Raw genomic sequence first — 57,671 nt, 5'->3', positions numbered from 1 at the left:
TTAATGTCTCCTTCATGCTCGTTATTATTGAGCAAGAATTCTTGCGTTTGATCCAACATTTCACTAACCATGGCTTGAGTTTTATTATTTTCCTCAACCACATTTGAAAATGATAAGTCCATTTGATTATAGTTATCATCATCTTCTTTAATTAATTTATTGGCTAAGAAAGAATCTTGCATAGATGCATTTAAAAAGTCATGTACTTTCTGGTCAACTACTGTTTGAATTTGATTACTTTCATTACTTTGGATTAAATTATCATCTAAATTAGTAGCTACTAAATCAATATCAATACTTGGAGCAATATCAAATTTAAAGTTCTCTGAGACTAAATTTAACACACTTTCAGTTGTATGATGTTGAATATTTAGATCATGCTGTGGAGTTTTTACTTCAGGAGATGGTTCGTTTTCCTCAGGTGTTAAATTAATAAAGACCTCTGGTTCAGACTGAACTGCTTTATGTTGCACTTCTGAACTAGGTGTAGGATTAATTGAAGTTACTTCAGGAACTAGTTTATCTTCTGAAACTGGAATTTGAATATTATTTACTTCAGGAGTTACTGTTTCAAATTCTTGCAGTGCTTTCAGTAAACCAAGTTCAATAATTTCAAATGGGAAAGGACTTCTTTGTACTTTGATAAACATATCATAGAAAGTATCAGCTAGTATAAAGCAATTATGAATTGATGTTGAAACTTGATTTAATTCAGCTGCTGTATAAATAGTTAGTAAATCACTTGCTTGAGTTTTTAAGTACAGTAGTTTTTCTTTATTCAAGTTTAAGAGAGAAAGCACTAGTTGGCTTGGATCAATTCCTTTTTGTTCAAGTTCATTTAACTTACGAATTAATTCATAAGCACTAGCATTTAAAATTAGATTCATTAAGCCAATAGTTTCACTAGTAGACAAAATACCAAAGTTAGCATATAGGCTGCTAGCTGTGATATTTCCTCCATTAAAGGAAGCAGCTTGGTCAGCAATAGAAAGTGCATCCCGCATTCCTCCGCTAGACAAGCGAGCGATAATACGAAGTGCTTCAGCTTCATATTTAATATTTTCTAAATCTAATACATGAGCTAAATGTTGCATAATGTCTTTATCACTCATCCGGTTAAAGTTAAAAGCTTGCACTCTTGAACGAATAGTTAAAGGAACTTTTTGCACATCAGTTGTTGCGAGAATAAAAATTGAATGCACTGGTGGTTCTTCAAGAGTTTTTAAAAGTGCATTAAAGGCACTTTTAGTAAGCATATGAACTTCATCAATAATGTAAATTTTATATTTGCTATTAATTGGTGCTTGTTCAATCTTTTCTTTAAGATCTCTAATTTCATCTACTCCATTATTTGAAGCAGCATCCATTTCAATGATATCTAAACTGTCATTGAAATGTGCAAGGCAATTTTGGCAAGAAATTGCACTGTTATTATTATGTGAACAGTTTAAGACATTGGCAAAAATTTTAGCTACAGATGTTTTTCCAGTTCCTTTTGGACCACAGAATAAATAAGCATGTCCAACTTTACCTGAAAGAATAATATTTTGCAGTGTTTTAACAATGTGTTCTTGACCCACAACTTGTTCAAAAGTATTAGGTCTATATTTTCTATATAACGTCTTGTAACTCATTTTGCTCCTTACTATGTTTTAATATTATAAACAATTAAAGAGATTGCTAATATAAATAAATGAAATTTATTCTAAAATTTCCTTTTATTCCTAAAAAATAGGCATAAAAGTTAATTTCCACATTTTGTGAAACGCAAATAAAAAAAGTCCAATGGACTTATTATTTAGCTTCAGCTTCAGCAGCTTTTCTAGCAGCTTTCTTTTCTTCTTTAGCTAATTTTTTTGCACGAGCTTCAGCACGTAATTTGTTTTTTAATCTAACTACTTTACGCATGTTAATCCTTTTCATTTAATTATTAATAATTATGAATTTATTTTACTATAAAAGTTGAATTTTTAAAAACATTTTTAGCACTTATTAATCAACTAAAATAGTAATAAAAATAACATTTTTATCAAATTGCAACAAATAATTTATATTTTACTAATTTGACCTAGGTCCTAACTAACAAAACATCTTTTCTAATAAAGCTTGCTTGATGTTGTTTAACTTTTCTAGTTTTTGCTCTTGAGAATGGATAAGTAGATCAATATTATTTAGGAGCAAACCAATTTTTCTTTGTTCGAGAAATGTTGATATTTTAATATAAATTGTATCAAGTGCTCCTGCAGTGAGCTTTGCTCTATCACCACCAGTTAGTAATGGTTTAAAATCAATCTTTTTGAATAAATAATTTAAAAACTTGTTGTCAATAGTATCAATAGTTCCTTGAAGAACATGAACGTGGTTATTTGCTCAAAATCTACCATTAACATAATTAGAAGGATAATTATCTAAATCATTAGCTCCATCTTCAGCAATCAAAACAAACTCACCATTATGTGTAAATCCAGAAACATAATCTTGAATCCCGTTAGCACCATAATATGGATATGTTCCTTTTGTTCTTAGAGATTCAGCTACCGGAACTCTTAAATTATCAAATTTCAGAACAACCTCAGATAATTTAGTTTGTTCTCAATCCTCATCAAACCCCTTGAACCTTATTTCTGGAATTTTTTGATCAACTGAAACAAGAATTTTGTTCAATAATGATTGTTTTATTGTTTGAAGTTTTTTAAGTTTTTGCTCTTGAAATTGGATAAAAGAGTCTAGACTTGAGAAGAATTGTCCTATTTTTTGTTGTTCATTATAAACAGGGAAAATTAAAGATAATTCGAGGAATTTATTTTTTGATATATTAAATCTAGAAATTCCTTGGGCTAGGAGTATTATTTGCTTTCTAACTGATAAACTTCTAAAAAGGTATCCTGAAAAATCTATGTTTATTTTCTTGGCGCCCTTGGGTCTGAGCCCAAAGCAAAAACTATTAAGATAAACATTTTGAAGATTATAATTTCAAATAGATGTCATCCCAACTTCTTCAGGTGTCTCAGAAGAACCCGTTACTAATATATCGCCCTTTATTAAATTATTTTGTTTAGAATGAATATTGACTTTTTCAAGAGACTCAAGTTTTGCAATCGGATTTGAAAATACATTCAAATATGTAACATAATAATCTTTTCCACAAGAGAAATCTTCTTTTGTCACATTAGTAAGCCCGGAAAATGGTACAACAAGATTTTTTAATTCTTCTTGCTCTCATTCCTTAATAAACCCTTTAAACCTTATTTCTGGCACCATATTTTTATCCAACATATTTCCTCTTTCATTGATAACCTAATTTTATCATAGCTAAATAATTAGTTACCTAAATGTACAAATTTTGTACCTACATAAATAAAAGTTTATTTTAAATGGGCTTTATTTCATTTAAACAAATGTAGGCTTATTTTCTTTATTAAAAAAGGATATTTATGAATATTTAAAAGAAAAGGCAAAAATATTTATCACACATTTTACTATTACGCCACTACTAGGAGAAAATGCTTTTTATCTATATAACATAAATTAAAACTTTAATTTTTTGCAACTTTTTTTCTGAGAATTTGCTGGTTTAGGCTATTTTTTGCCAATTTTTGGGCAAAAACAATTGTTTTTCAGGCACTTCGCAACAAAAGCACCAAAAAAACTTGCAAAAATTGTTTGAAGTTAAAATTTGATAGTAATTAAGAAACATTATGCTACTGCTGGAAAAGGTGGTCTTATCATTATTTTTATTCTTATATTTTAAAAATAATTAGCTTTTGATGTTTAATGATTCTAAAGAACAAATATCACGAGAATATAGAACTATTCATATTTTGAACTTCTAAATTACTTGTACAAAATTATTGTGCTCACTCCATATTTAAGAATTAGAAGCCTAAAAAGTAACAGTAATTCTTTGAGATCAACAAGTTATTATCTACAGTAAGTGTTCTGTTCTGTTTGATTTTAGTTTATTTGTTATTACATAACATAAATTAAAACTTTAATTTTTTGTAACTTTTTTTCTGAAAATTTTCTGGTTTAAGCGATTTTTTGTTAATTTTCGGATAAAAACAGTCCTTTTGAAGGTTATTTACACTAAAAGTGGCAAAAAAACTTACAAAAATTGTAAGAATTCAAAAATTGATATTAATTATGAAACATTATGCTGCTTTCTGTGGAAGATTTTTTTATCTATATAACATAAATTAAAACTTTAATTTTTTGCAACTTTTTTTCTTTGAATTTGCTGGTTTAGGTTATTTTTTTCCAATTTTTGAGCAAAAACAAGCATTTTGTAGGTGATTTTCGTCAAAGATGCCAAAAAAACATGCAAAAAATGTATTGATTTAAATTTGATAGTAATTAAGAACCATTATGTTACTACCGGGAAAGGTATGTAATCTGTGCTGCATAATAAACTAATGCAAGATATAGTTAGATTCCATTATCATATTGCATATTAATATGGCTTTTAAATAAAGTTAGTCTTATTATTTTAAACATTGAAAACAATATTCTATTTAAGGCACATAAAAAGTTGTAAATTACATATTATTAGAAATAAAAACAATCTCTGAGGCCTTTTTATAACTATGTTAATAAAATAAATTATAATTAAATGGAAATTATTGAATAGAGGAAGAATATGAAAAAAGAAAAAGAAGTACTTGTAACAGAAAAAATCATTAATGAGACACTAGATCGTATCATGGCAGATCGTTTCGGAAGATATTCAAAATATGTTATTCAACAAAGAGCCTTGCCAGATGTTAGAGATGGACTAAAACCTGTACAACGTCGTATTTTATATGCTATGTATGGACTTGGTTTATTTAGTGATAAACAATATAAAAAATCTGCCAGAGTTGTCGGAGATGTTATTGGTAAGTACCACCCACATGGCGATTCTTCAGTTTATGAAGCTATGGTTAATATGTCACAATGATGAAAAATGAATCTACCACTTCTAGATATGCATGGAAATGTTGGATCAATTGATAATGACCCAGCTGCTGCTATGCGTTATACTGAAGTTAGATTATCTAAAATTTCAGAATTCATTATTGGAGATATTAAAAAAGACACAGTAAAATTTGCGCCTAACTTTGATGACTCTGAAGTTGAACCAACTGTACTTCCTTCAATTTTCCCTAACTTACTTGTTAATGGATCAATGGGGATTGCTATCGGGATGGCAACTGATATGCCACCACACAACCTTGGTGAAATCATTGATGCAACTATTTATCGTATTTTAAATCCTCATGCTACTTTTTATGATGTAGTTAAATTTATTAAAGGACCTGATTTCCCTACTGGAGGAATTATTCGCGGAACAAAAGGGATTTTAGAAGCCTTTGATACCGGAAGAAACCAAAAGGATAAAATTAGACTTTTTGCTAAATATACAACTTATTCAAAAGATAAATACAAGTACATCGAAATTACCGAAATTCCCTATGGTGTAGTTAAATCTAAATTAGTTTATGATATTGATAATATAATTAACAATAAAGATATTGATGGTATTTTGGAAATTAAAGACCAATCAGATCGTGAAGGAATTAATATATTAATTACTTTAGATGCTAACGCTAGTGAAAATAGTATTCTTACTTACTTATTCCAAAAAACAGACTTACAAGTTACTTATTCATACAATAATACTTGCATTGTACAAAATTCTCCTCGCACTTTAGGAATTGTGCAACTTATTGATAACTACATCCTACATGTTAAAGATATTAAAACCAAAACTTTAATTTATGATTTGGAAAAATATAAATTACGTTTAGAACTTGTAGAAGGGTTTATTAAGGTATCTGAAATTACAGATAAAGTAATTGAAGTTATCCGTAAAACTGAAGGTTCAAAAGCCGGTGTAATTGAGAACTTAATTAATGCTTTTGGTTTTACCAAAAATCAAGCAACAGCAATTGCTGAGTTAAGACTTTATAGATTAAGCAAAACTGATAAAGAAGCTTATTTAAATGAAAAAGCTGAATTAGTTGCTGAAATCAAACGTATTAACCTACTACTTAGTGATGAAAGTAAATTTAATGATTTTATTATTGATCAATTAAGTCAACTTAAATTACTTTTTGCCAAACCTAGAAAGACTGAAATTGTCGAAGCAGAATTCGACTTTAGCTACAATGAAACAGACCTTATTAAAGAAGAAATGATTAATATTGGTCTTTCACGTGGCGGATATATTAAACGTCTTTCACAAAGGGTGGTTGACTCAAACAACTTTGAAACTTACAACTTAAAAGATGATGATAATTTAATTTTCTTTGGAAAAGTAAATTCAATTAACAACTTATTAATATTTACAGCACTTGGAAATTACATGATTATTCCTGCATATAAAATCCAAGAATCAAAATGAAAAGATTTAGGATTCCACCTATCTAATTTTGCTGACTTCTTGCTAGCTGATGAAGTTGTTTCAATCTTTGAAATAAATAATTGAGACTCTTTAATTTATATTGCACTCGGAACTAAAAATGGATATTTCAAAAAGACCTTACTCCAAGACTTTTCAGTATCTAGAATCAATCGTTCTTATACAGCTATTGCCATGGAAAAAGGCGATAAATTAGTTAATGCAACTATTTGCAATGGCTCACGTGATATTGTAATTTTCACTGAAAATGGTTGTGTATCAAGATATAGCGAAACTGATTTAGCTCAATATGGAACTAAAGCTAAAGGAAATAAAGGAGTTTATTTATCTCTCAATGATAAAGTGCAAGCCTTTAGTACTACAACAGCTGATGGTTTACTAGCACTAGCTTCTAACAATGGTCAAATTGTTAAAATTAAAGCTGATAAATTTCCTTATGTACCTAAAAACATTAAAGGAAAACCTATTTTTAAAGATGCTAAAAAATTCTCAGTTGATTCAATAGCTGAAATTACTAGTGATGAAGCAACTTTAATTGCTAGAGATGTACTTGAACGTAGTTTTATTGATCAAGTGAAATCATATGCAATTTCAACAGATAGCCCTAGAATTTACCACATTGATGTAGCTAACCCAGAAAAAGTGGCTTTCAACATTAAATATTTTGATCAAGACTATAAAGCAGGAGAAATGATCTTTTCAAAAGAAAGAGTGCAGACTGAAGCTAAAACATTAGAACAAGTTCGTATTCTAGAAGAATCAGCTACTGCTGCAATTAATGCCTTAATGGAAAAGATTAATAAGAATTTAGAAGAAGATAAAAAGAAGAATAAATAAGATTAGGCAGCAAGAATTCTTGCTGTTTTTTCTAGTTAATGTCTAGAATTCTTTTACTTGTTTAAATAATGCTGCTATAATAAGAACGATATGAAAAATCAAGCAATTAATATCTTATTTTTAGGAGATATTTTTGGAGAACCAGGTGTGAAAACTGTAGAAAAATTTCTACCTACCCTAATCAAAGATTTTTCAGTTGATTTCACTATTGCACAAGGTGAAAATGTAACTGGTAGAAAAGGATTAGATAAAAACGATTACGATAGACTTTCACGCGCTGGAGTTAATGCTTTCACCATGGGAAACCATGTTTGAGCTAACAGTGATATTGAAAACTTTATTGATAACAGTAATGTTATTAGACCTTATAACATTGATTTTGATTATCCTGGGCAAGGAAGTAAAGTATTTGAAGTCAAAGGAAACACTTTAAGAGTAACCTCTATTATGGGAATTACTTTTAATGAATTAATGTCACCTTGAAAACAATCACAAGCTAATAACTTCTTTGATGCTATGGATCAATTACTTGAAGTTGGCCAAAAAACTGATTTTCACTTTGTTGATTTCCATGCTGAAACCACAAGTGAGAAAAATGTTTTTGCCTTATACCTAGATGGGAAAATTGATGCAATCTGTGGAACACATACCCATGTGCAAACTAATGATGCTCGTATTTTACCTAAAGGTACAGCTTATATTACCGATGCTGGAATGACAGGTCCAATGAATTGTGCGATTGGTGCAAATTTTGATGAAGTTTACCACAAGATGCGCTACAATGCACATGAACGTTTTAAGGTTAGTGATAATAACACCCAAATTAATGGAGTTATTATTAAACTAGATAAAGTAAATGGTAATTCAATTCAATTACTAAATATTTCAGATATTGCACTTTAATTTAAATCAGCCTAGTCTGATTTTTTATCGCTTATTTACAAGTAAAAGTTGCTATAATATCTAAATTCTAGGAGGCGATATGAATAAAATAAAAAATTTAGAGCAGCTCAAAATTGTTACAATTATTCACCTGATTTTAGTAATAATAACAACTTCTTTTACAATTCCTATATATGTGACGGACACTGGATTTGGAGTACTAAGAACACTAGCCACAGTCTTTTCTGGTGCAATTTATTTAGCTACTTTTGTAGTATTTATTATTATGCTAGTGACCACTGCTACTTTAACATCATATGTTTCGCAAGATAATAAAACCATGCTTTGAGTTTCATTTATTTTCTCTTTCTTTTTCCCAGTTGTCAGTTGAATTTTGAATTTTATTGTAATCTCACGCGAAACTTCTTTCTATAGAAATCAATTTGAATAGCAAAAAAATCTAGACCTCGTTGCCTAGATTTTTTAGTCTAATTTTTAGTATTATTCCATTGCATTTTGCTTGTTTTTGAAGTTCATTTTAATTGGGCAACCTCTAAAATCAAAAGTTGCTCTAAGTTGATTTTCTAAATAACGTTGGTATGAAAAGTGTAAAAACTTCTTATTATTAACAAAGAATGTAAATGTTGGAATTTTAGCTCTTTCTTGACGAGCAAAGTAAATATTTAATCTACCACCATTAAATGGTACAGCAGGTTGAATAATTTGTGTTTCCATAATTAAGTTAGAAAGCATTGATGGTTTAATATCTCTTTCAAGGTTAGTTCTAACCATATTGATTGTTTCATATAATTTATTTAAACGTTGATTGTATTTAGCTGAAATGAAAACAAAAGGAACTCATGGTACAAAGTGAAATTTGTTTCTAAGTTTCTTTTCATATTGAGCCATTGTATTGGTTTCTTTTTCAACTAAGTCCCACTTGTTTATAACAACAATAATAGGCTTTTCATTTTCTAAAGCATATCCAATGATACGTGAATCAAAGTGTGAAACTTCTTCTTGAGTGGCATCTATAACAATTAAAGATAAGTCAGCTTCAGCAAGTGAATTCATAGCTCTCATTAATGCATAGTGATCAACTGATTCTACTAATTTAGATTTCTTAGTAATTCCAGCTGTATCAATCACATTATAAACTTGTCCATCAATTTCAACTAATGATTTGACTGAATCTCTAGTTGTGCCGGCAATTGGAGAAACAATTGAACGTTCTTCTTTAGCTAAATTATTTAGCAATGAACTTTTACCAGCATTAGGTTTACCAATAATAGCAAGATTAAATGTTTCGACGCTTTCTTCTTCACTAAAGTCTAAGTCTTCTATACATCTATTAAGCACATCCCCAATTCCTTCACCATGGAGTGCTGAAACTGGGAAAATGTGATCCACTCCTAATTTATATCAACTATAATCAAATTGTTGGTTGTCTTCTAGTTTATTAGCCACTGCAATGATTGGTTTATGACTTTTGCGTAAAATGTTCATGATAAATAAATCGTCATTAGTGATTTCACTAGTTCCATCAAATAAGAAAATAATTACATCAGCTTCTTCAATAGCAATTTTAGCTTGGATTTGAATTTGTTCTTGGAATGGTCTATTTTCAATTTCAATTCCACCGGTGTCAATAATTTTTAATTCTTTTCCAGCCCAATGAATCTTTTCATAAAGACGATCACGAGTAACTCCTGGTTCATCGTGCACGATTGATACTTTTCTTCCAATGAGTTTGTTGAAAAATGTACTTTTTCCGACGTTAGGTTTCCCTATAATCGCTACTGTATTACGCATTATTGCCCCCTTGTAGTGTTTTAATTTTATTATTAATAATTTGTAGGATGTGATCTAAAACTTCTTCTAAAGTCATTTCTGTACAATCGACATAAATAGCATCTGCTGTTTTATGAAGCGGATCAATTGCTCGGTTCATATCTTGCGCATCTCTTAATTTAACTTCATAAAGTACTTCTTGGAAGTCAGTGTTATAACCTAATGCTTGGTTTTGCTCAAGTCTACGTCTTGCGCGTTCTTCTTCGCTAGCTCATAAGAAAATTTTAACTTCAGCATGAGGCATAATTTTAAAAGTAGTGTCTCTACCATCAATAATATAGCCTTTACTTTTAAGAGTCATGTGTTGGATAAAGTCAACAACAAATTCTCTTACTTCAGGAATTTTAGCTACAGTTGGTGTAATTTTTGAAATATAATCAGCTCTAATATCATGGGAAATATCTACACCTTTTAGCAAAGTAACGTCATTAGGTTTTAGTTCAATCATTCCAGGTTCAAGGGATTGAATAATTTTTTCTGTATCATGTGATTCAATTCCTAATTTATTAGCATTGTAAGCTACTGCACGGTATGCACTTCCACTGTTGATAAATGTGTATCCTAAACGTTTGGCTAACTCTTTGGAAATAGTTGATTTTCCGGCACCACTTGGTCCATCAATTGCTATATTAACTTTCATATTTTCTCCTACAATAAATAAATAAAAATGCACAAAATTAGATTTCGAGCTTATTAACCTTAACTCGAGTAGTATTTGTGCTTTGTAAATTTTGGTTGGCTACTTGAGTACTATTAGGTTGAGAATTTATTAATTCATAGAAAACTTTGTTTCTTTCATTGGTTTGATAAAATGGAAACTTGTCTATGAAACAATCTGTTAATTTCAAGTATTCAACTTCAATTTTGTTTAATTCTTCTTCTACATGTTTAATTGGCTTTTTATCGGTTATAAAAGATTGCTCATCACATCATTCTTGACAAGCTTGGATGTTAAAATGTTTAATTTCTACTAAGTCTGAACCAAAAAAATTACTAATTCACTTCGCTTCATTTTCAAGCTCACTATTGTCTTGCAAGGCTAAATATTTTAACCTTTGAAATGAGGGAATTTCTTGGGCAGATTGCTTTGATTTATAACCTATTTTACCCATAGCTTTATTTTACTATATTAATTCATAAAAAAGTGATAAATATAAAGAAAAAAAGGCTATTTAAAAGCCTTAATTACAGCATTCTTAAATGAAATTTCATCAAGAGGGTAAAATGTGTTAACTTTTTGATATGCAGTCTTAATTACATACGTGATATATTGCTTATTATCACTAAATAATTCAGCAATTGGTCTTTCTGAAACCAATAATTTATCAAATTCGCTTTCTTCTGTTGTTTCTTCATTTTGATCAACTTGTTTTTTAAATGCATTTTCATATACTGGTGATGAATATATAAACATTAAAGCATAGTAAATTACTTTTGAAGCAAATATTTTTGGATGCTTCTTGAACATCATTGAATTAGTTATATAGTCTTTAAACATGGTATAACTATTTCTATTTTTGATATAAGTTTTATCAATGTTTAAGTTAAATGATTCAATATCTAATTCACAAACATCCTCTCAAGTAATAATGATTCTTTCTTTTTTGTTTAATAAAACAAATAAAGAAAACACAACTATTACTATGTAAAAAACTAATGCGAAATAGCTAATTAAAGCAAATGCTCCAATTGGACTAAAGTTATGAGGCACATAAGCTTTTTGATCTCAAATAGTTACTTTTAGAATGCCACCCGCATATAGTGCAAATAAAATAATAATAATCACAAAGTATGCACTAGCAAGTCCTAATTTTCAAAATGTTTGTGTTCTTACTCAAGCAATATTAAATCCTGCTTTAATAAAGTTGAAGTAACCATACATTTTAAAGGCTGCATAAAATAATAACGCAGCTAGTAAAATCACAATTATATATAATCAATTTATCGTCATAATTTTATTTTACTAGATTATATTTTTTAAAAAAATACTTATTTGTTTGGATTTAAAAGAAAAATAAATCACATATTTCCACATTTTTAGAAAGAAGAGCATTACACTATAGGCAAATACATAAAAATATGGAAATTGTTTGTTAGGTGATTTTTTATTTATATCTTTGATAGAATAATTATGAGGCAATTAAATGTTGCCTCAACGACATTACTTATCTATAAGCACAAATACTCATCCCTTGTCTTATATTCAATTTTAAATATTTTATAAAGTTTTATTTATTGGTATTGTCGATTAAATGCATTTTTTAATATTTTGTTTACTACCTTATTTATATATTTAATTTTTATACACTTACCTCATATTTTCCTTAATTTGACTTGTTGTAAGGAAAGTTTCAGGTATTTTATTCAAAAGTATCCACTTTATTTATATATATACTCTTTAATATTGCCTGTTTTTTTAAAAAAACAGGCATTTTTCTTACCTGTTTTTTGAGTTTAAATATCCAAACACTACTATTCCAGTCGCTACTGAAACATTCAATGATTGTACTGTACCATATTGACTAATATGAATACATTGGTCAGTAACAGCAAGTACACTTTTACTTACTCCACTGCCTTCATTGCCCATAACTAATACAGTATAGTCGGGATAATCAATCGTGTTGTAGTCAACTGACCCTTCTTGCAATGTAGTGCTATATACTCAATATGAATTATTTTTTAATTTTGTAAGTACTGCGCTTAGTGAATTAACTTTATAAAAGTTCATGCCCACAAATCCACCAGAAGAAACTTTTAATGCTGTTGAATTGACATCTGCAGCATTATCTTTAGGAAGTAAAATATCTTTTATACCAGCTGCATTAGCTGTACGTATAATTGCACCTAAATTTTGTGGATCAACAATATGATCTAAAGCTAGCACAATATTTGGTTTTCTTTTTATTAGTTGTTCAACATCAGAATAATTAATACTTTTAACAGCAACAATATATCCTTGGTGATTTGCATTATTAGACATTTCATCTAAAGCAGCTTTTGGGACAAATTCTACTGTAATTGAAGGCTTCTCGATTTTGAAACTAGTAAAGTTTTCATTAACATAAATTTTTGAAATATTTAAGTTGCTATTTAAAGCATCCATTACTGAGTTTTTTCCTCAAATTAAGGTTTCACTAGCAACTTTCACTGGCTTATCCATGATCTTTTTGTCAAAGTGATCCTTGATAAAAGGCTTATTTTTTTTATTAAATTCTTTTCTCATTTTCTTCCTTAGATTAAATTATTATTCACCAATACTTCACGCAATTGGTCAGCTTCCTGATAGTTCTTTTGAGCAAGTAATTCTTTTCATTGATAGTAAATATTAGCATACTTAGCAAAATCAATTTGATTAAACTCATAGCCTAAAGCATTAAAGATTTGCATAACAGTAGCAAAGTATTTAGCTTCTTTAGTTTTATTTGCTTGCTTAATAATTTCATTAATCAACTTATTGAAATCAGAAAATCTTAAGTTAGCAATAGCTTGCATTGCTTCAGTAAATAACTCTACGTCATAGTCCTTAACGTTAATTTTATCTAAGTAAGCAACAAAATATAAACGCTTAATTTTATTAATTAAAGCATTGACTGATTCAAGCGTATTGCTATCAATATTTATTTCACTGGTAAAGCCATTTTGTAAGAAAATGGTTTTTAATACATCAGGACTATAGTTTTGTAAGAAGTCTTTAGGGAGAATAACATTTTGCAATGATTTAGACATCTTCATACCATTGAGATTAATTTGCCCTGTTCTAAGCCAGTTTTGAGCAATTGGTTGATTAGTTAAAGCATAAAATTGAATGTTTTCATTTTCATGGTGAGGAAAAGTTAAATCCATACCTCCACTATGAATATCAACCCCTTCTTGCCCAAAATGTTTATATATTAGCACAGCACATTCAGTGTGTCATCCAGGTCTTCCCTTACTAAAAGGTGAATCATACATAACCCCAACTTTAGTCTTTTTTCATAAAGCGAAATCAATTGGTGATTTTTTCAGATTGCTATATTCATTTTCTTCTGAAAGCATATTTTCAATTTTTTGGTTTGAGACTACGCCATAGTGTTTTTGGTATTTAATTACATCAAATCAAACATTTCCCTCAATATCTTGATATGCAGCCCCAAGATCTAAAAGTTTTTGAATAAAAGCAACAATTAAATCCATATTAGCTGTAACATATTCTAAATGAGTAATTGTATCAACATTAAATTTTTGTAGTAACTCTAAATACTTATCGGCATAAAATGTTGCTACTTCTTGTTCACTTTGATTAGTTGCAATAGCTTTATTGATAATTTTGTCATCAATATCAGTGATATTGTGCACAAAATTAAATTGGTTGCCTAATGCACGATGCGCTTTTAGAATTAAATCCATAGTTAAAATAGGTCTTAAATTTCCAATATGAACATCATTATAAACAGTTGGACCACAGGTATAAACTTTAATCATCTATTCTCCTTATTAATTTATGTAATTATATTATATTTACACCTTAAAAGCTTGAAAAAAGCTATATATAAGATATAAAAATTTTAATGTTTCAAACTATACAAAATTAATAATTTTATATAATATAAAAAATTATTAATTTACCTATATTTAAGGAGTATGATGTCATTAAAACAAAAAGTAAAGCTTGCTATTAATCAGACTTTAAAACAATTACAAGGCCAAAATTTTTTCAATCAAGAACTTGAAATTGAAAATTTAAATTTTAATGTTGTCCAACCAAATGTACCTGAAAATCTAAACACAGATCAAATTCAATATGATTTCTCAACTAATGTAGCTTTTATTGTTAAACAATATGCTATAGAAAAAAATCCAACTATTGTAGCTGAAAAAATCGCTCAAATTCTTGCTCAACATAGTTTATTTAGTCAAATTGATGTAGCACGTCCTGGGTTTTTAAACATAGTGCTAGCTAATAGTGCTTTTGTCCAAACTATCCAACAAGTAATTACAGCTAAAGACAACTTTGGAGGAAACTATATTGAAGGAGATAAATTAAATGTTGAATTTGTCTCAGCTAATCCAACTGGTTTTTTACACGTCGGACATGCTAGAGGAGCTGCTTTTGGTGATTCATTAGTTAGAGTATTAAAACATGCAGGATATGATGTAGAAGCAGAATATTATGTTAATGATGCTGGAAATCAAATTAGTGTGTTAACTAACTCTATTTGAGTTAGATACTGTGAATTATTTAATATTTCACACCCAATGCCTGAAGAATGCTACAGAGGAAGCGATATCATTTGAGGTGCACAACAAATTAAAGAACAATATGGAGATTTCTTCATTGAACTAAATGATCAAAAACGTGAGCAATTAGCAACAATTGCTACAAAAATCATGTTAGATAAGATTAAAGATGATTTAGCACACTTCAATGTCAGCTTTAATACTTTCTCAAGCGAAAAAGCAATTAAGAACTCAGGTGCTATTGAACAAACGTTAGCAGATTTAAAAGAAAAAAATGCTACATATCAACAAGATGGTGCACTATTTTTAAAAACCGAAGCCTTAGGTGATGATAAAGATCGTGTTCTTGTTAAGTCAAATGGTGACTATACATATTTCTTACCAGATATTGCTTATCACCAAATTAAGTTTAATAAATGTAACAACTTAATTAATATCTTTGGTGCCGACCACTCAGGTTACATTCAAAGAATGAAAATAGCAATGCAATATTTAGGATTTAATCCTGAAAACTTAAACATTCTAACAATTCAACTAGTTAGATTAATTAAAGATGGCCAAGAATTTAAAATGTCTAAGCGTGCCGGAACTAGTGTTACATTAGCTGACCTAATGGATGTTTCTTCTACTGATGCAATTAGATTCATGATGTTAACTAGAGAAATCAATAATAAGTTTGACTTTGATATCGATTTCGCTAACTCACAAGATTCTAAAAATCCAGTTTTTATCGTTCAATACGCACATTCTAGAGCGATTTCATTACTAGAAAGATTAAACCAAGAAGGTATTAATGAAAACATCCAATTCACTGACAAAGCTAAAAAAGTAATTGTTGAGTTAGACAACTTTGATGAATTAATCAAAACAATTATATCAACTACAAAAGTTAACTTAATGACTCAATACTTAATTAACTTAGCTAAACTATTCAATAGTTTTTATGCAGAAACTAAGCTAATTAACCATCAAGATCAAAGTACCTATGCTTACTTAGTTCAAGCTGTACAAATTGTTTTAGAATTAGGGCTTAAACTTATTGGGGTTTCAGCTCCTAAATCAATGTAATATTAAAATAATCAAGTATAATAGAAATACTTTAAGGGGAAAATATGTCAAAAAGAACAATGCTAGAAATTGCAATCAATAAAGTGAATTCAAACCCTACAGCAGAATTTACATTTTATGAAATCTTTGATGCTGTAGAAAACGAATTAAAATCAGACTGAGAAGAACGTTTTGTTACTGAAGAAAAACCTTACGAAAAAGTAAGAGAAACAAAAATGGGTGAATTACATCGTTTATTAACTGTTGATAAAAGATTCCAAAGAACAGTTAATGATAAATGACAAGGTAAAAACACTGGATTTTAGTAGGTAGTTATGGCTTTAGTAAATGCAAAAGATATGCTTAAAAAAGCAAGAAAAGGTAAGTATGCTATTCCTCACTTTAACATTAATAATTTAGAGTGAACTAAAGCAATTTTATTAACTTGTGAAGAAATGAAATCACCTGTCATTTTAGGTGTTTCTGAAGGTGCTTTAAAATACATGGGTGGTTTTGAAACTGTCTCAGGTATGGTACTTGGAATGATTAAAGATTTTAAAATCTCAATTCCAGTTGCTCTTCACTTAGATCATGGTTCATTTGATGCTTGTGTAGAAGCAATTAAATCGGAAGCCTTTACATCAATTATGTTTGATGGATCACATTTACCATTTGAAGAAAACAAAGAACTCACTCAAGAACTTGTTTTCCTTGCTGCAAGTCGTAATATGTCAGTTGAAGCTGAAGTTGGCTCAATTGGTGGTGAAGAAGATGGAGTAATTGGAGCTGGAGAAATTGCTGATATAAATCAAGCTGTTTCATTGAGCAGACAAGGAATTACTGTATTGGCTGCTGGAATTGGAAACATTCATGGAATCTATCCAAAAGATTGAGCTGGGCTTAATTTTGATGTACTAGCTGAACTAGCTACTGAAACAGGAATGGGAATTGTGCTTCACGGCGGAAGTGGAATTCCGAAAGATCAAATTCAAAAAGCTATCTCTCTTGGTGTAACTAAAATCAATGTCAATACTGAACTTCAACTTGCAAATCATCAAGCAATCAGAGAATTTATCATTTCAAATAAAGATCTAGAAGGTAAAAATTATGATCCTAGAAAACTTTACAAGCCTGGATATGAAGCTATGTGTAAAGTGATTAAAGAAAAAATTCTTGAATTTGGGTCACAAGATAAGGCTTAGGCCTTTTTCTTTTGCTTATTTAGAAAAATAATAGAATTAAAATATGAAAAAATATAAAAAACTACTTTTGCCAACAGTTATATTAAGCTCACTTATTCCAACTGTTGCCACCCAATGTAATCACACTAATGCAAATGAAAATCAACAACCTGATAGCGAACTTAAAGAATTAAGTTCCAAAGCAATTAAATATGCAAGGGAAAACTTATTAAATCAAAAGGAAGTTGTTAAATATCAACCACTACTTAACTATCTCAATACTCAAGTAAATAAAATAGATGCTTTAGGACAACAAAGTGTTGCAAACAAGCAGGAAGCTAGAGCATTTATAGCACAACAAGAAAATAACTTTAAGGCTATGAGTAAGGTGTTTTCAAGTGAAAACATACTAGATCATAACCTAGTAGAAGCTTGAATGCATTTTAATCGTTCTTTAGATAAAATGATTGAAAAATCAAATTTTATTTTTCAAAACGACTTAAGACTAGCTGATAGCAAAGCCAAATATAAAGCTTTTATGCAAGAGTTAAATAATGATTTTGCTAATAGCAGGTTTGACTTTGTTGCTAATAATGATGCTAGAAGTTTTAATAATCTTTACAATCAAGCATTGCTAAGATACAAATGATTTATGAGAGATCATTTACCTCAAAATTATGTAGTCTTAATGGATAATCATGTTGCGGATGGAGATACTATTTATAATATCTTTTTAGGACAGCCAGATAGTGGTAAAGATACTAGTAAAGCTGAGCAACCACTTCATGTAAAAGAAGCAAATCATAAAGAAAATATCGGTAGAATTTTAGGCCTACGTTTTAGAGGAATTGATACTCCTGAAACATTTAAAGGTAAACCTGAAAAAGATGCTAAGTTAGCTAAACTTGAAGATAAATATGCCCAAGCTGCTAAACAAAATCTTATGAACATTTTAGATGAAGAAAACTGAGTCTTTTATATCCATAAGACTGGCGCTGATGTTTATGGTAGATGAGTTACATTCTTATTTTCAAATTCAAAAGAAGACTTTGCAACTGAATTTGGTGTAAGACAAGTTGCCGATGGTATGGCACGTGTTTGATATATTGACAACGCTAATAAGAAAAGCATTTTCTATACTAAGACACCATTAGAAAAAGAATATTACAATTATATAATCGAAGTTCAAAAACAAGCACAAGCTGAGAAAAAAGGATTTTGAAAAGAAGATATTAATAATGTTTTTCATGTTGATTAAAAGATAGCAATTTTGCTATTTTTTTATCTACCCCATAGGCTTATTTGTTTTTGTTGTCAAACTGGTGCAATTTGGAAAAAGCAAAAAATTAGGTATAATTCTAATAAATATAAATATTTATTAGAATTGGAGCTGAAATGGCCGAACAAAATAAAGAACAAAATAACTATAATGCAAGTAATATTCAATTTCTAGAAGGACTTGAACACGTTAGAAAAAGACCAGGTATGTATATTGGATCTACTTCTAAATCTGGACTACACCACTTAGTTTGGGAAATCGTTGATAACTCTGTGGATGAATGTATGGCTGGATTTGCAAGCAGAATTGATATTACCATTAATTCTGATAACTCAATTATTGTTGAAGATAATGGACGTGGAATCCCAGTGGACACACATGAAAGATTTAAGATTTCAGCACTAGAAGTTGTTTTAACTAAGCTAAATGCAGGTGGAAAATTTGAATCTAATGCTTATAAAGTATCAGGTGGATTACACGGGGTTGGAGCTTCTGTAGTTAATGCCTTAAGTGATTCATTTAAAGCTTGAGTTAAGAGAAATGGAAACATCTATTTTGCAGAGTTTGCTAATGGTGGAAAAACTATTCAATCAACTCATGTAATTGGTACATGTAATCCTGGCGAAACAGGAACAAAAATTCAATTCCACCCTGATTACTTAGTTATGGAACAACTTCCTTTTGATAAGGAGCTAATCATTGACCATGCTAAACAAATTGCTCACTTAAATAAAGGGCTTTATGTTTCAGTTACTGACTTACGTGACAATACTCAAGTTGAATACCAATATGACAATGGTATTATTGACTATGTAAACGAGTTAAATGAAGGATATAAACCTGTTACACCAGTAATTTATGCTGAAGGTGAATACACAGCTAAAAACAATAAAGATGAAGATGTTGTTATCGGTGTGGAAGTTGCTATGCAATATCTAGCAGACTTATACCGTGGGAATGTTATTTCATATACTAACAACATTTCAACTCATGAAGGTGGAAGTCACGTATCAGGATTCTATGATTCATTAATGAGACTAATTAATAACTATGCAATCGAACATGGAATTATTAAGACTGATGCTGAAAAATTCACTCGTGATGACTTACTTGAAGGTGTAACTGCAGTTATCTCAATTAAGCACCCAGATCCTGAATTTGAAGGACAAACTAAAGGTAAACTAGGATCTAAGGATGCAAGACAAGCTGTAAACAAGGTATTTAGTCCTATTTTAGAACGTTTCTTAAATGAAAACCCTGAACTAGCTAAGAAGATTATCGAAATCGCTACAACAGCTAGAAAAGGGCGTTTAGCATCAAATGCAGCAAGAGAAAACGCTAGACGTAAAAATGTCTTTGAAAGTGGTGGCCTTCCAGGTAAACTTTCAGATTGTAGTTCTAAAAATGCTGAAATTTCTGAACTATACATAGTCGAAGGGAACTCAGCTGGTGGTAGTGCTAAAATGGGTAGAGATAGAAAAACTCAAGCTATCTTACCTTTAAGAGGGAAAATTATTAATGTGGAAAAATCTCGTCAAGAAAAAGTGCTTGCTAATGAAGAAATTCTTTCTTTAATTACAGCACTTGGAACAGGACTTGGAGATAACTTTAACATTAATAAACTTAGATATCACAAGATTGTTATTATGACGGACGCTGACGTTGATGGTGCTCACATTAGAACTCTACTTTTAACATTCTTTTATAGATACTTTAAACCATTAATTGAACATGGTTTCATCTATATTGCTCAACCACCTCTATATAAAATTCAACAAAACAAGTTTGTTGCATATGCTTTCAATGATGCACAAAAAGATGCGATTTTAGCTGATTTAAATCCAAACACTAAGATTACTATTCAACGTTACAAAGGGCTTGGGGAAATGGATCCTGAACAATTGTGAGAAACAACTATGGATCCTGAAAACAGAAAGATGCTTCAAGTACAAATTGAAGATGCTTATAAAGCTGATCAAGTATTTGAAACCTTAATGGGTGAGCGTGTTGAACCAAGACGTGAATTCATTCAAACCAATGCTAAATACGTTAAAAATATCGATTTATAATATTTAAAAATTCAGAGTAACCCTCTGAGTTTTTTCATTTTGCTACTAAAATTTAATGCAAGAAGATTTAATTTCACAATGTATGGAAATATTCTATATAATAAGAATATAAGGAGAATTATGAAAGAACAAAACACTAACTTAAATGCTAAGGCTAGTGAACTCATAACATCATTTAAAAATACTAAAAACAAGACTTGAACTATCACCTTTATTGTGCTAAATTCATTTTTATTAGCAGCATTTCTTGTTGCATTCTTATGGGCATGCTTTGGACAAACATTTTCAAGCCTTTCACAGCGTATTGCAGCTGCCTTAATATGACTGGCCCTAATCCTAATAGATGTGTATTTTTTAGCTAGATTAATTAGCTTGCTTATTATTTTATATGCAAGCGAGGATAGTTCAATTAATAGCTTAAATCGGAATTTAAAAATTTATTTAATTTTATCGTGTCGTTACCAAGCTTTAAAAGAAATTAAGCTAACTAATTAGCATTATAAATCCCTTTATCCCTAGTCAATAGGGATTTTTTATTTGCAAAATAAAAAAGTGCAATTGCACTTTCTATCTAATAATATCAACTAAGTTTTTCATCAATGAAACAACTGTCATTGGTCCAACTCCACCGGGAACCGGAGTAATTGCTGCCACTTTATCTTTAACGTCTTCAAAGTCAACATCACCACAAAGATCGCTAGTTAATTTATCATCTAAGTTTGTACCGACATCAATTACAATAGCACCTTCTTTTAAGTTTTTAGCCTTAATGTATTTAGCTACTCCGATTGCTACAATAACAATATCACCAGATTCAATTCCTTTAATTCCAGTTTCTTCGTTATATGTAGCCACAGTAGCTCCCATACGTTTAATAATATGTGCTAGAGGTTTCCCCACAACATGTGAACGCCCTACAACGCAAACTTTTTTATCTTCCACATCGATTTTGTAGTATTCCATTAATTCAAGTACACCACGGGCTGTGGCTGGCACAAAGTGTTTTTCAGGTTGATCATTATATAATCTGAATTCATTCTTGCTTGTTAATCCATCAATATCTTTATCATATGGAACAGCATCTAAAATAACTTGTGTAGGTAGGTGTTTTGGTAATGGTAATTGCACAATGATTCCATCGTGTTTTTCATTAATACGATCCATTTTCTTTAATAGACGATCTTGACTAATGTCTTCAGGGAATTTGTATAAAGTTGCTTCAATTCCTAAGTCTTCAGCAACCTTTAATTTATGTTTAATGTATTTATTTGAAGCTTCATTATCACCAACTTGAATAATTGCCATTGTTAAGGCTCTTGGTAATTCTAAGTCGATTAATTCTTGTTTTAATTTTGCTAATTCGCTTTTGGCTAATTCTTTTCCGCTTAATATTTGCATCTTAGCTCCTCTTCATATTTTTCTAGTTCTTCACTATATTTCTTTAGTTTGTTTTCTTCAGCTTCAACTTTATCTCTAGGTGCTTTAGCAACGAATTTTTCATTGCTTAAAATGCCTTTAGCACGGGCAATTTCGCTTTTAACAAAAGCAATCTTTTCTAATAGCATTTCTTTATTTCTTGCTTTAGTTTCGTCAGATTGTTTAATGTATAAAGTGTTGTTTTCAAGTGCAATCATATAATCATGGTTAGCTTGCACTTGTGCATAGGCCATCTTGTTAATCATAGCGATTGCATTTGAATTTAATTCAGTAACTAGGTTATATAAAATAATTTCTTTTTTAGATATGTTGTTGTCTTCACGATATTTTCTAATTTCAGTAACTACTGCAATAACATCGTTGATATAAGAAGCTTGAGCTTCAATTTCAAAGCTAGGTCAGCTTTGTTCTAGTAATTCAGCCTTAAAGATTTCGCTGTATAGTCTATCTGTAATAAATGGTAAAAATGGATGAAGCACAATTAAGGTCTTTCTAAGGACTTCCATTGCACTTTGTTTTGAGTATGCTGTCTTTAAAAATTCAACATATCAACCTGATAAGTCATTAAATAAATAACGATAGATTTCAGTTCCAAGCACAGCAAAATCATAACTTTTAATGTGAGTATTGATTTTAGCTTCTAAATAAGCTAATTTTTCCATTATTCACTTATCTGCATCAGTTTGATGGCAGTCATTTTCTGGTAAATCAGAGATATATTTAGCAATATTTCAAAGTTTATTATTAACTCTTCAAGCTGCTTCCACTTTTTCATCACTAAACTTGATATCTAGTCCAGGAGTTGTGTTGGTAATTAAGAATCATCTTAATGCATCTGATCCATATTTATCAACCATATTCATTGGGTCAACACCATTGTTCAATGATTTTGACATCTTTCTACCTTGAGCATCGCGAATTAATCCGTGGAGTAATAATTCATCAAATGGTTTTTGTCCCATAAATTCAAGCCCAAAGAAGTACATTCTAGCAACTCAGAAAAAGATAATGTCATATCCAGTAACTAATAAAGAAGTTGGATAGTATCTTTTAGCCAATTTATCATCTTGAGGTCATCCTAAAAAGACAAATGGTGCTAATCCAGAAGAAAATCATGTATCAAGTACGTCAGGATCTTGTACTCAACCTTCTCCAGGGCAAGCTACTTGCACTTTCATGTTACCAGCTGCATCATATCAAGCCGGAATTCTGTGTCCTCATCATAATTGTCTTGAAATAGTTCAGTCATAAACATTTTCCATTCATTGTCTCATGGTGTTTTCAAAACGTTTAGGGAAGAATTCAACTCCCTTACCTGAATCTAAATCATTTAAGATTAAATCTCTAAAGTGATCCATTTTAACGAATCATTGAGGTAATACTAAGATTTCTACAGGTGTCTTAGATCTATCTGAAATTCCCACATTTGAAATAGTAGTTTCAACCTTTTCAAGTAAGTTGTTTTTGGCTAAATATTGACCAATAGCTTCACGAGCTGCAAAACGTTCCATTCCATGGAAGAGTGCATTTTCAGGGTAATTAATTTTTCCAGCTTTATCAATGGTTTCTAAAATTTCAAAACCAAGTTTTTGCATAATTTCAATATCAGCTTCAGCATGAGCACTAAGTTTCATCAATCCTGATCCAAAGCCAATTTCTACATAGTTATCTGCAATAATTGGTAGGCGTTTTCCAGTAACTGGGTGAATTACGTATTTACCTGCTAAATGTTGGTAACGAGTATCTTCTGGATTGTAAACTACAGCCACATCACTAAGTAAAGTTTCGGTTCTAACTGTAGCAATAACTAAATATTCATTCGAGTTTTCAATTGGATATTTAATGTAATACATTTTTTGCTCAGTAGGTTCATTATTTACTTCAATATTAGAAAGAGCTGTTTGCAATTTAACGTCTCAGTTAATTGCTTTTACTCCCTTGTAAATAAAACCTTTATTGTATAAGTCAACAAATACTTTTGAGACTGCCTCATTGGCTTTTTCATCTAAAGTGAAACGTTCATTAGAATAATCTAAAGCTAGTCCAATTGTTGATCATTGTTTTCTGAATAAATTTGCATATTCGTGTTTTCATTCTCAAACACGTCTAATAAATTCTTCACGTCCTAAATCATGACGATTTAGTCCTTCTTTTTTATAAATTTCATCTTCTACTTTTGATTGAGTTGCAATTCCAGCATGGTCCATACCTGGAAGTCAAAGTACATCAAAACCATTTAGTTTCTTATATCGAATAATGGTGTCAGGAATATATACATCTAAAGCATGACCTAAGTGTAATTTACCTGTAACATTAGGAGGTGGTAATAAGATTGTAAAAGGTCTTTTAGCCTCATCATGAGTTTGGAAATATTTTTTAGCTTGCCATTTATTATCGGTGCCAGCTTCAACAAGTTTATGATTGTATGATTTGTCCATTTTTCTCCTAATTTTCTTCAAAATTTATATACTAAATATATTTAATATAATTATATAGTATTTTGCAAAAAAGGGCAGTATTATACATTTTTAAATAAAAAAGGAAATAATTTTTTATTGGAAATTTTTAAGCCCATAAATATGCATTAAAAAATAATTTTTCAATAGTACTCTGTGAAATAGTATTTTAGTTTGCAATCGGATAGATAAATATATAATTGAAAAAGGTAATAATTATGAAAGCAGATAAAAGTAATATTTTAGATATATTAGCAGCTCAAGCTAAATATATCATTCCAATTTATCAAAGACCTTATAGCTGAGAATACAATCAGATTTCTAAGCTATGATTTGATATTGTAAAAACATATAAATTAAACAAAGAGGACTATTTCATAGGTGCAATGGTTGCTGTAGCTGAAACTCCATCGCCAAATGAAATCAATAAATTTGTGATTATCGATGGGCAGCAAAGAATAACAACATTAATTCTTTTACTTATTGCTCTACGTGACTGTTATAATGAAAACAACCAAAGTGATCGTGCTGAAGAAATTCAACGAACATATTTAACTACTGTCTTCCTAGGAAATACTTATAACCGGATTGAATCAAAGAAAAAAGATCAAGAAGATTTAATTTCTTTAATCACAAATACAGCTAACATGAATAAAAAATCCTTAGTTATAGATGCTTATAAATTTTTCAAAGAGCAAATTCCACTGTCAAATATACCTTATGATGAATTACGCAAAACCATAAACAAATTATGAGCTGTTCAAATTGTCCTTGATAAAGATCATGGTGATGCACAAGCAATTTTTGAATCACTTAATTCTACAGGTAAGAGTCTAACAGCATCAGATTTAATTAGAAACTTCTTGCTTATGAACATTGATTATAAATATCAAGATAATATTTATAATCAATACTGAATGAAATTAGAAAAATTGTTCACAATAGATAATGTCTTTAACAATACTATTGCTGATAATTTTATTCGCGACTATTTAATCATGCAAAACAATAATATGCCAAGCAAAAACAGACTGTATGATGAATTTAAAACTTATTTTTACAATTTAAATGTTAGTGACAAAAATATTGAAGTATGTAAGGATCTTTATGATAAAGCAGTAGTCTATCATCAAATTATTAATGCAAACTATAAAAATGATAAAGAAATCGAAAATCTTTTAATTAACATTAAAAACTTACAAAATAATGTTATTTATCCATTTGTTATGAAGTTAATAATTTTATATGAAGAAGGTCAAATCAATCACGAAGATGTATCTTTAGCATTGCAATTATCTATTAGTTATATTTTGAGAAGACAAGTGTGTGCCTTACAAAGTAGTAGCTTAAACAAAATTTTTGCTCAGTTGTTTGGTCGCATTGACTTAAATGATTTTTCTAAGTCAATTAATGAGTTTTTCTTCTCTCTTAAAAATAAAGACAGATTCCCAAATGATGAAGAATTTATGCAATGTTTTGCGACATTTAATGCTTATAGATCTAAACAGATTAAGTATATAATGAAATCACTTGAAGAATTTAATAACAAAAACCTCATCAACATTGATTCTGCAACAATTGAACATATTATGCCTCAAGGAACTTTAAATGATGAGTGGCAACAAATGCTAGGACCAGATTTTGACATTGTTCAAGAAATGAATGTACACAAAATAGGTAACTTAACATTAACTAACTACAACTCAGAAATGAGCAATAATGATTTCTTGACCAAGCTAATGCAAGATGGAGGAATTAAACTTACTCCTTATAAACTAAATCAATATTTTATTAAAAATGATCTTATGGAATGAAATGAAGCTGAAATTAACAAGCGTTCCATATTTTTAGCTAATGAAGCTACAAAAATTTGAATCTTTCCACAAGTGGATAAAGATTTTATAGGAAGAAGAAAAGGGTATTATTCTAATATCGACCATTTCATTACAAGTTCTTGAACTCGGGAAATTTATCAAACCATTCATGACTATGTGATGAGTTTAGATCCAGGAGTAACTTTTAACATAACTAAGAAATATATTGCATATAGACTTCATAATAAAACATTTTTATCAATTGTTTTGAAAAAATCTCTTATTACTATTGGACTACATATGAAAATTAATGAAATCAATGACCCAGAACATATCTGTAGAGATGTGACAAACATTGGACATAATCATTCTGGAAAAAGTGAACTTCATTATACTAAGAAGACTAACCCAACTTATGCCTTTGATTTAATTACTCAATCATTTAATAAGAATAAATAATTCAAGCAGCTATATAAATAGCTGTTTTTATTTGACTTTAGTACCAATATTAAGGTAAAATAGGTATATGAAAATAGTAGCAAATAATAAAAAAGCTTTTCATGATTATGAAATCATTGAAAAATTTGAAGCTGGAATTGAGTTAATGGGCTGAGAGGTTAAATCAGCACGTGCTTCCAGTGTTGATATAACTAATGCCTTTTGTTCAATCTATAAAGGTGAAATATACCTTAAAGAGGCTTATTTTAAGCAATATATGCAAGTTAAATGTGATGAAACCAGAGATCGTAAATTGCTTTTACATAAAAACGAAATACGTAAAATTGGTTTTAAAGAAGACACATTACGTTTAACTATCATTCCACTTAAAATTTATTTCAATGAAAAGTCACGTCTTAAAGTAGAAATAGCCCTTGCACGTGGGCTTAAGAAATATGATAAGCGTGCTAAAATTATTAAAGAAGAAGTCAATAAAAAAATTGCTAAAACTTTATTATTTTAATACAATTTTCTTTATGGGGATATAATGGTTTCGACATGTTATGGAGCCTTATTATTGCAGTAGTTTGGTAGACTATAATACTTCTAGACTTTTTTAAACGGAAACGCTAAAAAAGAATCAAGCATCAACCCAATGGTTTTTGCTTACAACAACACAAACCTAGCTTTCGCTTAATATTCGCGAGCTAGTGGCTTATAAGAAGTTCCTTGGTTTTATAAGTCGGTTAGAGGATAGTGCAAGGGCTGACAAGCTTGCATGAAATTTGTCACACATCATAAAACCTTTTAGTTTGCTTTAGGCTTATGGTGTTATTAAAAGCAAACTAAACTGTAGACGTAGTAAGTCCTTTATAATGTGGACAGGGGTTCGATTCCCCTTATCTCCACCATGCCCTTTTAGTTCTAGTGGTAAAACAGTTGACTCGTAACCAACCATCATGAGTTCGATTCTCATAAGGGGCACCATATATCATGCCATGCATGATTTTTTTATGCATTAAATTTGGATATAATTAAATCATGAAAGAACAAAAAGATATTAATTGAGATTTTATTTTCTTTAGCTCATCAAATTATAAAATTATTACTAATGCTAATATTGCTTCACAAAAATGATTCTTTGATAAAAATCAGAAATTACGCTTATTAGGTGTTGAACATTTTCTGCATAATAAAGATAATGAATTAAATTGATACCATAATATTTATTGTATAACTGATCACCGTGGTAATCAAAAAGGAAATCAAAATGCTAATTTCCGCAGTGATTTTGATAGTTGATTATTCTTGATTTTTTGTCAAATACTTCATTCTGATAGCGATAAAACTCAAGCACAAACTAATATTTTCTTTAAGTTAAATTACATAATAAAAGAATATTTAAAAGCTGTAAAAAAGACATATGTATTAGATACTGCTTCATTACAATTAGTTAAGAAATTGCAAAATAATGCTGATTATTTAACTTATCTATTCAATTTAGCAAATGGAAGTAATAAATTTCAAGAATTGCAAGAAAATGATTTTGATATTATCAAACAAGAGGATTTAAATTTCAGGCTAAAATTTATCAATAAGTTTTATACAACTATTTTTAGTAGTGTTAAATTAAATGGACGATTAGAGTTCTATATACCTGAGACTACTTTATTTGAAATTTTTATCTATAGTCTTATTGAAAATCACTTAGCTAATAGTAGAGACAATGTTCATTATCAACCTGTGGTCAATAATATCTTAACTAAAGTTTCAAGCACTAGTTATCTAACTAATACTTTTGATTTTAAGCCAGATTTATTAATTTCACATAAAAACAAGCCAACCTGTGCAATTGAAATTAAGCATATCATTCCCAAAGCATATAATAATGGACAATATAAAATTCATAATGCGAATCTTTATCAGTTATTAGCATACTGTCAAGCTTTAAAATTAAAGAAAGGGGTCTTAATTTATCCTTCTTTTGATAATCAAGTACATGAAGAAAAAATTGTTTACAAAGAAAAGAAAACTACTTGGTTTTGCCTAAGTAAAGAAATCGAAATCTCAATTCTACTCATCCCATTTCATCTTGGGCATCTAGATGAAAATTCTCTCAATCAAATATATACATTACTAGAAAATAAAATTAAATAAAAAGAGCTGCCATTAGGTAGCTCTATTATTATAATTTTAGAATTTATCTTCAGGTAAGTAGATATTTCCATCAATGCTCTTGATTTCTGAAACTGAAATAAAGGCATTTTCGTCACATTTACGTACGTCTTTAATAATACGAAGCACGTGTCTAAATAGTGCAATAGATGTAATAACTTGAAGGTCTTCACCTTTATATCCACCTTTTGCTGGGAATATAGTCATACCTGTAACAATTTTATTATCATTGTTAATAATATCTCTGATCAAGTCAGCATTCTTTGTAAAGATTTGAACACGAACAAGTTTAAATTTAGGATATAGCTTATCAAGCATCATAATGTAAACTACATTAACTAAAATTGTAGCAACAAAGTTTGGTGATAAGTATAATTCAAATGATCAAGCTTTGTTAAATAATTCATTTGCAGCTGCAAAATCCTTACTTAAAGATAAGTAATTTACAAGGTCAGCTTTATTATTGAATGCAGCTTTTCAATCTATATTCTTAAATTCATTAAAGTTTGTTAAGTTAATTCCATTAATGTTTTTTGCAGCTTCAGATACAGATGTTTTAAGTCCTTCTGCAGTTGTTATTTCTGCATTAGATTGAATAGTTGCTAAACTTGTAGCTCACACTTTTTGAGCTTCAGTCATATTTGTTTTAGCATCTTGTAATAATAATGAACCTGGTAATCATGAACCAATAGCAACAGCTATAAAGACAATAATAATGTTCATGTATCCTGAGATAGCACCGAATGATTTTTGTTTTGCATTAGCATATCATTCTCCAATAACACCAGTAACTCCAGCAGTACCACCAATAATTTGGATAATTGCAAAAATGTAAGCAAGCATGTATCCATATACGATTGAGTAAAGCATTAAGGCAATTGTGTTACCTGCATCAGCTCCTGTTCATTGCATAGGAATAATGCTACTTAATGATTTCTTATAGTCTGATAAGAAGTTTTTAACGTTAACATTTGAATAATCCCCAATGATATAAACAGCATTAGCTCCTGGAATCAATCCTATTGAGAATGATACTAATGATGATACTGCTAGGAATAAAATTGTAATGTTTGTAAATAACTTACCAACTTTTTTATATCCAAATACAAATATAGGAATACTTAAGATAATGTAAGCAACCCAGAAAATAAATTGGTCAATAAGGTTTCTAACTGTCTCAGTAACTTGAGTTTCTTTTAAGTTAACAACGATAATTTTAGCAGCAGATTGTCCAAAAGCAGCTAAACCAAAGTTATAAATACCTACGTTCTTAACAAAGAAAACACTGATAATTCCAAAGAAAATAGCTGTTACTATAGTAATTGTAACTATTTTTCACATTGGCATTTGTGAGTAAAAGCGATTTAATTTAAGTCCAAAGTTAGACATTCTAGTTCTTTTATATAAAGTGTTACGTTTTTGAATATGTGCTGCGCCACTTTGATCATATCCTTCAACTAGATTGCGCATTTCTTGGTTAAATTCGCTATCATTTGATTTTTCTTTTTTCTTAGAAAAGATATTTTTCATTTTTTCCTCCCTTCCTTAAAAAATAAATAAAAAAGATTATTAGCAACAGCTAATATCCTTTTTATTCTACTACTTTTTAGCACCTATAGCACTAAAATTTTAATTAAAAAGCCTAGTTAAGCATAACTAGGCCAGAATTAGTCATCAAAGATGAAATGGTACATCGTACAGGGTTCGAACCTGCGACCCGCTGGTTAAGAGCCAGCTGCTCTACCGACTGAGCTAACGATGCAGTATTATTATAGAACTTTTTTTATATGTGATAATTAAAAAATGTTCTTTTTTCTATTAATAAGCAAGTATGCGCTTGTGCTTAGTGCACAGCCTTCATAATTAGATAATTTTAGAATAATGTTTAAGGTCTATTTTATTGCTTTGAAAATTCAATAACTGATAAAGCGTTAAGTAAAAATTTTATTTATATAAGTTAAATATGCTTTTATTATATTTTGTTTAATTAAGCATAAGTTATTAAGATCAAAAACAAAAGTCACATCTTTAGATTTTAAAAATGTGGCTATGTTTTATTTAAATTGAAATTTTATAATTTCATAATTTATATCTTGCTTATGCAGCTACATTATTGTTTCTTTTAGCTAAAGCTATTTTTTGATAACCATCAAACATTAGAATACAGATGAATAAGAAAATAGTAAGAGCCATAAATATACTTGCAACCAGTGCCATAATAGTTAAAGAATTTACTGGATATCCTGGCATAAAGATAAATACAAATTGCAAAACAGTTCCTGTGATTAATATAATTGCCATAAAACCATACACAAATAGAAATGAAATAAATTTCATTTTATAAGTAAATGAATATTCTATGTTGATAGTTTCAGCAAAAAATGGAAGAAGGCATGTAAATCAACTATTTTTATTTAAACGTAGATAGATAATATTATTTGGCAGTATAAATAAAGCAAGTATGTATCAAAAGCCATAATCTTTAAAGATATATAGAACACTTGAAGTTCCATAGGATTTATGTATCCCTTTTGGCAGACCACCATATTCTGCCGGAGCTAAATCCATAAAATACACAGGTAACGCAACTATAATAGAAAATAAGATAACTAAATAGACACATAAAGTTGAGAATTTTAATCAGTTTTTACGTCACATTGTAATCTCCATATTGTAAGTTTTATTTATTGTTAAATTAGTTATTTTCCCTAGCTAGTGGCATGCTGCAAAATGTAATATTTAATACTAATTCAGTATTTAGAACCTCCAAACTGTTTTCTCATAAAAGAGTTGATATATTTCTCTACTATTAAACTGTCAACAGTAAGGTATAAATAAATTACTGCATCCATTGTAAATGTAGCTGTATCAGATAAAAAAGTTGTTTTCTTATTACTAAATGGTTGCTTATATAGTATCAATAATAATATAGTAAATATAGTGTCAATTATGCATTGAAATATATATAAACCTGTATATGCATATGAATTATGTTTTAAAGCAACTTCACCTAAAACTAAAAGCAATATATACAATGTAAAGAAAAAAGTATATAAAGCAATTGAAAGATTTCTTGTTTTAGATACAGCATATACAGTTTGATAAATTTCTAGATCACTTGGCTTTCTTAATTTATATTGAATATTTTCCATATTATTTCTCTTCTTCAAAGCTTATGTCTAAGCACTCAATAATTTTTCTACGATATGTAATTAGATACATACATCTGAGAAGATTTTTGTACATAATTGTTGCTTTTGAAGCTTTAGTTTTAAAAATTATATTTACTAATTTTCTAGTATCAATATTTCTTCTTGAAATTGCTCCAATAATAAAATAAGCAGCAATTAAAGAACAATATGCAGCCACTACCGCTCCAATAGTTCCAAACATTACATATAATGCTTTAGAGTCGCTATCAAATGTACCTGTGATTTCCATAATTACTCATATAAGAATAAAGCAAAGAAATGCAGCGCTAATTCCTATGCTTGCTCAAAACATACTTCTAAGCATAAGAGAATATTTAAAAATATAAGTTTCTTGTTTTTTAGTATCGCTCATATCACTCCTATAGTTTAAATATAATTACAAATTTATTATATTTTTTTCCATAAACTTTTTTAAAAAATAGCTCACAAATGTGGAAAATTAATGTTTTTTCCACATTACAAAATTATTTTTAGAAAAAATTATAAAGTGATTGCTGTTATATGAATGATATGAAATAAAAATTTGAATTTTAATAAGTTATTTAAAAATATAATCTTTTTTTGCTATTATTCTGAGCCAACATTCTATGTCTACTTTTGTTAATTATCTTTTGCATAATAAGCACTTTACTTATTACTAAAAACCAGCAAATAAACCCTTAAGAAATTTAATAACACATATCTAAATTAATTTATAATTTAACTACTTTAAAGGAGAATATATGACTAAAAAAGTTAGAACGCGTTATGCACCTAGTCCTACTGGATATTTACACATTGGGGGAGCTAGAACAGCCCTTTTCTGTTATTTATTTGCTAAACACTACAATGGTGACTTTGTTTTTAGATTAGAAGATACAGATGTTAAGAGAAATGTAGAAGGTGGTGAAGAATCTCAACTTCATAACCTTGCTTGGTTAGGAATTGTACCTGATGAAAGTCCACTTAATCCAAATCTTAAATATGGAAAATATCGTCAAAGTGAAAAGTTAGACAGATATAACCAAGTACTAGAAGAATTATTAGCTAAAGGTTTAGCTTATAAAGCTTATGATACTACTGAAGAATTAGAAGCTCAAAAAGCTGAATCAGATGCCAAAGGAATCCCAAGTTTTAGATATAACAAAAACTGACTAAAAATTTCTGATGCTGAAAAAGCTAAAAGAGATGCTGCTGGTGAATTCTCATATCGTCTAGTTATGCCTAAAAATATTGAATTAGCTTGAGATGATATGGTTAGAGATAGAATTAGCTTTAATTCCGATGAAATTGCTGATTGAGTTATCTTTAAATCAGATGGATATCCTACCTACAACTTTGCTGTAGTAGTTGATGATCATGATATGGAAATTACTCACATCTTACGTGGTGAAGAACATATTGGAAATACACCTAAACAACTTGCTTTATATCAAGCTTTAGGTTGAGATACACCAGCTTTTGGTCACATGACAATTATTACTAACATGGAAGGTAAAAAACTTTCAAAACGTGATTTAGAAACTAAACAATTTATTGAAGACTACCGTAATGAAGGTTACATTCCTGAAGCTATTTTCAACTTCTTAGCTTTACTTGGATGAACTGCAGCTGATGCTAGTGAAGTGATGTCTCAAGCTGAAATTATTAAAAAATTTGACCCAGCTAGACTATCAAAAAGCCCTTCTAAATTTGACATTACTAAGATGGATTGATTCTCAAAACAATACCTTAAAAATGAACCTAATGATAAGTTAATTAAACTTATGAATCTAGATGCTAGTGCTTTTGATACTGACTGATTAGATACTTTTGTTGAAACATTTAAATCTAGTGCAGTTACTACAAGTGAACTAAAATCTCACTTAGACTTATACATGCAACCTTCATTTGAAAAACAAGAATTTAACGAAGCTGATTTAAAAACAGTTGCTACATTTACCAAATATTTAAAAACTAACTTAGCTAATAATATTTTTACTATTTCAAGCATTCAAGAAGCAATTAACCAAACTCAACAAGAACTTGGGATTAAAGGTAAAAATCTATTCATGCCAATTAGACTTGCTGCTACTTGTGTTTCACATGGGCCTGAATTAGCTAAAGCTATTTGACTATTTGGTGCTGATGTAATTAAAGAAAGATTAGCTCACTATGAAAATTAATTTTAAGTCTATAATTAAGCCTGTCTTTACAGAAAATGGTGAAGAAAAGATTAATGAAGAAGCAATTCAAATTATTGAATTTGATGCACCTGTTAACCGTAACTGAAATGAAGAAGAACAAGCTGTAGAATTGATTTTTAAAGAGCCAAAATATAACGAAACCAATCGGATTGATATTTATGATTCTGAAGCTTGGGTTTACACAAATCAAACCACAGTTCAAATCAAACACAATTCCTTTGGCGAAGTTAATGTTACTTTCTTAGATCCTAAAACTAAACAACTACACGAGTTAAATATGCGTACATATTGTTCTGAATTCCTTAAGGAAGATAATAAATATGAATTTAAGTACTTTATTTGCGCACCAGATAATGCTGCTCCTGCTAGTTATTTTGATTTAACATTAACTTTATCTGAATAATAATAAGCTAGTAATACTAGCTTTTTTTATGTCTTTTTTGTGCAAAGGATGTGGAAATTCTCACAAATGTGAAAAAAACAAATATATTTCCACATTTATTATCTATTTATTTTTACCTTTATCCGGTTATTATAAAATCAAAGTAGTATTCAATTAAATACGCAAAATTATGGAGAACATATATGAAAAATAGAACTAAATGATTTTTAAAATTGATGCCTCTTGGCACAGCTGCAATTACCTTACCATTAGCAGTTGTATCATGTAATGATCCTGAAAAAGATCAAATTAAAGCTCAATTAGATAAATTAAAAGGTGAAAAAAGTAGCTTAGATAGCAGAATTGCTGAATTAGAAGCTCAACTTAACGATAGCAAAGGAAGTGCTGAACAGCTTAAAGATGTTCAAGCACAATTAGAAAAATTAAAAGCTGAAAAAACAGCTACAGCAAATGCTATTTTAGCTGTTGCTAAAGATCAATATAGCGAATCTTCCAAAGCATATGATGCTAAACTAAAAGAACTAGCTCTAAAACTTAAAGAAGTTAAAGGTCTAAAAGATGAAACTGAAAAAACCAAAGGAATTAACGAACTTAAAACTAGAGTTACAAACGAATTACAACCATTAAGTGTTAAACATGACCAAGCATTTAATCTTTTAAGAAAAGCTGAAAAAGATGCTAACTCAAGAATTAAAACAATTAAAATTTTCCACTCTAATGATGAACATGGAAGAATTAAGATGGATGATGGAAAATACTCACTTTACTCAGGTATGATGCGTACTGGACAATACCTAAATGGTAAAGCACGTGATTTACTCCTTTCAGCTGGAGATATGATTCAAGGATTACCTCTTTCAGATACTGATAAAGGAAAAACAATTACTCACATTGCTAAAAACATTGGTTATGAAGCTATAGCTGTAGGTAACCACGAATTTGACTATGGACTAAAACACATTTTAGACCTTAACGCAGAACTTAACCAAGAAAAAGAAGTTATGCCATTTTTATCAGCTAATATTTACTATAAAGAATTATCAGCTGAAGAACAAAAATCAGTTGAAGGATATGACGCAAGTAAAGTTGGTCAACGTGCTTTCAAACCTTATATTGTTAAGGAACTAGAAAGTGGAATTAAAGTTGGTATCTTTGGACTTACAACTCCTGATACAAGTGTTACATCTCACCCAAGAAATTCAAGACTAGTTAAATTTACAGAACCAGTAGAAGAATCTAAAAAAGTTGTAGCAGAAATTAGACAAGAACACCCAGATATTAACTTTATTATTTGTATTGCACACTTAGGAAAAGGAAGATCTAATGCTGCTTGAACTTCTGAATATTTAGCTGCACACACTGACAATGAACTAGACTTAATTTTAGATGGACACTCACACACATTAATCCACATCAATAATGATAATAATAAAGATGTTTATGTAACACAAACTGAAGCTTATACTAAATACTTAGGTGATATTGAACTCGAATTCGATACCCAAACAGGCAAAATTGTTAGCCAAAAACAAGTGCTTAGAGATATGTATGAAATCGCTGTTGCTACAATTAATGATGTAGTTAATCCTAATAGTCCAAATGAAAAACTTCTTAAAGCTCTAGAAGACATTTACAAGGCTGAAAATGATAAAGTAGTTTTCACTTCTACACAAGACTTTGTACACACAGATAGCATTAATATTGATGGAGTGCCATACTGAAGAGGTAGAGTTGAACCTACAACTTTAGGTATGTTATTTACTAATGCTGCTGCATGAAACTACATGAATACCAAAGCCTGAGAAGGACAAGAAGGAGCTGAAGCTGCTTCACTAGATAATACATTCGGGCTTATGAATGGTGGTGGATTACGTGAAAACATCACTAAAGGTGAAGTTACATATGGAAAAATGAGAGGAATTTCACCATTTGGAAATAGACCTAATGTAATCCAAGTTAAAGGTGATAGAGCTTTACAAGCTATTAAATATGGACTTTCTAAAGCTAGATCAGGTGGATTCTCACAATTATCTTCAAACGTTACATATGAAGTTGAAATTAATAAGGAATTAAACCCTAAAACACAAAAACAAGAATACATGTGAAAAGCAAAAGAAGGTACAATTAAGATTAATGGAAAAGCTATTGATCCTAACAAATACTACTACATCTGTACAAATGACTATTTAGCTGCAGGTGGAGATGGCTACACAATGCTTAACTATGTAAAAGATAAAGATGAAGTTAAATTAATGTATGAAGGACTAAGTTTAATTGAAGAAACAATTAAATTTGTAAAGCACATTTTAACACATGAAGTGCAACTGGATGCAAATAAATTTGAAAAAACATTTGATGAATTTGCAAATAAAGATGCACTAAAAGGGCAAGTAGTTAACATACCTGCTGAAGCTGGAGAAAAACCAGTTCCAACAGCTGACTAAAATAATAATTCATAATTAAAAACTGCATAATCCTACTGTAATAAGTGGAAATGCAGTTTTTTAATTTGTATTCATTTCAATTAGCTAGGCAAAATAGTTCCTTATTAATATAATTAGCTTCCGGCTACTATCGTATTATTCTATGCCTGTGGCAAAGGCTTTTTTATTGCAAAAGAAAAAGTACCACTAGGGTACTTAGGATTAATCTTAATTAAAGAAATTTTCTCTAGCTCTAGCTTTCATTTCACTTGAAGTTGTGAAAGGTATTCTAGTTGTATATCCAGCTTTAGCAGCGACAATCATTTTTGTAGGTCATTTAAAGATTTCACTGTTTCATAATAATACTGAATCGTTGTAAATTTCTCTTGCTGCTGTAATTTCTTTTTGTAGGTAGTTGTTTTGTTGTAGCACTTGCATTAAGGTATCTTGTGCTTTTAATTCAGGATATTGTTCAACTTGAACACGAATATCTCTAAACATTCTATCTACGTTTTGGTTTATTGCGCTTCTTTCTGCTTCGCTATGTTCTTCAGCTCCTGAACGTAGTTCAGCAACTTTTGTCATTACATCTTTATCTAGATTAATTGATTTATTTACAATACCTACAGCATTTTCAAGAATAATTACTCTTTGTTCAATAAAGTTATCAACTTGAGATGCATTGTGTTGGATCTTTTGTTGGATTCTCTTTAAATAGTTAGCAGCACTTATTTTCATAAATAAGAACACTAGCCCCGGGATAATTAATGGGAATCATAGAAAAACTTGAAATATTGTAGATCCCACTCCTACCTTAACAGGTAGTTGTTTATTAATAACATTAACATCACGTCCTTCTTCATTTACTGGACCTGTTAATTCATCTAATTCGTTAGCCATTTTATTCTCCTTTATTTAAGAAATTATTAATTTCTGTATCTTCTTTTATTAATTCGCTTTCATCTGTTGTTTTTTCAACTTCGATATATTCAATTCATTCAACAGGAACTTGATATTTTTGACCATTTCCTGCTTTTACAGTAACATACTCAACTCTTGGTATTTCTTGGTGTCCATATGCAGTAATAGAGTAGTTAACTTGATTTCCATTTTGAGTTTTATTTGAAACACAATAAATTTGTTCGCCAGTTGAATCTTCATGTCTTAAGGCATCTCTATAAAAATCTGACTTAATAGAGTTAATATCAGCTTCTAATTGCTCTACAGCAATATTTTCTGTATAGTTATTAACTAATTCATGATTATTTTGACGATCTAAATATAATGGAATAGCCATAAAAGGAACTAGTGCTTTATAAAGACTTTCCATACCTTGTCTATAAGCTTGAATGAATCCTTCTTTCAATTCATTATATCCAAGACCTCAATTATCAAAAGATTCAATGTATTGATCAAATGGAACTTTTGCTTCTACATGTGACAATTGAGGTTTAATTAATTTATGGAAGTTTCCTTGTTTATTTAAAATGAAGTTATCCCCATCTGAAAACTCACGAGTTAATAATAATTTTTCATATTGCTTTTGAGCTAGTGGAGTAAATAATAAACGATATGCAGCTTCATTATCTCTATCTAAACAGTTAAATAAAGACTCAAATTTTAGGTTTCCTAAAATTGGTTGGAAGCTTGTGTTTTTGTTAATCGCTTTTTTATATTCATTTTCAAATAATTTGCTTTGCTTTTTAATGAATTTATTAAGTTGGCTCTTATTAAATTCATCTGCATGATTAGGTGTTCTTGTAAAGCTTAATGATGGAGCAGCATCATTGTAGTAGTATAAGGCATCTTCAACATAATATTTAGGTGCTGGAGCTGTATGATATGCTACTAATGTTTCAGTGTACTTATATGATTCAACTGTAGAACTTCCATTTCTAGTCACTTTACGTGTTTTCAGATATGTAACTTGCATTGTTCCTCTATAAGTTACATTTTCATATTTCATATTCTTTGTAGATAAATATAAGAATGGGAAACCATTTAAAACACCTGATTTTACGTATCTTACAGATTTATTTCTTTTATTTGGAATTAAAGATGCAGCCACTTCTCATAGACTAGCAACTTCCATTGCGCTTTGACTTGTCTTTACATTTAAGTTAATAAATGGGAAAATTTTATCAGCAATCTCTTTTTCAATTCCATCTAATGTACTTAGATTTTTAAGTGGTTTTAAATTATTTTTCAATAATTCATTTGTAGCAAATAATCTTGCTCCTATTTCATCCACTTGAGCTTGAATTGTTTTAGAAACTTTTGAAAAGTATATTCACATTGCAATATCAGCAACCATGAAAATTAATCATAATGTTAAAAATACAATTATAAGAATTTTTGCAGTTTTTAACTCCCCATAACCAACACTTAAACTTAACCCTATACTTAAAAAAGTTGTAAATGCTAAAATCGAGTTAATTGTTAAGTTTATACAAGTTATAATACTAATTTCTTTTTTGAATAATCTAGGCTTTCCTTGTTTTTCCCGCATCTTGTCACCTAACTTAAAGCTTCAAACAAGTGAACCAACCAATAAAAATACAAATCCTACAAAAAGGCATATTGTACCAAAGTTGGATAATAACTCTTTATCTTCATTAAAACCAGTTCCGCCGGCTTTAGCCATCATAAACACAATTAATAAAAATCCTGATATTAATAAGCTATATACCAATTGAATAATAGCTGTCTTTTTTCATCCATTACTTATTCTTTGTTTTTTTGATGCAACATTAAACTCCTGGCTTTCTTTTTTAAATTTATCTGATATTTCCTTACTTTCGTCAAGATTTATTTCAGATTTCTCAGTTAAGTAGTCAAAATATTTTTCTACTTCATCATTAATTTTGGGCTGATAAGTTGTTTTATAATCGTCTATAACGTTTTCAATCTCCATTTTAAAATTCTCCATTCTTTTTGTTAAATTTTTCGTAATCCTTTAACAATTCATTAATCATTTTTTCACCACGATCAGTGATAAGCTGAGGTGTTCACACAAGTTTTTCTTCGACACTACCATTTGGCAGAGTTGCTCTTTCACTGTTTTGCTTTATGTATGAAATAAATTGTTTAGTTATTAGGAAATCTTTAAATTCCTTTTCTATAAAGCTAATTTTTTCTTCAATATTATTATTTGATAGTTTAGAGTTGTCTTTAAGATCTAAAATTGTTAAGTTTCCAATTTTGTGAAGGTATTCTTCATGCTCTACAGATGAAAAATATTCCTTTCATTCTCCTTCCATTTTTTGAGGGAGAATGTGTTCGATTGTAACCTTATCACCAGATTCGGTTATTGACTTATTACCACAGAGAATTTTTTCATATCTAAACAAAATATATGAACGATACTTTAGTTTATAGATATTCCCTTGTAGGGATTCTTTTAATTCCTTCGAGCTGTACTCTTTATATCAAAGTTCACTTTCTAAAACTTCTCTAGCTGAATTAGCTCTTTCTATTAATTTCAATATTTTAGCCAATTGAGTAAATGCTTGTGTCCGAGTTTGTAACGTGATTCAAAAGAAGGTATAGTAGTTTTCTAAGCGTTTAATAAATTCTGTTTTTAAATCTTCTTTAGATTCATTTATTTCGCCTTCAAATTTATCAACAAACATTAGAACAGCAGATTTCCAAATATTGTCATTAATATATTTATTCATTATTTTTATTGTATTTTGGTATTCAACATCTTTTCCTTCAGATTGGTTATTTTGCAAGTCGATATATGTCTTGTAAATGTTAAAGAATTTAACCATTTTATCAATAAATTCTTTTCCAGCATTAACTAAAGGTTTACTTTTATCTCTGTTCTTGATTTTAAAAATATCTTCTTCATATCAAGCATATAGTGATTTTTGACCTGACTCTTTAACATAAATGGTTTTAATCAATTCTAAGAATAAATCTAAATTTAGCTTAGTTGCTTTACATTCTGGTCTTGAGAAATATTTTTCTATTTCTTCCCATTTTTTTGCATACAATTTAACTTTTTCATCATCTCCATCAGAAGAAATTGCTTGCAAGTTAATTGTTTTAATAATATCTGAGTTAGATAATTTAACTCCACGATTATTAATTACTGTAAATAGTTTATATGCATCATTTAAAGAATTAGCATCTATCTCTGCAAAAGAAATTTTTTCTCATAATAATGTAAACATAAATTCATATAACTTAACAGGATCATTATATATACTGTTATCTTTATAATTTTCTTTGTTTTGCTTAATATATGCTTGTATATATTTGACTCCGTGATATATCGACTTCACAGTTGGCTCTATTTTAGCAAGGTTCTTAATATCACTGTCACTTAAAAATTCTTCAATTTGGCCTTTTTGTGCATAATGAATTAATTTTAAAAGCACATCATTAACTTCTATTCTAGTTTCAAATGTAATACGACAACGTTTTCTTGTATTAGATTTCATAGCTCCCATTTTTTCATTAATGTAAGCTAACTTATTTTCATCTAATGCCTCATCGAAATTGTATTGATCATCTTTATCTAGCCCTGTCTTAACAATTAAGTCAATAAGACATAATCAAATAATTAATATTGTAGTAAGTCTTTGCTGTCCATCTAATATGTAATATTTAGACGATTTGCTTTCAATAGAGCACAAGAGGATTGATCCAATAAAATAATAATCATTAATTGATTGATCAGGCCCTTTATATGATTGAATAAAAAAGTCTTCTAAATCATCTAGTAATTCAGTGATTTCATCCTTTCCTCAAACATAGGCTCTTTGGTATGAAGGAACTATATATGATTTATTGTCATTAAAAATTTTCTTTACATACGTTTGTTTAATAAGAAATTCACTATTTTCCATAGATTTTTTATTGTCTAATAGTATTGTTGTTTTTTAAAAGTAATTTTTTATTATACATAAAAAATTTTTATTTTTTAGACACTCCTTTACTATTAGATTAACAAAAAAAAAAAAAACAGAAGTAAATTGCAGCAAAATGTGCAAATAGCGCTAGAAAATAGGCAAATATGAAAATTTGAAAAAATGAATAATGCATGACAGACTTATTGGATATATTTTCATTTGTTTTAATAATAGCTTTTAAAAAATGCAAAAAACACCAGCCTATGCCAGTGTTAATGAAATAAATTCTTACTTATTTTCAGCTTGGTAACGTTTGACTTCAGCAATACAGTCATCGATAACAGCTTCCACTAAGTCTAAAGAGTCAATAACAGCACCTGAAGCTCTTTCGTGACCTCCGCCACCTCATTTAACAGCTACATTACGAACAATTGGACCATTTGATCTAAATTCAACACGTACTTTACCATTTTCTTCTTCAGTGAATTGAACTCAGAATGGATATCCTTCAATATTAGCAATTGCATTAACTCTAACTGATTGTTGTGGAGTTTTACCCATTGCTAAAGTAGAAGCTAAATCATTTTGAATGTAAGCAACACCATCTCTAGTTTTAAGGCTTGACATTAATCAAGCATTAAATTTTAAGTCATCTAAAGTAACAGTAGCTAAGTTTCTGTGAATAAAGTCAGCTTCTAATCCTGCTTCATAAAGTTTAGCAGCTAGTTTTAAAGTTCTAGCTGAAGTTTTATCAAATAAGAATCTTCCTGAATCAGTATTGATTCCTAAATATAATAAGTTAGCTGCTCTTTGAGTAATTTTTCATTGGTTTGTTACAGCAATATCTGTAATCATTTCATCAGCAGCAATATAAGAAGAATCAACTCATCTAATAGTATCATCTCCTAAATCATCACTATTAGGGTGGTGATCAATTCTTATCACTTGTTTAAAGATGTTTTTATCTAAAACTTCTCTACATTCAAGTCTTTCTTTATCTCCACCATCAACTACAACTCCAAGTGAGTTAGCTAAAATGTCATCACTAGGAATTGGATCCATAACAAGATTCATAAATGGAAATGAACCTTTAGCATCTCCAATGGCATAAACTTTCTTGTTAGGGAAGTTGGTTTCAAGTAATTCTTTAAGTCCAAATTGTGATCCTAAACAGTCACCATCAGGTCTAATGTGGTGAAAAATAACAATAGAGTCATATTTGTATAGTTCTTTAGTTACTAATTCTAAACTACCAATAACCATTATTTAGCCTCTCATTCCACGATAGCTTGGTTTAATGCAGCTAATACTTCAGGTACTTGATTTCATGAATCAATTGTAATACCTGCAGCATTATCATGCCCTCCACCGCCAAATTGGTTTGCAACTTTATTTACAAGTGGTCCATTTGATCTTAAACGCCCACGTACTTTACCATCTTCAAGTTGGATAAATAATGCTCAACATGAGTTATCTTCAATATTAGCTAGTTCATTTACATATTGAGCAGCTTCAAAAGAATCCATATCATATTTCTTTAATGTGTCAGCATCAATTTCATAATATAAAACTCTACCTTCTTTTTTAAACTCAGAAAGAATCTTTCCAACAAATTTAATTGATTTAAAGGTACGTTTTGAAAGTTCTCTTAAGATATCTGCTGGATGGAATCCAGTATCCATTAAGAAAGCTACTAAACGATGTGTTCTAGCTGATGTATCTGGATATAAGAATCTTCCTGAATCAGTATTGATTCCTAAATAAATGTGTGATGCAGCTTTTTGAGTTACTGTGTAATTTCCATCGTAAGCAATTTGAGCAATCATTTCAGCTGCAGCTACATAGTGTTCATCAATCCAGTTATAGTCATAATCAATATCAGCTCCATTAGGGTGGTGATCAATTCTTAATTTAGCTGTAGTTCTGTTTTCATATAATAACTCAGCACATTCAATTCTATCTCCACTAGAAGCGTCTACTACAATAGCTAATGAGTTAGTAAAGTCAATATCTTCAATCTTATCAAAGTGATATCCCATGAAGTCAAATAAGTGTAAATTGTTTCCTGGTGTAAATACCTTTTTATTAGGGTAATTGGTTCTAATTAATTCTGCTAGACCAGCTTGTGACCCTAAACAGTCACCATCAGGTCTAATGTGGTGAAAAATAACAATGTTATCGTATTTTTCAATTGCGTCAATCGCAACTTTTGAATTTCCTATAATCATATTATTTCCTTTCTATTTTATGTTAATTCTTTGAAATATTATTAGTTAAATACTCTTTAATTTTATCATTTATTTCACTATATTCTTGAGATGTTATTACTTTAAATTCGTTCACTTTCTTAAGTGTATCACTATTAATTTGATTATTGTTAAGCGCTAAAGAGAGAGTTAGATATGTTTCATAACTTTTAACTAGTGTTGTAATTATTTTATTATAAGTTGTAGTAGGTAAAATTGCATCAAATTTATCAGTTTGATAAAAGGTAAATAAGATCTTTAAATAAATTTCTTTAAAAATTTGATTTAGATTACTTACTAATGTAGCTTGTAAATAAGCAATTCTAGCATTATTTACCATCTTAGCAATGTTACCTTTATAAAGGTTAACTTGATTTATTTCTTCTTGCGTAAGTGAGTTTATAAAATCTTGATTAGTGAATAAATTATTTAAACTTTCTAATGCTAAATGATAACTATCAGATACATTATTTAATAAATCACTAGCAAGATCAATTTTATCCCACTTAGTCTCACTCGCTTGTATTGGAGAGATAATTAGTTGTTTAAAAGTCTTAATTTGACTTTGCATTTCAGCATTTTCTTTTACATATGAGTAAGCAGAAATACTATCTCATATTTTATTTATAGTTTCAAGATTACTTTTATAAGTTTTACTTTCTTGAACTATATCACTAACTAATCCAGTAGATTTATCATTTTCTCCTCAGATATCAAATATCTTTTTCCCAAGTGAATCCACTGAACCGAGTGAGGAATCACTTGAATTATTAGTGTAAATTAGCTTATAAAGTGAAATAATATCTAAAGTTTGTGCATTGTACATCTTAGGATCTTTTTCTAAGGCTTGTGCCATTAATTCAACATACTTCTTTTTCGCTTCAATTTGCGCTACTAATTGAAAATATTGATTAGCTGAAAAGTGTCCTCCAGCTTGTAATGCTAGTTCATTTCCTTTATTATAAAATGAAGCTGCGTTTTTCATCGCTATTGATAAATAATAGTATTGTTTCTCCCCTTTTTGCACTTTTGCTACATACTGATCACTAAGCTTATTCCAACTATCAACAGCATCAATATATTGCTGCTGAGGGGTGCATGCTAATGAAACCATTGGTAATGAAATTGTAGTAATAATTGGTGTTATAAATAATAATTTTTTAAAGTGTTTAAACATATTTTAATTGTACTACATTTATCAGCCTCAAGAGCAAAGAAAATATTCCCCATAAATGAGGAATATACATGATTTATTATACAAGAAATATTTTAAAATACCTTTATTAGTGTTTTATAAGAACATTTAATTAAATTATTTTACTTGCCTGTAGCAGGTGCAGGTGTTGCAGCTTCAGCAACTGGTGTGTATTGTCATGAAGACAATAATTTAATTGCTTTATCATAATCAATTGAGTATCCACCATCCATTACGTGTCTTACTCATGTACCATAGCTTTCATTTCCAGATACTAATACATAACTTTCAGATTGAGGTTCAGCTTGTCATGTATTTGTTGTTGGGTTAAAGTATGTACCTTTTACTTTTGTGTCCATATTAGCAAACAATTTGCCATATGTTGTTGCTTCTGATTTAAGGCCATCAATAACTTGTTGTGCTGTAATAAATTTACCATCAATTTTTCTCTTTGTGAAGTTATCATTAAAATCAGAAATATCATCTCCAATTCTAACTACAGATTTAAATTGTACTTGATTTTCTCCTATAGAAAGTTTGTTTTGGTTTACATAATTCATTCTTTCTTCTTTTGAAACTTTAATATTTCTGTTTTCAAAATTGTATGTTTGACCTTCTTGGGCTTTATTTTCACCAGACATGAATCAAATTCAATCTGGCATGTATTTTTTATCTAGTCCAAGTATTTCAAGATTTTTTACAGTTCCTGCCATTTCTGAAACTTGTTTTCTGTTAGAGTTGAACATTACAACTCCACCTTTAGATCATACATATTTAATAAATTCAATTGCTCCAGCTACTTCTTTTGCTGTTGCTGTATTTACATATTTTGTTCAGTCAGATGAACTGAATTCTGTTTGATTTGTAACAACAGATCAGTTTTGATATAAGAAGTTATTTAATACTGTGTCATCTAAGTCCATTCATACTACTGGAACAAATTTCCCTTCATCAGTAGCACCCACAGTGATGGTTGTCCCTGTTGTATTTACTTTAGTTAAATCTGCATTTTCTTGTTTGCTCATTGCATCAAAAGCAATTTTAGCAAGTCTATATGTTTGGATACCCGTTACATATTTTTCTGATGAGAATGAGTTCCATAAGTCGGATGTAATTTCTTGTGTCATTCCACGTTTACTTAATAAGTCATCAGCTTGTTTTTTATTAGCTGCAGCATCTGCTTGAGCAGCTGTTAAGGCAGTGTCTTTTGCTTGAACATCTGCTTGCAATGCTTTAACTTGGTCTTCTAATTTTTTGATTTTATCTGTATCTTCAGTGTTGTTGCATGATGAAGCAACAATAGGCAATACAGCTGCTGAAACTCCAGCAAATGATAGTAATACTGATTTTATTTTATTCATTTTTAACCTTTCATTTGGGCCTTTACCCACCCTTATTCTAATACTTATAAATTTCAGTATCTTAAAAAATGAAGAAAATGTGGAAAAAAATAAAATTTCCACATTTTCGGCTAATAAATGTGGAAATTTCCAGATATTTATATTACAAGCATATGTCATTCATATATAAAAAATAATTATTACTGTTTAATTTATACAAAAAAATCATTTTCTTTATTTTCTATCATAAATTAATAAGTTGTTACTTTAAATTTAAAATCTATACTTGTTCACATAACTATCAGTTATTTTTATAAAAGATCTATATACTAATTTCTGTATAGATTATCAAGCAGATATAAATTTAAGCAAAATCAGCTTTATAAAATAAAATAATTTTCTCAAATAAATTTACTTTTAATAAAAAATGTTCAGGTAAAATACCTAAACATTTTTAATTCTAACGTTTTGATTTATCGTATGGTATTCCAGCTGCGGCAGGCCCAACATTTGATTTTGAAGTGAACACCATAATTACAAGTGTTACAATATATGGAATTGTCTTTAACAAGTCTCCATATCTTCCTGCATTTAGTAAGTTTACACCATAGTATGATAGTGACATTAACGCAGCAAATAATGTTGATACAATTAATGAAATTGAAATCTTTCATCTTGCAGTGATCATAATTGCAAGAGCTAAATAACCATAACCATTAACTTCTTTTGTGGCTGATAATGAGTCAGGGTTAACAACTCCATAAAATGAACCAGCAAGACCAGCGATAGCACCTGCTAATAGTACAGCTTCTCATTTAATTTTGTTAACATTAATTCCAGCTACATCAGCTGCTTGAGGATTTTCCCCAATAGCTCTAAATCTAAGTCCTCATTTCGTTTTTCTTAAAGCAAATCATGAAGCTATGATTGTAAACACTGAAACAAATGTTTTAAATGAAAGTATATTACCGTAGTTAGCAAATGAAGCATTTAAAGCTAATTCATTTCTTTTTAATTGAACGAAGTTACCTGATAATTGCAATCTTGTGAGCACAAGTATTAAGATTGAAGCGATACCTGTGGCAAAAACGTTAATAGCAAAACCTGAAATTGTTTGTTCTGCTTTTAATTTAATTGTAGCGAATCCAAATAATAGTGAGAATACCATTGTTGCCAATACCGATACTATTGTAAGAGGTATTTGTCAATAAGGCGAAGAGTAAATTTCTGGTGAATTAGGGAAAATTACATTTGTCACTAATACTGAAAATGCTAAATACATAACAGCACCAAAGACCATGAAACCATTAATTGCTATGTTAACAATTCCTGCTCTTTCAGAGAAAATCCCTGAAATTGTGCCAAGCATTAATAGTAAAAAGAAGAAAATAAAATAAGTGATAATTGGAGTTATATCAGCCATATTAAATTGCCTCCCCTTCTTCATTTAACATAGGCACATATTTCATGACAAAGTTATGATATGGTGTTTTAAAGTGTTTTTCATGAAAATCGTTAAAGATTCTGTTTTTAAGTGCTTTGTAAATTTGTTTTGCATTTCTTTTTTCAGCTTTTTGAATATTCTTAAGTTCAATAACTCTATTAAGGCCTAAACTATCTTTATTCTTATATAATTCAAATTTTAATTTTGAAATTTCATCATAAATTGCCATCTTTTCATCTGGTGTTTTATCTTTTAATGAAACAAGTAATTTAGATACCTTATTTTCATATTGTTTCAATAAATATTTGTATTCATTCTTACGAACACTAATTGATTTAGCTGCAATTTTAGTCTTTTTATGATATGTAATATTTTTAATTTTACTTAATAGGTCTAAATATTCAGTTTCATAATCTGATGTAATTTTATTAATTTCTAAATAGTAGGCATTAATTTTTTCAGCTAATTCAGGACTAACTTGTTTGTTTTTAGCTGCTTCTTTAATAATTGAAGAATTATTTGATTTTAAGTTTTTAACATCAGATGCATATTTAACATTTAAAGCTTTTAATTTACTTTTTGCTTGTACAACATTTTGTTCATATTCTTTAAAGAATTCTTTTGACATTTCTTTAATGAATTCGTTGTAATTTGCATATTCAACTTTTAGATTATTAACTAAAGTTTCATTGTTTTCTTTTCTTGCGTTCTTAACAAGTTTATTGTATAAATGTTTAACTACATGTACGGAATCTGTGTCATAAGCAGCAAGAGTATCATTGTTAATTAATGATTCTGCTTTTTTAGAATTTTGTTCCATTCATTGGTTTGTTAAGAAAATTAATTGTTTGTCTCATGCTTTTTGCTTATGTGTTTTATGCACAAGTCTATGATATATCTTGAAGTTTTCTCAATATTCCTTGTGGAACATTAGAACTGCTTGTTTTCTAATTCATTCTAAAGGTCTAAATGAATAGAACATTAATGATAAAGCAGCCATAAAAACAATAAGCCCAGTGATAATAGGACTGAAGTCACGAGAAATACTTCTTACTGCTTGGAATCCTGGCTGTGCAGCATTTAAGAATGCATATAAAATAGATGTAAATACTGTTCCGATTGGATTATTTAATGCAATAAGAGCAATAGCTATACAGTCAAATCCAATATTTAATGGAGCTGCTGCTAATGATACTTTCTTTTGTTGGATAACTATATAGTAGAACCCAGCAATACCTGATAAAGCACCAGATGCAAACATAATTAAAATGATCATTAATTTTTCATTAATTCCAACATATTTGGCATTAGTCTTATTTAATCCAACCATTTTAATCTTATATCCTAATGTTGTTTTTGAGTAAATAAATCAAATAACTAACATTAAAAGAACTACAAATGCTATACCAAAGTAAATAAAGTTATTAACTAATTCATTTGAAATTAAGATAACACTCGTTCCAAATGGTGGGTTAAGTCATTGTTTAATATAACTACTTGGAGCATCTGGACTGAATAGAACATTGTTTGTTGAAGTAAAAATTCAAATTGAAATAAATGTAATAATTCAGTTAATAAAGATTGTTGAAATAACTTCGTGAACATTGAAGAAGGCTTTTAAAACCCCTGATAATCCACCAGCAATTCCCCCCACAATAATTGAAAGGAAGAACATTCCAACAAGATATGAAGCTGAAATGTCATCTTTTGGTAGTCTTGAGCTGATTAAAACAGCAAAGAAGATGACACCTGGAAGTAGCATTTGACCAGGAACACCAATGTTAAATAATCCCGATTTAAATCCAATAGCTACAGCCAATCCAGAAAATGCGAAAACTATAAAGAATATAATAGTATTTCTAAATGTTGAGGGTCCTGTTGCGAAATTAAATACATCAATAAAGAAAGAAAAGAAGTTTAAACTACCATCTGATGTACCTGAACCTACTGCATAGTATAAAATATTTGCTAAAAACAGTCCAATAACAACTGCTCATAATGAAGAATAGAATTTTCTTCTGTTTGATTTTTTATCTTCAAACATAAAATATTTTCTAGTCTTTTCAAGAGAAGAAACAAGTGTTTTTGTAAAACTGTTTGGTTGTTTTAAACTATTTGTCATTTTCATCTCCTCCCTTGTGAGCCATATATAATCCTATTTCTGTACGTGTTAAATCTTTTGCATCTTTGCATGCAACAATTTCACCAGTATTTAAAACAGCTATCTTGTCAGCTAAAGCAAGAACTTCATCTAATTCATATGAAATAAGTAAGATAGCTTTACCAGCTTCTTTTTCTTTTAAAATTCTTTCGTGAATATTTTTAATAGCACCAACATCTAATCCACGTGTTGGTTGAAGAATTAAAATGAAATCGTGTGGTGAATTCATTTCACGACCAACGATGAATTTTTGTTGGTTACCACCTGAAAGTGAACGAGCTTGTGAATATCCCTTTCTAGCTCCACGTACGTCGAATTTTTCTATGATATCTTTTGTTTCATCAGCAATTGGTTTGTCTTTAAAAATACCAAAGCGATTGTATTTTTTATCCCACAATCTACGTAAAACAGTATTTTCTTTAATTGTATAATCTAATGCTAAACCATGCTTATGTCTATCACTAGGGATGAAACTTAATCCAAGTTCGGAAATTTCTTTTACATTTAATTGATTTAATTCAATAAATGTTTGATCTGATTTCTTGCTTCCTTTCATTTCCTTAACAAGTTCAATAATTAATATAATTGCTAAAATCAATCCAAAAGAAGCAAAAGTACCACCTAAAATGTAAAAAATTGTTTTTTGAGATATTTCATTTATTGGTGAGAAGAACATAACTAATGATATATAAAGCATCAATAGTGTGCTTAAAAATAGTGATATGTTTTTAAGCTTTTTCTTCTTGTAAACTTCTTTAGATTTTTGCTTAATTAAATCTGTTTGTCTTAATAAGATATTACCAGAAACAGGTTTAATCATACCACTTATTACATACTCTAGATCTCTTTGCCCATTACCTTCAACACCAGCAATAGCAACAATTTCACCTTTTTTAATGTCTAGAGATAAGTTGCGTAATGGTTTTTCTCCATTAGTTGTAACATTTCTTAGGCTTAAAATAACTTCATTGTTTGAAGTGTCGGAATATGTGTTTCTTGTAACTTCAACTTCTCCACCAACCATACGATTAGCCATTTCTTCAATTGAAACGTCAGCTACTTTAAAGTTACCTTTAACTTGGCCGTGTCTTAAAACAGTAGCATTGTCCGCTACTTCTTTAATTTCAGCAAGTTTATGCGAAATAAATAGAATGGTTTTACCTTGACCTCTAAACAATTTGAATGTGTTTAAAAGACCTTGGATTTCTTGATCTGTTAAAACAGCTGTAGGCTCATCAAAAATTAAAATTTCAGAATCACGATATAACATTTTCATGATTTCGACTTTTTGCTGAGTCGCAACTGTTTCTTTTCCTGTTAAGCGATTTAAATCAAAATGCAAATCAAACATGTCTTGAATTGTTTTAATTTTTTCGATAGCAGGTTTATAGTCGATTACTCTTGAATACTTTTTGTTATCTTCTGTTCCTAAAACAATGTTTTCAAGGTTTGTATATACATCAACAAGTTTAAAGTGTTGGTGCACCATACCAATACCAAGTTTGTTAGCATCGTTAGGTCCAGAGATTAATACTTCTTTGTCATTAACTTTGATAATTCCTTCATCGGGTTCATATAAACCAAATAAAATTGACATTAAAGTACTTTTTCCTGCACCATTTTCACCAATTAATGCATGGATAGTACCTTTTTTGACAGAAAAGGAAATATCTCTGTTGGCTTTAATTGAGCCAAAAGATTTAGAAATATTAATGAATTCAATAGCGTTAACAGTTGTTTTCATTTTCCTCTTTTCTAAAATTAAAAATAAGTTACCTTATTTAGTTAAATTATACATTAAAAAATGTTTTTTTATTTTAAAAAAGGTTGAGGAATAAGTGAAATGTATAAAAAAGAAAAGCCCTTGAGCTTTTCCTTTTTTAACAAAACTATTTAGCTAATTTTTCAATTTCTTTAACAACTGCATCAGCAACATTAACACCGTTAACATTATCTTGTGCTGCTTGTCCTGGCATTGTACTGTTTGTGTATACATAATCTTTTGTTTCTTGGTTTGCACTTAAGAATTTTGTTTTGTATTCTTCTAATTTTGTGTTAACAAAGTTTCTTTGTTCTTCATTTGTTAATGTACTTTGTGCATATCCAACTCAATTGTTTTGAAGTGTACCATTTAAAGTTTGCACTGTTGTAGCAGCTGTATCAAATGTATTAGCTGAATTGTTTAATCCGAAGATTGTATATAGAAGAGCATCATAAACTGATTGACCTAAGTTCTTAGTAATTGAAGTAATGAATAATCCTTTTGCTGATGGGAATGCTCTTGATTGGTCAGCATCAACACCAATAATTACAGTACCTTGTGCATTAGATTGTTCTAATTGTGTTTTCAAAATAGCTGTAGCTGTACCAGCAACCGGTAAAATAACTTTAGCATTTGTTGCAACAGCTTGTGTAATAGCTGATTGCATTTTAGGATCTGATTCAAATCCTGAGTTAATTTCAAGTTTATTGTCTGAGCCTGATGTTAATACTTTGACTTTAGCATTTGCATTAGCCTTGTCAAATGAGTAGATACCTTTTACATATCCATTCATAAATGCTGTAACACCATCATAGTCACCACCACCGAATGTTGTAGTTGTTTTATTTGTTATTGAGTATGTGTTTAAGTAATCAGCGATTGCTTGCCCAACAACATATGAAGGTCCTTGAACTTGGTATGTTACTGTGTATAAGTCTTTAAATGGAACTTTAATTTTATCTGGAGCGATTGCATAGTCTAATCCAATGATTTTAACTTTGTTTGCAATTAATCTTTCAGAGTTTTGGTTAATAAAGTCTGGTAAAAAGTCACCATGTGCATACCCTGATAAAATTCAGATTTGTGTTTTTGAATCTAATAATGCATTGTATTGGTCAACTAATGCAGCACCAACTGTAGGTTCAATTGGTTTAGCAACTAGGTTTTTACCAGCAGCTTTAAATTGGTCAATTAAGTCTAAAAGTCCTTCTCATCCTGATTGGTTAAATGATTGATCTAAAATTCCTCCTGATTCTGTAACGAATGCAATTGAAGGCAATGATTCTAAAGCTTGAATTTTATCTGTTAATTGTTCATTTAATTTAATAACACCTTTTGTAACACGTTCATTTGGTGCAATATATTTAGCTTGGTTTCCCTCTGCTTTGCTACCTGTTCCGCCACATGAACCTGCAACAATAGGTAATGTAGCAGCTGAAATTCCAGCAAATGCCATTAGTAATGATTTAAATTTTTTCATAATTCTCCGATATATAATTAATTAATTAATTTCTTCGAACAAATCATATTTTTTTATTAGTACTAATTTGTTCACTATTATTATATAGAATTAGAAGCCCCTGAAGACAGAATGTGGAAATAAGTTTATTTTTGTTCCACATTTTGAAAAATAAAGGAAAAATGAACTTTTTAGCCTATTTTTAAGGCATAAACAACATTTTTTAAGTTTTATTTGCAAAAATAAAAATGCTTAAAAAATTATTTTTTTAATAATAAAGTATCTAAATTAAAGAAAAAGCCCTAAATTTAGGGCTTACAGGTAATTAAAATTGATATTTTTCTGGATGTTTTTCTTGCATTAGCTTAATAAAGTCTTTTTTATCCATGTCTCCATATTTATTCATTAGTTCAACACATTCATCGTATTCAGCCATAGCTCATGTTACATCTTCAAATCCATCAACTGAAGTTATACCTTCACGTTTTCAGTTTTTATATGTTGAGAAGAATGTTTTAACTGTGTCTAAGAATGGTAAAGGAAGGTCTTTTAATGATTGAATGTGATCAAGTCTATAATCATCTGCATGAACAGCAATTAATTTAGTATCTGTTTCACCATCGTCAATCATTTTCATAGCTCCAATAATTCTTGCATTTAATGATACTCCTGGCATGAATGTTTCTTCTGAGTAAAGTAAAACATCAAGTTCATCTCCATCTCAGTCTAATGCATTAGGAACAAAACCATAATTACATGGGTAAACAAAATCTCCTCTTAGTATTCTGTCTACTTCAATTTGTTTAGTTTTTCTGTTGTATTCGTATTTAATTCTTGAATTCTTTTGAATTTCAATTTTTACTTGGATTTCTTTTTGCATATCTATATAGTAACATATTGAATAAAAAAAATTAAAAAAAATGTTTGAAAAAAAATTCTTATGTTATAATACTTAAGCAACAAGCAAAAACACGTTGCCCAGGTGGTGGAATGGTAGACACAAGGGACTTAAAATCCCTCGGTAGCAATACCGTGCTGGTTCAAGTCCAGTCCTGGGCACCAATATCTGCGCCCTTAGCTCAGCAGGTAGAGCAAATGGCTTTTAACCATTGGGTCAGAGGTTCGAATCCTCTAGGGCGTACCATTTCAAGAAATTGACCGGAGCTTCTGAAAAGAAGCTTTTTTTATACCTTTTTTATAAAAAGCTTAAATGGAAGATGTATTTAGGTTGAATCTAATTCATATTTATATAAAGTTATAGACAAAAAAATAAACAATATTTAATTATTTTATACCCTTATATGAGAAACTTATTTATTTAAAAATGACATGCTTACAATTTATTTTCTTTAATATTTCACTTTATATAGTGATAACTATTAATAGTACAAAAAATAATATATGTTTTATTTTCAAAAACCGATAGAATTTTAAAGTGTATATTACACCTTTGAATTAAACATTAATTGTTTTCAAAACTTAACTATTAAACAAAAAGGAGGTCTAATGTGAATAATTGCACCCATAATATTATCTATATTAGCTATTATTGGTCTTTGTACGTGAATAATTGTGAAAAAAGACAAATCACCTGCTAGTGATGAAAATAATTCTAAAGAAAAAATAGATAACATAGCTAATGATGCTGAGGAAGCTATTGAACCAGTCATTAAATTACCAATCAATAAAGAAAGCGAACTTCTCAGAGTCATTTGTAAGCTTCTGAAAAGTTTACTTACTCTATGGTTTGCTATGATAATATTTGGCTTAATTATATTAATAGTTTGACTCGTTACTAAAGATGATCCATATAGTGCTTCTACATTCTTAATAGTTGTTATTCCTTTAGGAATAATAGATCTAATATTATTTATTGTTGCTTTATTTATTAATATTAAACTATTAAGCTATTTATCATTAATGACTTTGAAACATTATGAATCAGAACATGCAACAGACAATTTAACTTATACTTATAAATGAAATTATGTAAAATGATCATGAATTATTTTTAGCTGTAGTGGTCTAAATCTTATCTTAACCATAATAATATTATTTACAGCTAATAATGAATTACATGATGAATTAAAAATACAAGAAGTTTTAGATGTTGAAGAATAAAAATTTTAAACACATTCCAAGTAAGTAAAGGAATGTGTTTTTTATTTTAATAAAAAGTAATTTATTATAGATATAAAACATAATCTCCTGTATTAAAGATACTGACTATGTTTTTAATTATTGCTAACTAAAAATTAAGCACATATAAAAAGCAACAAAAAACTTCTTACTACAAGAGTAAGAAGTGATTGGTCAATTTCTTGAAATGGTGCGAACGAATGGACTCGAACCATCGACCTCACGATTATCAGTCGTGTGCTCTAACCAGCTGAGCTACGCTCGCAAATATGTATGCATATTATACCATAAAATATTATTATGCATACAAAAATTATTAAGTTTATTAACGTTTTGAGAATTGTCTTGCGCGACGTGCAGCACGTAAACCTGGTTTTTTACGTTCTTTAGCACGAGCATCTCTTGTAAGCATTCCTGCAGCTTTAAGAGCAGCACGGTAATCTACGTTAGCTTCTAATAAAGCACGAGCGATTCCTAATCTAATTGCTCCAGCTTGTCCGCTAAGTCCCCCACCAGTTACGTTTACACTAACATCAAATGTTCCAAATGTTTCTGTTAAAACAAATGGTTGGTTGGCATCTTTTAAGTAGATATCAGATGTTAAGTAATCTCTAGCATCACGGTTGTTGATTGTGAATTTTCCTGTTCCTGGTGTAAGTCTTACACGAGCAACTGATGATTTTCTTCTTCCTAAACCACGGTACATTACATTGTTATTAGCCATAATTATTTAACCTCTAATCTTTCTGGATTTTGAGCTGCGTGTTTGTGATCTGGTCCAGCGTAAACGAATAAGTTTCTACGTTGTTTGTTTCCTAACTTTGTGTGTGGAAGCATACCGCTAACAGCTTTTTCAATAATAGCTGTAGGTCTTTTAACTCTTAATTTAGCAGCTGTGATAGATTTAAGTCCACCAGGGTATCCTGAGTGTGAGTAATAAATCTTATCTTCTTCTTTATTACCTGATAAAACAACTTTTTCAGCGTTGATAATAATTACGTTATCACCCATATCTGCATTAGGTGTAAATGTTGGTTTGTTTTTTCCTCTTAATACTGATGCTACTTGTGCAGCTAAACGACCAAGTACTTGTCCTTCAGCGTCAACAACATATCATTTTTTGTTAGCTTGTTGAGTATTTACTATTGTAGTTTGTCTCATGCTAATCCTCCTACGTTAACTATAAATTTATTTAGGTTTCGGTTAATTTTTTAAATTGCTTATTAATTATAACACACAAAAACTAATAAACTAATATTTTTTAATTATCTATTTTTGCTTAAAAATAAGGCTTTTTATATCTTTTTAATTTATTTATTGAATTTTTATTTGGCTTAATAAATAAATAGCAGCTGTTTCAGCTCTTAAAATACGACTTCCTAGTGAAACTGGGCTAACTTGGTATTGTTGAGCTAAAGCAATTTCCTCTTCACTAAAGCCACCTTCTGGCCCAACTAAAAAGAGTACATCTTGATCAATTGGTTGAGGCAATGCAACTGAAGTAGCAATTTTTTCATGTGCGATATATTTAGTAATTTCATTAGTTTTGATTACATCTTCAAATTTTGTTAAAGGTGCTAACTGCGGAATTTTATTACGAAAGCTTTGTTCAGCTGCATTTTGTAAAATTGTTTGAAAGCGATCGTATTTGCTTTCAAATTTATTATATTTAACTAAATCATGTTGAGTATATTGAGTTAGCATTGGGATAATTTTAGTAACTCCTAGTTCAGTGGCTTTTTGCAGCGCTCACTCAAAGCGATCTAGTTTTATCACA

45 protein-coding genes, 5 tRNA genes and 1 other RNA gene (2 of these 51 cut by a window edge) are annotated in these 57,671 nt (G+C 29.5%); 20 read left to right on the top strand and 31 right to left on the bottom strand.

Annotated elements, in window-relative coordinates; all coding sequences use genetic code 4:
- A protein-coding gene (gene dnaX, locus ACNQ13_RS02135) for a DNA polymerase III subunit gamma/tau (protein ID WP_418035577.1) crosses the window boundary here: on the bottom strand, window positions 1-1,634 show its 5' portion. Its footprint begins 625 nt before the window's first position; only the first 1,634 of its 2,259 coding nucleotides appear in the window; the start codon lies at window positions 1,632-1,634; its stop codon lies off the left edge, out of view.
- A gap of 445 nt (window positions 1,635-2,079) precedes the next feature.
- Window positions 2,080-3,276, bottom strand: a complete 1,197-nt coding sequence (locus ACNQ13_RS02130; RefSeq protein ID WP_418035576.1) for a restriction endonuclease subunit S — start codon at window positions 3,274-3,276, stop codon at window positions 2,080-2,082.
- Between the two features lie 1,360 nt (window positions 3,277-4,636).
- Here ACNQ13_RS02130 and ACNQ13_RS02125 point away from each other — a divergent pair.
- The 3 genes from ACNQ13_RS02125 (at window position 4,637) to ACNQ13_RS02115 (ending at window position 8,570) form a co-directional block, all read left to right on the top strand.
- Window positions 4,637-7,237, top strand: coding sequence for a DNA topoisomerase IV subunit A (locus tag ACNQ13_RS02125; RefSeq protein ID WP_418035575.1), 2,601 nt, complete (start codon window positions 4,637-4,639; stop codon window positions 7,235-7,237).
- A 90-nt stretch (window positions 7,238-7,327) separates the two neighbouring features.
- On the top strand, window positions 7,328-8,140 hold the full coding sequence (locus tag ACNQ13_RS02120; RefSeq protein WP_418024337.1) for a TIGR00282 family metallophosphoesterase: 813 nt from the start codon (window positions 7,328-7,330) through the stop codon (window positions 8,138-8,140).
- Between the two features lie 79 nt (window positions 8,141-8,219).
- Complete coding sequence (locus ACNQ13_RS02115; RefSeq protein WP_418035574.1) at window positions 8,220-8,570, top strand: hypothetical protein; 351 nt, start codon at window positions 8,220-8,222, stop codon at window positions 8,568-8,570.
- Between the two features lie 50 nt (window positions 8,571-8,620).
- On the opposite strand, the gene der is transcribed toward ACNQ13_RS02115, so the two are convergent.
- From der to ACNQ13_RS02085, 6 genes are all read right to left on the bottom strand, one after another.
- Window positions 8,621-9,931 (bottom strand): ribosome biogenesis GTPase Der, encoded by a 1,311-nt coding sequence (gene der / locus ACNQ13_RS02110; protein WP_416741606.1) that lies wholly within the window; start codon window positions 9,929-9,931, stop codon window positions 8,621-8,623.
- Window positions 9,924-10,610, bottom strand: a complete 687-nt coding sequence (gene cmk / locus ACNQ13_RS02105; RefSeq protein ID WP_416741607.1) for a (d)CMP kinase — start codon at window positions 10,608-10,610, stop codon at window positions 9,924-9,926. Before cmk ends, der begins: the two co-directional genes overlap by 8 nt.
- Window positions 10,611-10,647: 37 nt before the next feature.
- Entirely contained in the window at window positions 10,648-11,082 is a 435-nt protein-coding gene (locus ACNQ13_RS02100) for a hypothetical protein (protein ID WP_416741608.1), read from the bottom strand.
- 56 nt (window positions 11,083-11,138) lie between these two features.
- Entirely contained in the window at window positions 11,139-11,921 is a 783-nt protein-coding gene (locus tag ACNQ13_RS02095) for a hypothetical protein (protein WP_418018933.1), read from the bottom strand.
- A gap of 486 nt (window positions 11,922-12,407) precedes the next feature.
- Window positions 12,408-13,196 (bottom strand): 23S rRNA (guanosine(2251)-2'-O)-methyltransferase RlmB, encoded by a 789-nt coding sequence (gene rlmB, locus ACNQ13_RS02090; RefSeq protein ID WP_418024329.1) that lies wholly within the window; start codon window positions 13,194-13,196, stop codon window positions 12,408-12,410.
- Window positions 13,197-13,204: 8 nt separating this feature from the next.
- Window positions 13,205-14,434 carry a class I tRNA ligase family protein gene (locus tag ACNQ13_RS02085; protein WP_418018931.1) on the bottom strand — a complete coding sequence of 410 codons (1,230 nt, stop codon included), beginning with the start codon at window positions 14,432-14,434 and terminating at the stop codon, window positions 13,205-13,207.
- 162 nt (window positions 14,435-14,596) lie between these two features.
- Here ACNQ13_RS02085 and argS point away from each other — a divergent pair, with 162 nt between their 5' ends.
- From argS to ACNQ13_RS02055, 6 genes are all read left to right on the top strand, one after another.
- Window positions 14,597-16,258 (top strand): arginine--tRNA ligase, encoded by a 1,662-nt coding sequence (argS, locus tag ACNQ13_RS02080; RefSeq protein ID WP_418018930.1) that lies wholly within the window; start codon window positions 14,597-14,599, stop codon window positions 16,256-16,258.
- Window positions 16,259-16,302: 44 nt separating this feature from the next.
- Window positions 16,303-16,563, top strand: coding sequence for a DNA-directed RNA polymerase subunit delta (gene rpoE / locus ACNQ13_RS02075; RefSeq protein ID WP_416741613.1), 261 nt, complete (start codon window positions 16,303-16,305; stop codon window positions 16,561-16,563).
- A gap of 9 nt (window positions 16,564-16,572) precedes the next feature.
- Window positions 16,573-17,439: a class II fructose-1,6-bisphosphate aldolase gene (gene fba, locus ACNQ13_RS02070; RefSeq protein WP_418018929.1), complete on the top strand. Its 867-nt coding sequence runs from the start codon at window positions 16,573-16,575 to the stop codon at window positions 17,437-17,439.
- Between the two features lie 43 nt (window positions 17,440-17,482).
- Window positions 17,483-18,676: a thermonuclease family protein gene (locus tag ACNQ13_RS02065; protein ID WP_418035573.1), complete on the top strand. Its 1,194-nt coding sequence runs from the start codon at window positions 17,483-17,485 to the stop codon at window positions 18,674-18,676.
- 137 nt (window positions 18,677-18,813) lie between these two features.
- The gene (locus ACNQ13_RS02060) at window positions 18,814-20,766 is read left to right on the top strand and encodes a DNA topoisomerase subunit B (protein ID WP_418035572.1); all 1,953 of its coding nucleotides are present in this window, start codon (window positions 18,814-18,816) and stop codon (window positions 20,764-20,766) included.
- A 120-nt stretch (window positions 20,767-20,886) separates the two neighbouring features.
- On the top strand, window positions 20,887-21,261 hold the full coding sequence (locus ACNQ13_RS02055) for a hypothetical protein (RefSeq protein WP_418018953.1): 375 nt from the start codon (window positions 20,887-20,889) through the stop codon (window positions 21,259-21,261).
- A gap of 72 nt (window positions 21,262-21,333) precedes the next feature.
- Here the strand turns inward: ACNQ13_RS02055 and ACNQ13_RS02050 are convergent, their stop codons facing one another.
- Window positions 21,334-22,164: a bifunctional 5,10-methylenetetrahydrofolate dehydrogenase/5,10-methenyltetrahydrofolate cyclohydrolase gene (locus ACNQ13_RS02050; protein WP_416741618.1), complete on the bottom strand. Its 831-nt coding sequence runs from the start codon at window positions 22,162-22,164 to the stop codon at window positions 21,334-21,336.
- On the bottom strand, window positions 22,152-24,641 hold the full coding sequence (locus ACNQ13_RS02045; RefSeq protein ID WP_418035571.1) for a valine--tRNA ligase: 2,490 nt from the start codon (window positions 24,639-24,641) through the stop codon (window positions 22,152-22,154). The genes ACNQ13_RS02050 and ACNQ13_RS02045 overlap by 13 nt, the downstream gene beginning before the upstream one ends.
- 236 nt (window positions 24,642-24,877) lie before the next feature.
- Here ACNQ13_RS02045 and ACNQ13_RS02040 point away from each other — a divergent pair, with 236 nt between their 5' ends.
- From ACNQ13_RS02040 to ACNQ13_RS02020, 5 genes are all read left to right on the top strand, one after another.
- Window positions 24,878-26,932 carry a GmrSD restriction endonuclease domain-containing protein gene (locus tag ACNQ13_RS02040; RefSeq protein WP_418035569.1) on the top strand — a complete coding sequence of 685 codons (2,055 nt, stop codon included), beginning with the start codon at window positions 24,878-24,880 and terminating at the stop codon, window positions 26,930-26,932.
- 67 nt (window positions 26,933-26,999) lie between these two features.
- Window positions 27,000-27,434 (top strand): SsrA-binding protein, encoded by a 435-nt coding sequence (gene smpB / locus ACNQ13_RS02035; protein WP_418035568.1) that lies wholly within the window; start codon window positions 27,000-27,002, stop codon window positions 27,432-27,434.
- Window positions 27,435-27,449: 15 nt separating this feature from the next.
- Window positions 27,450-27,822: a transfer-messenger RNA gene (gene ssrA, locus ACNQ13_RS02030) on the top strand.
- Window position 27,823: 1 nt separating this feature from the next.
- Window positions 27,824-27,898, top strand: a tRNA-Thr gene (locus ACNQ13_RS02025).
- Window positions 27,899-27,952: 54 nt separating this feature from the next.
- Window positions 27,953-29,068, top strand: coding sequence for a 5-methylcytosine restriction system specificity protein McrC (locus ACNQ13_RS02020; RefSeq protein WP_418034460.1), 1,116 nt, complete (start codon window positions 27,953-27,955; stop codon window positions 29,066-29,068).
- 36 nt (window positions 29,069-29,104) lie between these two features.
- Here the strand turns inward: ACNQ13_RS02020 and ACNQ13_RS02015 are convergent, their stop codons facing one another.
- From ACNQ13_RS02015 to ACNQ13_RS01995, 5 genes are all read right to left on the bottom strand, one after another.
- Window positions 29,105-30,616: a YitT family protein gene (locus ACNQ13_RS02015; protein ID WP_416741623.1), complete on the bottom strand. Its 1,512-nt coding sequence runs from the start codon at window positions 30,614-30,616 to the stop codon at window positions 29,105-29,107.
- A gap of 156 nt (window positions 30,617-30,772) precedes the next feature.
- A tRNA-Lys gene (locus ACNQ13_RS02010) sits at window positions 30,773-30,848 on the bottom strand.
- Window positions 30,849-31,183: 335 nt separating this feature from the next.
- Window positions 31,184-31,744 carry a hypothetical protein gene (locus tag ACNQ13_RS02005; RefSeq protein WP_418027798.1) on the bottom strand — a complete coding sequence of 187 codons (561 nt, stop codon included), beginning with the start codon at window positions 31,742-31,744 and terminating at the stop codon, window positions 31,184-31,186.
- 50 nt (window positions 31,745-31,794) lie between these two features.
- A complete protein-coding gene (locus ACNQ13_RS02000) occupies window positions 31,795-32,238 on the bottom strand; it encodes a hypothetical protein (RefSeq protein ID WP_418035566.1) in 444 nt (147 codons plus the stop codon).
- Window position 32,239: 1 nt separating this feature from the next.
- Complete coding sequence (locus tag ACNQ13_RS01995) at window positions 32,240-32,650, bottom strand: hypothetical protein (RefSeq protein ID WP_418027796.1); 411 nt, start codon at window positions 32,648-32,650, stop codon at window positions 32,240-32,242.
- Between the two features lie 370 nt (window positions 32,651-33,020).
- On the opposite strand from ACNQ13_RS01995, the gene gltX reads away from it, so the two are divergent.
- From gltX to ACNQ13_RS01980, 3 genes are all read left to right on the top strand, one after another.
- On the top strand, window positions 33,021-34,442 hold the full coding sequence (gltX, locus tag ACNQ13_RS01990) for a glutamate--tRNA ligase (RefSeq protein WP_418035565.1): 1,422 nt from the start codon (window positions 33,021-33,023) through the stop codon (window positions 34,440-34,442).
- On the top strand, window positions 34,432-34,866 hold the full coding sequence (locus ACNQ13_RS01985; RefSeq protein ID WP_416741628.1) for a hypothetical protein: 435 nt from the start codon (window positions 34,432-34,434) through the stop codon (window positions 34,864-34,866). The genes gltX and ACNQ13_RS01985 overlap by 11 nt, the downstream gene beginning before the upstream one ends.
- A gap of 182 nt (window positions 34,867-35,048) precedes the next feature.
- The gene (locus tag ACNQ13_RS01980) at window positions 35,049-37,310 is read left to right on the top strand and encodes a 5'-nucleotidase C-terminal domain-containing protein (RefSeq protein WP_418035564.1); all 2,262 of its coding nucleotides are present in this window, start codon (window positions 35,049-35,051) and stop codon (window positions 37,308-37,310) included.
- Between the two features lie 207 nt (window positions 37,311-37,517).
- Here the strand turns inward: ACNQ13_RS01980 and ACNQ13_RS01975 are convergent, their stop codons facing one another.
- The 12 genes from ACNQ13_RS01975 to ACNQ13_RS01920 all read right to left on the bottom strand — a co-directional run bounded on the left by ACNQ13_RS01975 (window position 37,518) and on the right by ACNQ13_RS01920 (window position 54,635).
- Window positions 37,518-38,189 carry a LemA family protein gene (locus tag ACNQ13_RS01975; protein ID WP_416741630.1) on the bottom strand — a complete coding sequence of 224 codons (672 nt, stop codon included), beginning with the start codon at window positions 38,187-38,189 and terminating at the stop codon, window positions 37,518-37,520.
- Between the two features lies 1 nt (window position 38,190).
- Window positions 38,191-40,203: an MAG1210 family protein gene (locus ACNQ13_RS01970; protein WP_418035563.1), complete on the bottom strand. Its 2,013-nt coding sequence runs from the start codon at window positions 40,201-40,203 to the stop codon at window positions 38,191-38,193.
- A gap of 1 nt (window position 40,204) precedes the next feature.
- Window positions 40,205-42,145 carry a DUF262 domain-containing protein gene (locus ACNQ13_RS01965; protein WP_416741632.1) on the bottom strand — a complete coding sequence of 647 codons (1,941 nt, stop codon included), beginning with the start codon at window positions 42,143-42,145 and terminating at the stop codon, window positions 40,205-40,207.
- A gap of 291 nt (window positions 42,146-42,436) precedes the next feature.
- Window positions 42,437-43,411, bottom strand: a complete 975-nt coding sequence (nrnA, locus tag ACNQ13_RS01960) for a bifunctional oligoribonuclease/PAP phosphatase NrnA (RefSeq protein ID WP_418033932.1) — start codon at window positions 43,409-43,411, stop codon at window positions 42,437-42,439.
- Window positions 43,411-44,376, bottom strand: a complete 966-nt coding sequence (gene nrnA / locus ACNQ13_RS01955) for a bifunctional oligoribonuclease/PAP phosphatase NrnA (RefSeq protein WP_416741634.1) — start codon at window positions 44,374-44,376, stop codon at window positions 43,411-43,413. The genes nrnA (ACNQ13_RS01960) and nrnA (ACNQ13_RS01955) overlap by 1 nt, the downstream gene beginning before the upstream one ends.
- A 22-nt stretch (window positions 44,377-44,398) precedes the next feature.
- Entirely contained in the window at window positions 44,399-45,571 is a 1,173-nt protein-coding gene (locus ACNQ13_RS01950) for a hypothetical protein (RefSeq protein WP_418035562.1), read from the bottom strand.
- A gap of 140 nt (window positions 45,572-45,711) precedes the next feature.
- The gene (locus ACNQ13_RS01945; RefSeq protein ID WP_418018853.1) at window positions 45,712-46,950 is read right to left on the bottom strand and encodes an HAD family acid phosphatase; all 1,239 of its coding nucleotides are present in this window, start codon (window positions 46,948-46,950) and stop codon (window positions 45,712-45,714) included.
- A gap of 439 nt (window positions 46,951-47,389) precedes the next feature.
- Complete coding sequence (locus tag ACNQ13_RS01940; RefSeq protein WP_416741637.1) at window positions 47,390-48,352, bottom strand: ABC transporter permease; 963 nt, start codon at window positions 48,350-48,352, stop codon at window positions 47,390-47,392.
- Window position 48,353: 1 nt separating this feature from the next.
- On the bottom strand, window positions 48,354-50,495 hold the full coding sequence (locus tag ACNQ13_RS01935; protein ID WP_416741638.1) for an ABC transporter permease: 2,142 nt from the start codon (window positions 50,493-50,495) through the stop codon (window positions 48,354-48,356).
- Window positions 50,485-52,278: an ABC transporter ATP-binding protein gene (locus ACNQ13_RS01930; RefSeq protein ID WP_416741639.1), complete on the bottom strand. Its 1,794-nt coding sequence runs from the start codon at window positions 52,276-52,278 to the stop codon at window positions 50,485-50,487. Before ACNQ13_RS01930 ends, ACNQ13_RS01935 begins: the two co-directional genes overlap by 11 nt.
- Before the next feature lie 145 nt (window positions 52,279-52,423).
- Window positions 52,424-53,776, bottom strand: coding sequence for a BMP family ABC transporter substrate-binding protein (locus tag ACNQ13_RS01925; protein WP_418018851.1), 1,353 nt, complete (start codon window positions 53,774-53,776; stop codon window positions 52,424-52,426).
- Between the two features lie 304 nt (window positions 53,777-54,080).
- On the bottom strand, window positions 54,081-54,635 hold the full coding sequence (locus tag ACNQ13_RS01920; protein ID WP_416741641.1) for an inorganic diphosphatase: 555 nt from the start codon (window positions 54,633-54,635) through the stop codon (window positions 54,081-54,083).
- A 96-nt stretch (window positions 54,636-54,731) separates the two neighbouring features.
- Between ACNQ13_RS01920 and ACNQ13_RS01915 the strand changes: the two genes are divergently transcribed.
- From ACNQ13_RS01915 to ACNQ13_RS01905, 3 genes are all read left to right on the top strand, one after another.
- Window positions 54,732-54,817: transfer RNA gene (locus ACNQ13_RS01915), tRNA-Leu, on the top strand.
- 6 nt (window positions 54,818-54,823) lie between these two features.
- Window positions 54,824-54,899 (top strand) — tRNA-Lys (locus tag ACNQ13_RS01910).
- A 362-nt stretch (window positions 54,900-55,261) separates the two neighbouring features.
- Window positions 55,262-55,876 (top strand): hypothetical protein, encoded by a 615-nt coding sequence (locus tag ACNQ13_RS01905; protein ID WP_418035560.1) that lies wholly within the window; start codon window positions 55,262-55,264, stop codon window positions 55,874-55,876.
- 206 nt (window positions 55,877-56,082) lie between these two features.
- Here the strand turns inward: ACNQ13_RS01905 and ACNQ13_RS01900 are convergent.
- The 4 genes from ACNQ13_RS01900 to ACNQ13_RS01885 all read right to left on the bottom strand — a co-directional run.
- Window positions 56,083-56,159 (bottom strand) — tRNA-Ile (locus tag ACNQ13_RS01900).
- Between the two features lie 60 nt (window positions 56,160-56,219).
- Entirely contained in the window at window positions 56,220-56,618 is a 399-nt protein-coding gene (rpsI, locus tag ACNQ13_RS01895) for a 30S ribosomal protein S9 (RefSeq protein WP_416738469.1), read from the bottom strand.
- Between the two features lie 2 nt (window positions 56,619-56,620).
- The gene (gene rplM / locus ACNQ13_RS01890) at window positions 56,621-57,055 is read right to left on the bottom strand and encodes a 50S ribosomal protein L13 (protein WP_416738470.1); all 435 of its coding nucleotides are present in this window, start codon (window positions 57,053-57,055) and stop codon (window positions 56,621-56,623) included.
- Window positions 57,056-57,208: 153 nt separating this feature from the next.
- On the bottom strand, window positions 57,209-57,671 hold the 3' portion of the coding sequence (locus ACNQ13_RS01885; RefSeq protein WP_416741643.1) for a 16S rRNA (uracil(1498)-N(3))-methyltransferase. 218 nt of this gene lie beyond the right edge of the window; 463 of the gene's 681 nt are visible here — the last part of the coding sequence; its start codon lies off the right edge, out of view; its stop codon occupies window positions 57,209-57,211.

This window comes from Mycoplasma milvi (assembly GCF_048284715.1).
Classification (GTDB): domain Bacteria; phylum Bacillota_I; class Bacilli_A; order Mycoplasmatales; family Metamycoplasmataceae; genus Mycoplasmopsis.
The sequence above is the reverse complement of the archived record's forward strand: the minus strand, read 5'-3'. Positions and strand labels throughout refer to the sequence as shown.